The sequence below is a fragment of the Pseudonocardia sp. CA-142604 genome, assembly GCF_050948475.1.
Classification (GTDB): Bacteria; Actinomycetota; Actinomycetes; order Mycobacteriales; family Pseudonocardiaceae; genus Pseudonocardia; species Pseudonocardia alaniniphila.
The window spans coordinates 3454993-3512663 of record NZ_CP192045.1 but is presented as its reverse complement, the minus strand read 5'-3'; the positions used below and the strand labels follow the sequence as shown (position 1 = coordinate 3512663).

General features: G+C 67.4%; 48 protein-coding genes and 2 pseudogenes (2 of these 50 only partly in view). 23 read left to right on the top strand and 27 right to left on the bottom strand.

All coding sequences use genetic code 11. The features are described from left to right. On the bottom strand, positions 1–1178 hold the 5' portion of the coding sequence (locus tag ACQPZQ_RS16090; RefSeq protein WP_433296437.1) for an eCIS core domain-containing protein. Its footprint begins 172 nt before the window's first position; 1178 of the gene's 1350 nt are visible here — the first part of the coding sequence; its start codon is at positions 1176–1178; its stop codon lies off the left edge, out of view. 469 nt (positions 1179–1647) lie between these two features. Here ACQPZQ_RS16090 and ACQPZQ_RS16085 point away from each other — a divergent pair, with 469 nt between their 5' ends. The 5 genes from ACQPZQ_RS16085 to ACQPZQ_RS16065 all read left to right on the top strand — a co-directional run bounded on the left by ACQPZQ_RS16085 (position 1648) and on the right by ACQPZQ_RS16065 (position 6454). Further along, positions 1648–1911 carry an NAD(P)-binding protein gene (locus tag ACQPZQ_RS16085; RefSeq protein ID WP_433296435.1) on the top strand — a complete coding sequence of 88 codons (264 nt, stop codon included), beginning with the start codon at positions 1648–1650 and terminating at the stop codon, positions 1909–1911. Positions 1912–2198: 287 nt separating this feature from the next. Then, entirely contained in the window at positions 2199–2357 is a 159-nt protein-coding gene (locus tag ACQPZQ_RS16080) for a hypothetical protein (protein WP_433296433.1), read from the top strand. Beyond that, complete coding sequence (locus ACQPZQ_RS16075; protein ID WP_433296431.1) at positions 2323–4083, top strand: GAF domain-containing sensor histidine kinase; 1761 nt, start codon at positions 2323–2325, stop codon at positions 4081–4083. Before ACQPZQ_RS16080 ends, ACQPZQ_RS16075 begins: the two co-directional genes overlap by 35 nt. A 1439-nt stretch (positions 4084–5522) precedes the next feature. Further along, positions 5523–5672: a DUF4863 family protein gene (locus ACQPZQ_RS16070; RefSeq protein ID WP_433299243.1), complete on the top strand. Its 150-nt coding sequence runs from the start codon at positions 5523–5525 to the stop codon at positions 5670–5672. A 92-nt stretch (positions 5673–5764) separates the two neighbouring features. Continuing rightward, positions 5765–6454 carry a nitroreductase gene (locus ACQPZQ_RS16065; RefSeq protein ID WP_433296429.1) on the top strand — a complete coding sequence of 230 codons (690 nt, stop codon included), beginning with the start codon at positions 5765–5767 and terminating at the stop codon, positions 6452–6454. 110 nt (positions 6455–6564) lie between these two features. Here the strand turns inward: ACQPZQ_RS16065 and ACQPZQ_RS16060 are convergent, their stop codons facing one another. After that, positions 6565–7260: a DNA alkylation repair protein gene (locus tag ACQPZQ_RS16060; protein ID WP_433299241.1), complete on the bottom strand. Its 696-nt coding sequence runs from the start codon at positions 7258–7260 to the stop codon at positions 6565–6567. 660 nt (positions 7261–7920) lie between these two features. On the opposite strand from ACQPZQ_RS16060, the gene ACQPZQ_RS16055 reads away from it, so the two are divergent. Then, the gene (locus ACQPZQ_RS16055; RefSeq protein WP_433296427.1) at positions 7921–8085 is read left to right on the top strand and encodes a hypothetical protein; all 165 of its coding nucleotides are present in this window, start codon (positions 7921–7923) and stop codon (positions 8083–8085) included. A gap of 214 nt (positions 8086–8299) precedes the next feature. Here the strand turns inward: ACQPZQ_RS16055 and ACQPZQ_RS16050 are convergent, their stop codons facing one another. Then, a complete protein-coding gene (locus ACQPZQ_RS16050; protein WP_433296425.1) occupies positions 8300–9187 on the bottom strand; it encodes a fructose bisphosphate aldolase in 888 nt (295 codons plus the stop codon). Positions 9188–9387: 200 nt separating this feature from the next. Then, positions 9388–9660: a hypothetical protein gene (locus ACQPZQ_RS16045; RefSeq protein ID WP_433296423.1), complete on the bottom strand. Its 273-nt coding sequence runs from the start codon at positions 9658–9660 to the stop codon at positions 9388–9390. 456 nt (positions 9661–10116) lie between these two features. Here ACQPZQ_RS16045 and ACQPZQ_RS16040 point away from each other — a divergent pair, with 456 nt between their 5' ends. Beyond that, positions 10117–10329, top strand: coding sequence for a hypothetical protein (locus ACQPZQ_RS16040; protein ID WP_433296421.1), 213 nt, complete (start codon positions 10117–10119; stop codon positions 10327–10329). 399 nt (positions 10330–10728) lie between these two features. Further along, positions 10729–11403: a DUF305 domain-containing protein gene (locus ACQPZQ_RS16035; RefSeq protein ID WP_433296419.1), complete on the top strand. Its 675-nt coding sequence runs from the start codon at positions 10729–10731 to the stop codon at positions 11401–11403. A gap of 546 nt (positions 11404–11949) precedes the next feature. On the opposite strand, the gene ACQPZQ_RS16030 is transcribed toward ACQPZQ_RS16035, so the two are convergent. From ACQPZQ_RS16030 to ACQPZQ_RS16020, 3 genes and pseudogenes are all read right to left on the bottom strand, one after another. Then, positions 11950–13377: an MFS transporter gene (locus tag ACQPZQ_RS16030; RefSeq protein WP_433296416.1), complete on the bottom strand. Its 1428-nt coding sequence runs from the start codon at positions 13375–13377 to the stop codon at positions 11950–11952. A gap of 86 nt (positions 13378–13463) precedes the next feature. Beyond that, positions 13464–13958 (bottom strand): hypothetical protein, encoded by a 495-nt coding sequence (locus tag ACQPZQ_RS16025; protein ID WP_433299730.1) that lies wholly within the window; start codon positions 13956–13958, stop codon positions 13464–13466. Positions 13959–14025: 67 nt separating this feature from the next. Then, positions 14026–14289: pseudogene (locus ACQPZQ_RS16020) on the bottom strand (SDR family NAD(P)-dependent oxidoreductase); the annotation flags it as partial. Between the two features lie 308 nt (positions 14290–14597). Here ACQPZQ_RS16020 and ACQPZQ_RS16015 point away from each other — a divergent pair. The 9 genes from ACQPZQ_RS16015 (at position 14598) to ACQPZQ_RS15975 (ending at position 23890) form a co-directional block, all read left to right on the top strand. After that, positions 14598–15017, top strand: a complete 420-nt coding sequence (locus tag ACQPZQ_RS16015) for a hypothetical protein (protein WP_433296414.1) — start codon at positions 14598–14600, stop codon at positions 15015–15017. Between the two features lie 4 nt (positions 15018–15021). Beyond that, complete coding sequence (locus ACQPZQ_RS16010) at positions 15022–15174, top strand: hypothetical protein (protein ID WP_433296412.1); 153 nt, start codon at positions 15022–15024, stop codon at positions 15172–15174. Between the two features lie 24 nt (positions 15175–15198). Then, on the top strand, positions 15199–16146 hold the full coding sequence (locus ACQPZQ_RS16005) for an alpha/beta hydrolase (protein WP_433296410.1): 948 nt from the start codon (positions 15199–15201) through the stop codon (positions 16144–16146). A gap of 1154 nt (positions 16147–17300) precedes the next feature. After that, the gene (locus tag ACQPZQ_RS16000) at positions 17301–18362 is read left to right on the top strand and encodes an MBL fold metallo-hydrolase (protein ID WP_433296408.1); all 1062 of its coding nucleotides are present in this window, start codon (positions 17301–17303) and stop codon (positions 18360–18362) included. Between the two features lie 12 nt (positions 18363–18374). After that, on the top strand, positions 18375–18734 hold the full coding sequence (locus ACQPZQ_RS15995; protein WP_433299239.1) for an alpha/beta hydrolase fold domain-containing protein: 360 nt from the start codon (positions 18375–18377) through the stop codon (positions 18732–18734). 770 nt (positions 18735–19504) lie between these two features. Beyond that, on the top strand, positions 19505–21871 hold the full coding sequence (locus tag ACQPZQ_RS15990; protein ID WP_433296405.1) for a xanthine dehydrogenase family protein molybdopterin-binding subunit: 2367 nt from the start codon (positions 19505–19507) through the stop codon (positions 21869–21871). Beyond that, entirely contained in the window at positions 21871–22701 is an 831-nt protein-coding gene (locus ACQPZQ_RS15985) for an FAD binding domain-containing protein (protein ID WP_433296403.1), read from the top strand. Before ACQPZQ_RS15990 ends, ACQPZQ_RS15985 begins: the two co-directional genes overlap by 1 nt. Continuing rightward, positions 22694–23188 (top strand): (2Fe-2S)-binding protein, encoded by a 495-nt coding sequence (locus ACQPZQ_RS15980; RefSeq protein WP_433296400.1) that lies wholly within the window; start codon positions 22694–22696, stop codon positions 23186–23188. Before ACQPZQ_RS15985 ends, ACQPZQ_RS15980 begins: the two co-directional genes overlap by 8 nt. 24 nt (positions 23189–23212) lie before the next feature. Beyond that, the gene (locus tag ACQPZQ_RS15975; RefSeq protein WP_433296398.1) at positions 23213–23890 is read left to right on the top strand and encodes an SRPBCC family protein; all 678 of its coding nucleotides are present in this window, start codon (positions 23213–23215) and stop codon (positions 23888–23890) included. On the opposite strand, the gene ACQPZQ_RS15970 is transcribed toward ACQPZQ_RS15975, so the two are convergent. From ACQPZQ_RS15970 to ACQPZQ_RS15950, 5 genes and pseudogenes are all read right to left on the bottom strand, one after another. Continuing rightward, positions 23826–24521 carry a GntR family transcriptional regulator gene (locus ACQPZQ_RS15970; protein ID WP_433296396.1) on the bottom strand — a complete coding sequence of 232 codons (696 nt, stop codon included), beginning with the start codon at positions 24519–24521 and terminating at the stop codon, positions 23826–23828. The two genes, ACQPZQ_RS15975 and ACQPZQ_RS15970, sit on opposite strands and share 65 nt — an antisense overlap. 595 nt (positions 24522–25116) lie before the next feature. Then, the gene (locus ACQPZQ_RS15965; RefSeq protein ID WP_433296394.1) at positions 25117–25824 is read right to left on the bottom strand and encodes a GntR family transcriptional regulator; all 708 of its coding nucleotides are present in this window, start codon (positions 25822–25824) and stop codon (positions 25117–25119) included. 171 nt (positions 25825–25995) lie between these two features. Beyond that, the gene (locus ACQPZQ_RS15960) at positions 25996–27279 is read right to left on the bottom strand and encodes an IS256 family transposase (protein ID WP_433292910.1); all 1284 of its coding nucleotides are present in this window, start codon (positions 27277–27279) and stop codon (positions 25996–25998) included. A 762-nt stretch (positions 27280–28041) separates the two neighbouring features. Further along, positions 28042–29319 (bottom strand): annotated as a pseudogene (locus ACQPZQ_RS15955) (CynX/NimT family MFS transporter). Beyond that, entirely contained in the window at positions 29316–29576 is a 261-nt protein-coding gene (locus ACQPZQ_RS15950) for a hypothetical protein (RefSeq protein ID WP_433296391.1), read from the bottom strand. The pseudogene ACQPZQ_RS15955 and the gene ACQPZQ_RS15950 overlap by 4 nt, the downstream one beginning before the upstream one ends. Before the next feature lie 1488 nt (positions 29577–31064). Here ACQPZQ_RS15950 and ACQPZQ_RS15945 point away from each other — a divergent pair. The 4 genes from ACQPZQ_RS15945 to ACQPZQ_RS15930 all read left to right on the top strand — a co-directional run bounded on the left by ACQPZQ_RS15945 (position 31065) and on the right by ACQPZQ_RS15930 (position 35663). After that, positions 31065–32543 carry a catalase gene (locus tag ACQPZQ_RS15945; RefSeq protein WP_433296389.1) on the top strand — a complete coding sequence of 493 codons (1479 nt, stop codon included), beginning with the start codon at positions 31065–31067 and terminating at the stop codon, positions 32541–32543. Between the two features lie 85 nt (positions 32544–32628). Further along, positions 32629–33615, top strand: coding sequence for a tyrosine-type recombinase/integrase (locus tag ACQPZQ_RS15940; protein ID WP_433296387.1), 987 nt, complete (start codon positions 32629–32631; stop codon positions 33613–33615). A 324-nt stretch (positions 33616–33939) separates the two neighbouring features. Then, positions 33940–35529, top strand: a complete 1590-nt coding sequence (locus tag ACQPZQ_RS15935; protein WP_433296385.1) for a GMC family oxidoreductase — start codon at positions 33940–33942, stop codon at positions 35527–35529. Then, positions 35529–35663 (top strand): LysR family transcriptional regulator, encoded by a 135-nt coding sequence (locus ACQPZQ_RS15930; protein WP_433296382.1) that lies wholly within the window; start codon positions 35529–35531, stop codon positions 35661–35663. Before ACQPZQ_RS15935 ends, ACQPZQ_RS15930 begins: the two co-directional genes overlap by 1 nt. Before the next feature lie 105 nt (positions 35664–35768). Here ACQPZQ_RS15930 and ACQPZQ_RS15925 read toward each other — a convergent pair whose 3' ends face one another. The 6 genes from ACQPZQ_RS15925 to ACQPZQ_RS15900 all read right to left on the bottom strand — a co-directional run bounded on the left by ACQPZQ_RS15925 (position 35769) and on the right by ACQPZQ_RS15900 (position 39762). Further along, positions 35769–36206: a hypothetical protein gene (locus ACQPZQ_RS15925; protein WP_433296380.1), complete on the bottom strand. Its 438-nt coding sequence runs from the start codon at positions 36204–36206 to the stop codon at positions 35769–35771. Further along, positions 36194–36490 carry a hypothetical protein gene (locus tag ACQPZQ_RS15920; RefSeq protein ID WP_433296378.1) on the bottom strand — a complete coding sequence of 99 codons (297 nt, stop codon included), beginning with the start codon at positions 36488–36490 and terminating at the stop codon, positions 36194–36196. Before ACQPZQ_RS15920 ends, ACQPZQ_RS15925 begins: the two co-directional genes overlap by 13 nt. 64 nt (positions 36491–36554) lie before the next feature. After that, the gene (locus ACQPZQ_RS15915) at positions 36555–37868 is read right to left on the bottom strand and encodes an MFS transporter (protein WP_433296375.1); all 1314 of its coding nucleotides are present in this window, start codon (positions 37866–37868) and stop codon (positions 36555–36557) included. A 221-nt stretch (positions 37869–38089) separates the two neighbouring features. Then, positions 38090–38437 (bottom strand): LLM class flavin-dependent oxidoreductase, encoded by a 348-nt coding sequence (locus ACQPZQ_RS15910; protein WP_433296373.1) that lies wholly within the window; start codon positions 38435–38437, stop codon positions 38090–38092. After that, positions 38392–38661, bottom strand: a complete 270-nt coding sequence (locus tag ACQPZQ_RS15905; protein ID WP_433296371.1) for a hypothetical protein — start codon at positions 38659–38661, stop codon at positions 38392–38394. Before ACQPZQ_RS15905 ends, ACQPZQ_RS15910 begins: the two co-directional genes overlap by 46 nt. A 192-nt stretch (positions 38662–38853) precedes the next feature. Continuing rightward, positions 38854–39762, bottom strand: coding sequence for a LysR family transcriptional regulator (locus ACQPZQ_RS15900; protein ID WP_433296368.1), 909 nt, complete (start codon positions 39760–39762; stop codon positions 38854–38856). 579 nt (positions 39763–40341) lie between these two features. Between ACQPZQ_RS15900 and ACQPZQ_RS15895 the strand changes: the two genes are divergently transcribed. Then, complete coding sequence (locus ACQPZQ_RS15895) at positions 40342–45306, top strand: AAA family ATPase (RefSeq protein WP_433296366.1); 4965 nt, start codon at positions 40342–40344, stop codon at positions 45304–45306. Between the two features lie 94 nt (positions 45307–45400). On the opposite strand, the gene ACQPZQ_RS15890 is transcribed toward ACQPZQ_RS15895, so the two are convergent. From ACQPZQ_RS15890 to ACQPZQ_RS15865, 6 genes are all read right to left on the bottom strand, one after another. Next, on the bottom strand, positions 45401–46060 hold the full coding sequence (locus tag ACQPZQ_RS15890) for an MEDS domain-containing protein (RefSeq protein WP_433296363.1): 660 nt from the start codon (positions 46058–46060) through the stop codon (positions 45401–45403). A 324-nt stretch (positions 46061–46384) separates the two neighbouring features. Next, complete coding sequence (locus tag ACQPZQ_RS15885) at positions 46385–46513, bottom strand: hypothetical protein (RefSeq protein WP_433296361.1); 129 nt, start codon at positions 46511–46513, stop codon at positions 46385–46387. 109 nt (positions 46514–46622) lie between these two features. Then, positions 46623–48836, bottom strand: coding sequence for a xanthine dehydrogenase family protein molybdopterin-binding subunit (locus ACQPZQ_RS15880; protein WP_433296359.1), 2214 nt, complete (start codon positions 48834–48836; stop codon positions 46623–46625). After that, on the bottom strand, positions 48833–49828 hold the full coding sequence (locus ACQPZQ_RS15875) for an FAD binding domain-containing protein (protein WP_433296356.1): 996 nt from the start codon (positions 49826–49828) through the stop codon (positions 48833–48835). Before ACQPZQ_RS15875 ends, ACQPZQ_RS15880 begins: the two co-directional genes overlap by 4 nt. Positions 49829–49831: 3 nt before the next feature. Next, a complete protein-coding gene (locus ACQPZQ_RS15870) occupies positions 49832–50458 on the bottom strand; it encodes a (2Fe-2S)-binding protein (protein ID WP_433296354.1) in 627 nt (208 codons plus the stop codon). Between the two features lie 446 nt (positions 50459–50904). Further along, positions 50905–53676, bottom strand: a complete 2772-nt coding sequence (locus tag ACQPZQ_RS15865; RefSeq protein WP_433296352.1) for an AAA family ATPase — start codon at positions 53674–53676, stop codon at positions 50905–50907. Positions 53677–53943: 267 nt separating this feature from the next. On the opposite strand from ACQPZQ_RS15865, the gene ACQPZQ_RS15860 reads away from it, so the two are divergent. Further along, positions 53944–55833 carry a PucR family transcriptional regulator gene (locus tag ACQPZQ_RS15860; protein WP_433296350.1) on the top strand — a complete coding sequence of 630 codons (1890 nt, stop codon included), beginning with the start codon at positions 53944–53946 and terminating at the stop codon, positions 55831–55833. Positions 55834–55993: 160 nt separating this feature from the next. Here the strand turns inward: ACQPZQ_RS15860 and ACQPZQ_RS15855 are convergent, their stop codons facing one another. The 3 genes in view from ACQPZQ_RS15855 to ACQPZQ_RS15845 are tightly spaced (at most 10 nt apart) and all read right to left on the bottom strand, a layout consistent with a single transcriptional unit that may run on beyond the window. Next, positions 55994–56722 (bottom strand): hypothetical protein, encoded by a 729-nt coding sequence (locus tag ACQPZQ_RS15855; protein ID WP_433296348.1) that lies wholly within the window; start codon positions 56720–56722, stop codon positions 55994–55996. Between the two features lie 10 nt (positions 56723–56732). Beyond that, on the bottom strand, positions 56733–57611 hold the full coding sequence (locus ACQPZQ_RS15850; protein ID WP_433296346.1) for an FAD binding domain-containing protein: 879 nt from the start codon (positions 57609–57611) through the stop codon (positions 56733–56735). After that, a protein-coding gene (locus ACQPZQ_RS15845) for a xanthine dehydrogenase family protein molybdopterin-binding subunit (protein ID WP_433296344.1) crosses the window boundary here: on the bottom strand, positions 57608–57671 show its 3' portion. Its footprint extends 2321 nt past the window's final position; only the last 64 of its 2385 coding nucleotides appear in the window; its start codon lies beyond the right edge, outside the window — the gene reads right to left on this strand; its stop codon occupies positions 57608–57610. Before ACQPZQ_RS15845 ends, ACQPZQ_RS15850 begins: the two co-directional genes overlap by 4 nt.

Sequence of the window (57671 nt, the reverse complement as noted above, 5' to 3'; positions counted from 1 at the left end):
TGCTCGCCCTCCGCCGGGCCGCTCCAGAGCAACTCCCCCGAGAACCTGGCCGGCTGGGTCTTCGTTCGGCCGAGCGACTCGAATCCTGCCGCAATGGTCGGATGGCCCGAGGCGTTCAGTCGCATCCGCAGGTCCTGCATGGTGAGCGCGGGGTCCTTCTCATGCATTCCGTTGAAGAGCCGAGTCCATTCTGCGTCCTCGACCACCGTGTCGATCATCTCGGTGCCCATCAGGATCTCTCCGCGGGCACCGACCGAGAAGCACCAGACGGCCTGTCGTCCGCGGTCCAGAAGGAGCGCTGGAGGAAAATCCTCGAGCCGGTACCACACTGGGTTGAGCCGGACATTTTCGTCATCTGCAAGTTCGGATTCCGGCTTGACCCGGTGAGGTCCCACCAAGGGTCCGTAGTCGCGCTCCAGACGTTTCCTCCGACCCGCATCCGCCAGCGCGGCCACGTCAGCGGTCTCCGACGATCCGAAGAACGGCGCCCGCTGTACGGACAGACCGGATCCGGTCTCGTGTGTCACGGCCGTGGCGAGCGGTCGGTCCAGCGGCGCCAGGGACCGGCGTCCGCCGACCGCGCGGTCCGCCATCATCTCGGCCTCGCGTTCGAAACGATCGTGCGGATCGCTGATCGACAGACCGTTACCCGCATCGGTGCCCGACACCGGGCCACGGCTCTGCTGCCGCACGTGCCACAACTCGTGAGCCAGGGTGTGCAGGTCACTCGCTCCGGCACCGAGCACCACGTGCTGACCAGAGGTGTAGGCACGGGCGCCGATCTCGAGTGCGGACCGCTGCGCGACCGTGTCAGTGTGCATCCGGACCCGAGAGAAATCCGCCCCGAGGCTTTCCTCCATTCGGGCACGAACGCTCGACTCCAGCGACCGGCCACTACTGCGGAGCACCTCTGGCACATGCGTCGGTTCCGGCGCGGACTCTGATTCAGCCCGTTGCAACTCGATCAACCGGGTGACCGCGCGATTACCCGCAGAACGCTGCAGGATCATCACGGCTAGCTGCTCCGGACTGTAGCCACCCCTCGTCGATCGCGCATCGTTGTGCCGTCGGTGACCATGTACCGAAGAGTCCTGCACATGTTCGCCGTGACGGCCATGCCGACTGCGGTTGTACAACTGACTTACCCCCCTATCCGCATTCGGTGTCGAGCTCCGCACTATTACCCCACGGGGAGTATTCCGTGCGCTGAGTGACAGACCCCTAGCGTGGAGTAATAGTGGAACCGAGGAGCCAATCAAATCTGAACTGACGATAAATGATCAGTAGATGGAACATGTATAGGACGCCTCGATTGAATGGGACCTTGGGCCCCTTGGTCGAAATATGACTTATGTTCTTTAGATCGCTCGTGTGCGATTTTGCAACTCTCGAACGAGGCTGGGGATGTCGCGTATCGCGGCGGCCGTGGGATACCTGGATCTCAGGACGTTCGAACGGGCGTTTCGGCAACAGTTCGCGATGGCTCCGGCCGACTGGCGCGGTGAGCACGGTCAACACCGGCTTTACGTGATCGATCTTCCGCCATTTACGGAACCCCGCCGGCAGTTGAATTGCAACGTTGCGAAAATAGGCTGTTGATCAGATGGCTGTGGCACTGCGAGTTTCGTGGTGCGCAATGGAGGGTGCATGGCACACGACTATGTCATCGTCGGGGGTGGTACGGCGGGTTGTGTGGTCGCCGCGGGGTTGTCCCGGGACCCGCAGGCTCGGGTACTGCTCCTCGAGGCGGGTGCGGCCGTGGCGTTGCCTGCTGGGTGGGCTCAGCTGCGGGGAACGCAGGTCGACTGGGCGGACGCGACCGTTCCGCAGGCGGGAGCGGATGGCCGTACCGCTCCTGGGCCACCTTCGCCGCTCTGGCCTGCGTCTGTCCGCTCCCGCCTCCTCCGGTAGCACCGGTTCACACGCGGCGGCGACTTCCGCCTCAACCAGGCGCTTTACACCATCGTCTGACCGGATCGGGCACGGCCGGCGAACCCGTACCGACCTGAATAATCGCGCGCGGACGGCCACCACCCATGCCAGAGCCGCGCATCGAGCATGATCACGCCGGAACCTCCATACCAAGATCATGACTTGGCGCTGCCCTGAGTATCGGGAGGTAGAGCGCGATGGGACTGTTCGCGAGTCAAGACGCGTATCCGCGACTCGGGCTCGCAAAGACCACCTGAGAGAAACGGATGGGAGTTCCCGCTGCGGGGGCCATCCAGGCGCCCGAGAACCGAAGCGGCGAGCACGGCCCGCGCTGGGATCCCGCGCGGACGGTGAAGTCGCCGTTGCTCGCGGGTGAGGTCCTGCTGCTCGATGATGCGGCACCGCCCGCAGCGGCCGGGTTCTAGGATGCTGTGGTCGGCGACACATTCCCGCCGCGCTGCGGACTTCGCCCTTGCTGAGCACGCAGGCTCGTCCAGGGCGCTGGCTGTCCCAGCCGGCCCAGTTGCCGACGGGACCGGGCACTGGCGCTTCTGTCACCAGCTTGACGGGAAGGGCGACCTTGACGTGCATAAATCGTCTTCCACGGAGCCCGCCGCGGCACGACGCCGGCTGGCTGCAGGGCGCGCGGGGCCTTCCATGCGGCGGCGGCTCGCCGGGACTGTGATCGGGCTGGTCCTTCTTCCCCTACTTACCCTGGGTCTGACCCGGCTTCGCGGCGTCCTTAACCTGCCCAGCCAGATGCTGCTCTTCCTGCTCGTTGTCGTGGTGGTGGCGCTGGTCGGTGGGCTGGTTCCGGCGTTGGCCGCTGCGGTCGCGGCCGCGGCGCTGCTGGCCTACTACTTCATCCGGCCGCTCTACGACGTCGCCATCGCCGACCTCAACGACGTGGTGGCTCTGGTTGCGTTCCTCCTCATCGCCGGCGCGGTCAGCGAGATTGTCGCCCTGGCCGAGGGCCGCACCCGTGAGGCCGAAACCCTGGCGAAGGCGAACGCCGCGAGCCGCGAGGAGCTGCGCGTGCTCGCCGACGAGCAAGCGGCGTTGCGCCGGGTCGCCACGCTCGTCGCCCGCGGCACACCGGCGGCCGAGGTGTTCTCGGCCGTTGCGCAGGAGGTCGGCCACGTCCTCGGCGCAGACGGCACGATCATCGTCCGCCTCGATCCCGACGGCGCAACGACCGTCGCCGCCGGCGCCGGCGTACACCCCGCCGAGCTCCCGGTGGGAAGCCGCTGGAAGCCTGAGCCGCCACTGGCCATGGCGGCTGCCTTGCGTACGGGCTGTCCGGCTCGCTGCGACGACTACAGCCAAGCCTCCGGCGCGGCCGGTGACACCGTCCGCCGGTTGGGACTCCGGACGTCGGTCGCGGCGCCGATCGTCGTCGAGGGGCGGCTGTGGGGCGCGATCGGCGCCGGGGCACGGCACGACCACTTCCCGGCCGATACCGAGCAGCGCATGGCCGGGTTCACCGAACTCGTCGGCACCGCGCTTGCGAACGCCGACAGCCGCGCCGAGCTCACCGCCTCCCGGGCCCGAATCGTCGCCGCCGCCGACGACGCCCGACGCCGCATCGAACGCGACCTGCACGACGGCACCCAGCAGCGCCTGGTCTCGCTCGGCCTCACGCTGCGCCTGGCCCAGGCCGCCTTGCCCGCGGACCTCCCCCAGCTACACACGCGGATCGGTCGGGTCGTGCACGAGCTCGACGGGGCGATCGAGGAGCTGCGCACGATCTCCCATGGCATCCACCCGGCGATCCTCTCCGAGGGCGGGCTCGGCCCGGCCCTGCGCACACTCACCCGCCGCACCGCGATCCCGGTGGAGCTGGAGTTTCGGGCGCAAACCCGCTTCGCGCCCCCGATCGAGGTGGCGGCCTACTACGTCGTGTCGGAGGCGCTCGCCAACACCACCAAACACGCCCCCGCCGCGTGCGCGCACGTCACCGTCGAACAACGCGACACCCTGCTGCGCCTGTCGATCCGCGACGACGGCATCGGCGGTGCCCATCCCGCCGGAGGGTCCGGCCTGATCGGCCTACGCGACCGGGTGCAGGCCCTGGGCGGGTCGATCGAGGTCGACAGCCGCCCCGGGGAAGGGACGGCGATCCTCGTCGAGCTACCGCTGCAACCAGACTGACCGGTCGACCCGCCCTGGGATGCGAGGGGCTCCATCGTGTAGTGGGCCACCGCGTCGCCACAAAATCAGCTGACGACCTCGACGCGAGCGCCACCACCAGGCTATCCGCCACGCCGGCCGACGTTGCGTCGTCCCGCGCGGCTCCGACCCCTACAGACATCGGGCAAGGTTTGTGGTCGCCGGCGGCGGTCAGGTGCACCTGCCCTCGCAGAGCGACAGGTCTCCGGGATGGCGCGCGTCATCCCACCGACCTCCCTGAGGCCACCACACGTCGACCCACGACGAGGGTGCGGGTTTAGGGCGAACGCAGACCCGATGGCGTCAGCCGGACGCGGCGGTGTGACCGCGATGGTCGATCCGTGTCGGCTCACGACGCACGGCGACCGGGCCCATCCACGGCAGCCCGCGCCGGACGCAGCGACTGCAGATTACGGAACCAGACCGTGCAGTCCGCCGCTGCGCCCCCGGCAACGCCACCACTCGTAGGCCTGCAGGTAGGCCGCGGGATCCTTACCGGCCGGCGCCATCTCGGTGCTACGTCGAGTGGAGTCGGCGCATTACTCACCACGGGCAGTCGGCCCGGCATCCCGGGAACCGACCGACTGGCATCCACGGGTATGTACCCAGTAGTTCGACGGGTGCGAAGAAGCCGATCGCCATCGGATAGTGCATGTGCGGCCAAGGATCCTACGTCGGACCGATCTCGAAGGCCCCGGACGCCGACAAGGGGCGTGTCGATCGAGTGAGCTGTCACGGCCTCGTTGCCTCCGGCTAGCGGTGATCTTCGTGCTTGCTCCAGCCGGGGGGGTATCCGCCGGGGTCGCCGTCAATCCCTGCCGCGCGGTGGCCCCGGCGGGTCGACTGGGACGAGCTCCAGGAGCGAACGAGCATGACCAAGACCATCCTCGTCAGCGGCGCTTTCACAGGAATCAGGCGCCCCTGCTGCCCGTGCGCTGGTCGACGCCGCGGACTTCGCCGGCATGCACGACGTGGCCGGCGACAACGCGGAGCGAAAAAGAGCGTGCAGCTGCGAGCGATCGAGTTCGACGTGTCCTGTGACGAGTCCGTGCGGGACGCGGTCACGACACCATGCGCAGTGGTGCTGACCCGGAGTAAAAGGAGTTGACGATGGCAACCGACCAGGACCTGACCGGCCGGAGCATGCCGTTTCACGCAGAGGTGAAGAACCGGACCAGGCGGTGAGCTGGAGACCCGGCTGAACCAGACTCACCGACCTGGCAGCGCTGTGTACGACGACCCGTCCCGCATGATCACTGAAGGTGTCCGTGGCGGCCGGGCGGCGAATCTGGAGGTGGACGGCCGCAAGCCGCATCGCCGAACCGCACGACGTCCTGCGCTGCTTCAGCATCCGTACGGCGAGCTCAACCTGGTCGTGCCGCTGGGCCACGACCAGCTGATGGGACCGCGGCCGGAGCGGGCTGGGCTCGACGGCACCGGGACCGGGCAGCCACCACTACCCGGAAGCCGAGGCCGGCGCCCTGATCGCGCTGTACTGCCTGCCCGCGGGGCGGATCTCGTACGACATCACCCGCCGGCCGTGTGGCACCTGCGAGGGATGGTGGCTGTAGAGGGAGTGTGACTGTATGGGCTACGACACGACGTCGTTGACGCGAACAGGCGGCGTGCGAGTTTTCCGCACGAAAGGGGCGTCATGAATTCAATGACGACGGTCGAGGACGCATTGCGCACGCGGCACAGCTGCAGGGCGTTTCTGCCGACGCCAGTGGCGCGAGTGGACATCGAGCGACTACTCATGCTGGCAGACCAGTCGGCCAGCAACTCCAATACGCAACCCTGGCAAGTGCACGTGCTGACCGGTGCTGCGAAGCAGGCCCTGAGCGAGGACCTGCTGCGCGCCTTCGACGCGGAACAGATCGAGAGCGAGGAGTACGACTATCAGCCACGCTCGAACCAATGGCCCGAGCCGTTCCGCTCGCGCCGCCGCAAGTTCGGGGAGGGTCTGTACGGCGACGCGCTCGGGATCGCGAACGGCGATTCTGCCGGCCGGCGTCGGCAGCATCGGCGCAACTACGAATTCTTCGGCGCACCGGTGGAGATCATCCTCACCGTCAGCACCGCTCCCTTGCAGGGCGCGCTGGTGGATGCCGGGTTGTTCTTGCAGGCGCTGATGCTCGCCGCTCGTGGGCTCGGGTTGCACACATGCCCGCAGGCGTCGCTGATCGACTTTCATTCAGTCGTGCGGAGGCACGTGACGATACCCGACGATCACTTGATCGTCTGCGGCGTCGCGCTCGGACATGCGGATCAGGACGACCGCGTCAACACCCAGCACACCGTCCGCGAGCCGCTGGGGTCGTTCGCCAGGTTTTACAGCTCCGCCGTGACGTAGCGGGAAGATTCAGCGTGGCCTGCGGAGGGCGCGAGGTGACCGTCGAGCGGGACCCGACCTGCGCCCCGCTCCCCCGCGGCAGGTGCTTCGTCGGATCACGCAACCGATCGTCACAAGGCGGTGGACACCCGATGACCACGGCGGGTATCAGCAGGAACCTGTCGGCGCACCATCTCGGTGATCCAGATGGGCGCGAACGGAGACGTGCAGCCCGGGGAAGTCGGGTAGCCCTTGAGCACCTCCAGGCGCTCACCGATGTCGATTGCACGGGCGCGGTACTCGGCGTGCTCGATTCCGATCTGAGCCAGGCAGTGGTTCATCGCCCACTGCAGGCGATCCGGGGCGTCCTTCATCTCCGCCTCGATGACGTCGAGCAGCCCTGCGAGGTCGAGGCCACCAGGCTTCTTCGTCACGCGGTCGGTGGTCAGCGCCCAGCCGGCACTCGCGACAACTGGATCCGGATCGGCTGACCAGGCCAGGCGCAATGCTTCGCAGTGCGGGTTCTTCTTCACCACGTAGCTCACGAGCCAGTCGTGCACCTTGGGTGTGCGCGCCTCCCGCAACATCACGTCCAGCTCGTCACGCTCGAACACCTTCGGGCGGCTGATCAGGATCGCCAGCAGTCTCGCCGCGGTGTCATCCGCCTCCCAGAGCTGGCACGCGAGTTCGTGCTGCGTCTTCAGCCGCTTCGCGAGCGCGCGCAGCTTGCTGAGGTTCACACCGTGATCGTCACCATGTTTCTCGTTCACCTCACGTGTCTTCGGGTCCTCGAGCTCGGCCAGCTCGGCCATCACCTCGCCCACCATCGTCTCGGTCCGCGTCGTCTCGGCCACCTCAGCCTCCTATCCATCACGGGAGCGTCGACACCCGAGCTGGCCCTCTGCTGCGTTGCGGGATGTCGGGGATGGCACGGTATCGGCCATTGACAGCGGCCCGCGCGAAACCTGGTGTTTGGTCGTGGCTGCCCACCACACCGGTGTCCGCGCCCTGAGGCCGAAGGTCGCCGGTACCACGCCGCAGGGGCGTGCATGTCCACGCCCTCATCCGCCTCGACACCGACAATCGGGATGCCATACCCGCCCAGCCACGGACATCACCGCCCATGACCTGGCCGAGCTGGTCGCCGGGGCCATCACCACCACCGCATTCACTATGGCGGCCAACTCGACGTCCGCCCTGTCAACGACGTAGGCAGTTCGATGGGCTCGGCCCAAACGCGCTTGACCCTGACCGCCAGGCATCTGACACCGCCTTCAGACCTGCGGGTACGGCTCGATGGGCCTGGTCAGCGTCCACCGGAGTCCACACCCGTCCGGGTTGCGTCGCACTTGATGTCACTCAGTTTGTCGCTCAGCGACAACCCCTCCCGGGGTCCTGCGCCGGAGCGCCAGGGGCTGGCGCGGCCCCTGGGAACTCAGCTGGCCCTACGCGAGTTGACTGATTGATTACCAAGAAATGGGGAGATGATGGCCAGCCCGCTCAGCAAGATCAGCAAATTCCTGAAGAGCCCGCAAGGGCGGAAGCTCACCGAGCAGGCCAAGCGCTACGCGCAGGACCCGCGCAACCGCGCGAAGGCCCAGCAGATGATCGACAAGCTACGGGGTGGCAAGGGCAGCTCCGGGAAGTACTGACCGCGGGCCGTGCGCCGGTCTCCTCAAAGCTGCGCCGCCGGTACGCCGCGGCAGCGGCATGGTCTCGACTCGGCGATCGCGCCCCTGCGCAATACGGCCACGACTCCCGGCGCCGCTGTCGGCGGGGACGTGATCAAGAACCGGCGGCGCCAACAGTAATACGCCTTCGCCCGACGATCGGCGGGAGTATTCACCGCGAGCCCAGAAGGGCGACTCACGTGGTCGAGGCCTGCTCGATGCTCGTGGCCGCCGCCTTGAGCTCGGCGTCGAACTCCTCGTCGGCCTGGTCAATCCGCAGGCCCTCCGTGAGCGCGCGGGAGAAGCTGGCGATCACCCCATGGTTCCGCGCCAGGCGCTCGTTGGCCTCCGCGCGGTTGTAGCCGCCCGACAGCGCAACGACCCGCACTACCCGCGGGTGCTCGACGAACTCCTGGTAGTAGTTGTCCGCCTCGGGCAACGTCAGTTTCAGCAGGACGTGCTGGTCGGGCGCCAGCCGGTCGAGATGGGCTGCGACGGCCCTCCTGAGCATCGCCTCCGCCTTGTGCTTCTCCTGACTGTTGATGTCGATCTCCGGCTCGATGATCGGTATCAGCCCGCCGTGGAGAATCCGATGGGCCAACTCGAACTGCTGGTCGACCACGGCTCCGATCCCCGTGTCGTCGGCTCGATGGATGAACGATCGCATCTTGGTCCCGAAGATCCCCTTCTCGACCGCGCCGGCGACGAGCCCTTCGACGTCGGGGATCGGCTTCATCTCCTGCACGCCGTTCCCCTCCGACTGCAAACCCTTGTCGATCTTCAGAAAGGGGACGATGCCTTTGACGTCCCACAAGTACTCAGCGGTGTCGCGGCCATCAACCCGGCGGTTCATCGTGTCCTCGAAAAGGATCGCGCCGATGATCTGGTCGCCGGTGAAGCTCGGACTGGTGATGATGCGCGTGCGCATTTCGTGGACCCGGTCGAACATCTCGTGCTCGGTGCCATAGCTGCTCTCGTGCACCCCATACAGCTCGAGCGCCTTCGGCGTGCTGCCGCCGCTCTGGTCCAGGGCGGCGATGAACCCCTTCCCGGTCCTCATGCGATCGTACTGCTCGCCGTTCATCCTGAGCGCTCCGTCCTGTGGGTGAAGGCACTATCCGCTCGTGAGCGGTGCACATCTCGATTCTGTCCGTCAGCGTCCTCCCCGCCATGTGTACTCAACATACCCACGAACTGGTCAATCGGGCATACGATCATCGCCCTTGAGGACCGGAGGCGGAGCTCGCGGGCGAGGCGCACGATTTGCGTCTCTTGCGCGGCCAGTTACGCCGCTTGTCTTGGTGGCGCGGTTGCCGAGCCGTTGACTGTGGCGTGCAACTCGCGTGCCGCCCGGTTCTGCGGAGCCTCCAATCCCATTGCTGCGAACATCTCGTGCGCGGTGCGTCGCTGTGTCCGGCCATCCGCACGGCAGCGCTCGCGGCGCAGCCATTCCCCGTAGAGCAGGTGGGTGCGGGCAAGCTCACCCTGCACGCCGGTGCGGCCCAGCCGCTCGATCACCTCACCAGAGAGACGCTCCGCGGCCTCGTCCCCGCTCACAAGTGCCCGCGAGCGAGCCCTCGCATCCCACACTCAGCACCATCCTCCTCGAGCTGCCCAACCACACACCGATGATCGAGTGGCTCTACGCACGTGGGTCGGTCCGCGCTCATGGTTCGAGGTGCACCACCGCCACCATCGAGGCCGGGTTGCCATCCAGCAGGCGTGCGAGGAGAGCCGACTGGTCGAGCTGCTGCTCTCCAAGCATGTGAGGCACGTCGAAGCCCACCTGGACGGAACGCTCGTCGCATGCTCCACGGCAACGAATACGAGAACGCCGCATTCATCGGCGCCGACGGCCTGCGCTCCTCGACCCGGGACCTGGCGACGGCAAACCAGTGAATTCCGGCCTCGTCGCCTACCGCAGCACGGTGCCGACCGAGGCATTGTCCGCGCACGGCGGGGTGCGCGAGCGCGAGGGCATGGTGGTCTGGGCAGGCCAGGGGCCTGCACCTCGTGCAGTACCCGGTGCTCCAGGGCGTGCTGGTCAACCAGGTGGCCACGCTCGACACCCGTCTCTATCCCACCGCTGACGGCGAGGACGGCGCACGCCACCTGGACCGCATGTTCTCCGCCCTGTGCCCCCAGGTAGCCCATGGTGTCTCCTTCATGGACCGCACCCGACGCCGGCGGCTGTTCGACTACGCGCCGGCGAGCGGGTGGAGCTAAGAGGCCTGTCGCGCTGGTCGGTGACGTCGCCCATCCGATGGGGCAGTCACTTTGTCACTCGCCCTTGGACTTCGCCAACGCCTGCCACGTTAAGCCTCGCCCCACTCTCTAGGCGTCGAGCCTCCCGAACGGCCAGATGCTGAGGCGAGACCGATCGTCAGCTACAGCTCGGCAACGGCCGCCGCGGCACCGCCCGATGACCCGCGATCGTGGGGCCCTCCGCGCTGTCGCCTTCCGGTTGACCGGTATCTCGGTTTCCCGCTGACCTCGATGTCGCGTGGCGCTGGCGCGGCCAAGCTTCTGGGACCAGTACCCCTGGGGGGTAGGGGTAGTCACGGTCTTACGTGAACGGAGGACACCTTCATGAGTTCATTCGCACTCCGAGCCGCCACGGCGAGCGTGGCGGCCGTCGCCATCGCGGGCGTCGCCATCGCGGGCGCCACAGGCGCCACGGCCGAGGCAGCCGCCGATCCGCCAACCACGGTCGCCGCGCAGCAGATGCCGGGCGACTCGACGCCCATTCTGAACACGGCCCGACAGTACGCAAACGACCTTCGCGGACTTTCCCGTGCTCAGGCGGAGCAGGCTTTCCTGGCCGGCATGATCCGGCACCACGCCGCGGCGATCAGCATGGCCAAGCTGGAGCTCGCCCGGGGGGCGAATCCCGAAGCCAAGGCGTTGGCCCAGCAGATCATCAGTGGCCAGAGCCAGGAGATCACCGAAATGACGAACTGGCTGCGTGACTGGTACCGGCTGACCCCGGCACAGGCCCAGGCACGGGAACCGGCCACCATGCGGAAGCTCGCGACGGAAATGGCCGCGGGGATGACGAACATGACCACCCAACTGGCCGCGGTCCCGGCCGGCCCCGCATCCGACAAGGCGTTCCTCGCGGCGATGATCCCGCACCACGAGATGGCCATCGTCGTCTCCCGTCCGATGACGACCCAGGCCGAGCACCCAGCGCTGCACACGCTCGCCGGGCAGATCATCACCACCCAGTCGGCCCAGGTCAGGAAGATGAGCACCTGGCTGCGCAATTCATACGGCGTCACGACCGCTGTTCGGCCGTAATCGCCCAGAACCCCAGACAAACGAGTGGGACAAGCAGCAATCGGGTAGAGGCCAGGGTCACCTGGCCTCTACCCGATCGCTGAATGCGCGGGCGCGCATCCGGCGGCTCGGCAAGCCGTCGTTCTCCGGCGGCTCCGGACCTACACCCGCCGACGTCGTGATCGGGCGGCTCGCGGGATACGGGCACGCGGCCGCTGGCAAGGCCGAGGTCCGGTACATCCACCAATTCGTGCGCGAAGAGATGCAGTCGGTCCTTCACGCTGCTTGGCGTCAGCAGCGTGCGTGACCTCGGCTCCGACTTCCCGCAGAAGGTGTAGCCATGATCTCCCGACCGCCGGGAAAGGTTCCCACGCTGAGCAGGCTGCAGAGGTCTTCGACCCGCTCGCCACTTCTGAGTCAAGCACGCGGCGAACCTTCCTCGGCCTTGGCGTGGACGCCTACCTCGTCGGCCGTGCTCGACCTCCGCTGAGCCGCGGACGACCGGAGGGCCGCCGCGGTCGATCCGGCCCGGTCGGCGCGTCGGCCGGCGCGGGCCGGCGTCGCGACTCAGGCCTCCTGCGCCGACCCCGTCCGGGGAGACATCTGTGGTGCGACGACGCCGCAGTGAGGGACTTCCGCGACGCGCACGCGGTGCCGGCCGGCCCCGGGTTGCTCGGGCTCGGCCGCCCGCAGCGGCCTGCGGACCAGCGCGAACGCCAGCAACGACGCCGCAACCAACAGACCCGCCGAGATCATCATCGCCGTCCGGAACCCCGAGTCGAAGGCAACGGGGTCGGTGTAATCATCGCCCGCGATGCCGGCCACCCCGGGAATCACGGCCACAGCCAGGAGCCCGGCCGCACGGGCGACGGCGTAGTCGACCCCGGACGCCGAGCCGGCGTAGCGGTCGGCGGCGCTGTCGAGAACGGTGGCGGACAGGGGGGCAACGGTCAGCGCGAGCCCCGCGCCGTAGAGGACGACTGCCGGCAGTACGTCGAGGACCCACGTCGAGCCGGCGCCGATCCGGAGCATGAGCAGTGTCCCGACCGCACCGATCAGCGGACCGACCGTCAGGGGCAACCGCGGCCCGATCCGCCCAGCGAGCGCCCCGACACGCGCGGAGAAGGCCAGCATGATCAACGTGATGGGCAAAAGGGAGGTGCCGGCCGTGAGCGGGCTGAACCCGGAGACCGTCTGCAGCTGCAGCACCAGCAGCAGGAACACCGTGCCCTGCGCGCCGAAGATCAGGAACGTCACCGAGTTGGCTGCGCTGAACGTCGCGTTCGCGAACAGCGCGGGCGGCACGAGCGGGTGCTTCGAACGCCGCTCCACCACCACGAACGCTGCCAGCGCCGCCAGCCCCACCAGCAGGCCGATCACGAGGTCCGGATCCGCGCCGCGCTCGCTGAGCCCGGTGAGCGAGTAGGTCAGGCCCCCGAGCCCGAGCACAGCGAGCGCCGTGCCGGCCACGTCGAGACCCGGGGCGGACTCCGTGTCGCGGCTCTCGGGCACGTGCCGCAGGGCCACGAGGACGATCACGGCGGCCAGTGGCAGGTTGATGAGGAACACCGCCCGCCACGTCCACTCCACCAGCCAGCCCCCGAGGAACGGGCCCACGGCGCCGGCGATCCCCGCTAGGCCCGACCACGCCCCGACGGCGGCGGCCCGGTCCCGGCCACGGAACGACGCCGAGATCAGCGCGAGGCTGCCGGGCGTCAGCAGCGCCCCTCCGACGCCCTGCAAGGACCGCGCCACGATGAGCGTCTCGATGTTGGGGGCCAGCCCGGACAGCAACGACGCCACCGCGAACCACACGACACCGATCACGAAGACACGCCGGCGCCCGAAGTGATCACCCAGCGACCCACCGAGCAGGATCAGCGACGCGAGGGTGAGCGTGTAGCCGATGACCGTCCACTGCAGCGCCACGAAGCCGGCGTCGAAATCGTGGCCGATGTGCGCGAGCGCCACGTTCACCACGGAACCGTCGATCATTACGACACCCGACCCGAGGACCGTGGTCAGGAGCACCCAGCGCCCCTGTGCCGACCTCAGCCGGATTCCGGACGTATCCACCATCACTATGCCTGCGCGACCGGTGTGCGGGCGAAGGTCACCACATCCTGTCCGGACGTGCGCCGGCGCAGCGCTCGCCCGGTTCCTCGGCACGATCCCCGCGGACGAGCGAGCCGCTTTTCCGTCACCGCACGCGATGCGCAGGAGGCGCTGGCCAGCCGTGATCTGGCCACCACGACCGTCCTGTCGGTGCTCGGGCGTGATCTGGTCGACTGAACCAATCGGGAAGCGAGCCCAGGCAGTCGAAGGTCGGCGACGAACGTGCCGCGTCCGGCCAGGTGGCGCTCGTCTTCGCGCCGGCGCTCGCGAGCACCGACCCCGTGACGACGTCGCCTCGTGATTGGTTCCATCAGATCTTCTCCCTCATCCGGCGAGCCAGCCCCGTCGATCGGGATGGAGGTCCCGGTGATGTGCCGGCTGCTCGGGCCACACAGGTAGATCACCAGAGCGGCGATCTCTTCGACGGCGGTGAGCTCCTTGATCGCGGCGCCACCGAGCACGACGTCGCGGACGATCTCCTCCGATGTGGTGTTGTGGATCACGGCTGCCGCCGTTCGGGAACTCGTGTACGAGAGCGAGGTGCTGCAGGCCGGCGTTGCTCACGACGATGTCGACTTCTCCACCGGCCGAGACCTTGCCTACGGCGGCGAGATCGGCCAGGTCCACAACCAGGCGAGTGCCGCCCACCTCGGTGGCGATCTGGCGCGCAGCGTCCGGCCTGACGTCAAGTGCCAGAACCCCGGCCCCTGCGGCGGCCAGTGCGCGTGCACAGGCCGCTCGGATACCGCTCCCCGCCCCAGTGGCGAGTGTGAGTCTTCCGGCCGGTGTCATGCGCCCTCCTAGGCCACGGCGAACCTCAAGTGTATGCCATCGCCTCGGAGCATACGACCAGCATCTTGCATCGGGGGATCTCCTTCAGCCCGGGCGGCCCGGCTCGTGGAATGACTACCATAGGTAATCACAGCATCATAAATGGCTAGAAATCGTCCCTTGACATGCGCCGCGACGGCACGCACACTCCGATAATAGAATTCTATCTACTCTTGAGCAAGCCCGGACTCGCCAACAGTGATCGGCACCCTGCACCAAGTGGCATACCATCTGGGAGGATGGGCCGCTCAACGACGCGAGGAGGACCGATGCCGATGCGTGCTGCCGATCTCTATCGGGCGCGCCGGATCGGAGGCAGGCAGAGTCCGATCCAGCGGCCGGCGCCGGCCGTGGTCGACCTGACCTACGGATTCACCGACACGAATAGTTCGCTGGGGTGCGAGGCGGACGCGGCGCTGGCCGACACGGCGCGGCTGCCGGCCACCGCTCGGACGTCCGGAACACCGCCGCTCTTCACCCGCATCACATACGACGGCGCCACTGCGGCGATTGCCACGCCGTCCTTGGAGAAGATGCCCGCTCTCAGCGAGTGCGGCGGCGGGAGCCGCTGGGCATCCATCGACGCGCGGATCGAGCCGCAGGCACGGGAACCGGTGCTCACCAAAACCGTTCGCCTCAGGGTTCTTCGGCACGAACCTCTCGGCCTTCCTCACCGCACACGGCTGTGACGGGGTGGTGGTCACCGGCGCGACCGACGGCCTGCTCGAGATCGAAGCGACCGGCGTCGGCGGGACCGACACCGCTGCGTACCACGGAGTGCCCGCCCGGGTCCGTCTCGCCAGCAGCCGTGTCGAGGAGTGGTGCGACCAGCGGGGCGCACGCTGACATCAACGAAAGGACAGATTTGACATGAGCAAGCCCGTTCTCGAGCCGGCCGCCCAGGAGCTCGCCGACGCCACCTCGAAGCCGCCGTTCCTGTACCAGCTCGGCCCCGACGGCGCCCGGAAGGTGCTCGACGACATCCAGGCTGCGCCGATCGACAAGCCCGACGTCGACGAGAAGTGGATCACTGTGCCGGCCGAGGTCGGTGACGTGCGCGTCCGCATCGTCAAACCCGTGGGGTCGACGGGTTCGCTGCCGACCGTGCTTTTCGTGCACGGCGGCGGCTGGATCCTGGGCAACGCCGCAACGCACGACCGGCTGGTCCGCGAGCTGGCCGTCGGTGCCGAGGCGGCGGTGGTGTTCGTCGAGTACGACCGGTCCCCGGAGGTCCGGTACCCGGTGGCCATCGAGCAGGCCTACGCCACCGCCCAGTGGATCACTCGCGAGGGCGCTACCGAGGGTCTGGATGCGTCGCGGCTGGTGGTGGCCGGTGACTCGGTCGGTGGCAACATGACGGCGGTGTTGGCGATCCTCGCCAAGCAGCGTGGCGACGTGACCTTCCTGCACCAGTCGATGTACTACCCCGTAACCGACGCCGGGCAGGACACCGGGAGCTACGGCGAGTTCGCCGACGGTCCGTACCTGACCGCCAAGACGATGGCGTGGTTCTGGGATGCCTACCTGCCGGAGAAGGACAGGCGCGGTGAGATCACGGCGTCACCGCTGCGCGCGAGCCTGGAGGATCTCGCGGGCCTGCCGCCTGCGTTCGTGATCGTGGACGAGAACGACGTGCTGCGTGACGAGGGGGAGGCTTACGCCCGCCGGCTCACGGAGGCCGGTGTGCCGACCACGAGCGTGCGCTACAACGGGACCGTTCACGACTTCATGATGCTCAACCCGGTCAGCGACACCAGGGCGGTGAGGGGGGCCGTCGCGCAGGCGATATCGGTGCTCCGGACCGCCCTCGGCCACTGACTGAATACGACGCATGGGTTCGCAGCGATGCCGGGCCGAACGCATGATGCTGGTCGCTGGGAGTGGTCTGTGGCGAATTCTGAGAACATGACGCGGAGGAATCACAGCCCGAGCGCGGTAAACCATCTGGCCAGTTGAGTGCTGACTAAAGCCTGATCCTTCCCACCCGTGGTCAACCACACCCGATGAGCGGCCTTGCCGGGATCAATCGCACAACGTCGTGACCAGCAACGCCTCTTGCAACAACCCACCCACCAGCGCTCCAGTCACCTACCAGGGCGTCCGGTTTCGGCGCGGGAGCGATCGCGACAAGTCGCTCGCCGTCGGGCACGACCACGCTCTGCGCCGGTAGCCCTGCAGTCAGGGCGTCGCGGCTATCAGGAGGTAGTTTGCCTGGCCAGGCGGCGGCGATGACGCAGTAAGCGGTAGCGGGGTCGAGACCGGCGTTGCGCATCCTCTGCCGCAACGCCCTCGGCTCGGACGCGGGCCGGGTCCGCAGGTCGATCACCATCACGTCCCGGGTCAGGCGGGTCGCTTCGGACACCGCGCGCTCCCCGACCATCGCGAGTGCCACCGCCGGAGCTGCCCGGTGCTCTGAGGATCACCAATCGTACAGATTGTTTGGGGAACGGCATGGGTTGTCTGTGGGGTTCGCCCTACGCCTGTCCTCGGGTGTGCATCGCGTCAATTCTGGTGGCCACCCAATGGGGGCGAAAGGCTGCTGTCGGCACACTCGCTTGTACGGACGACATCCGGACGGGAGTCAGATGGCGGGACGACAGGGATATGTTGCCGGAGGGTGGCCGAATGGCCCGGCGGTAACGACTCGGCGTCTGGAGCCTCTCCTCGGCGACGAGAGAGTGCCGGACCCCCGACGCTGACGCGGATCGATGACCTGAGCCAACGTCGTACGCAGGCCCGGGACGAGCGCGACCGGATCGGGTAGCTCCACTCCACCCACCCGGTCAGCAACAGCAGCGATCGACAAGGATGCGGACGCGGGCACGACTCTCTTCTGATGATCAAGACTGGCGTCAGAACCATCAGGGTCGTGCTCACACCCTCATCTCCGGCCGCGTGTCGCCGCAGCTCCACACTCACTCAACCGCGACTTTGCCGATCCCGGATGGGCGGCAGGAAGAGGAGCTTTTATCATGAAACGGGAGATGAGCACCCTAGGAAAGGCGACGATTGCTGCGGCCTTTCTGGCGGCGTGCGGCGCGCCGCCAGCGATTGCATGGGGTAGTACTCCGCCACCCAACGCGCAGGAAATCCCTTACGGGGTGATCAACGCCGCGGGCGCGCCCCCCATGCTTGCACCGGGTAGTACTCCGCCACCCAACGCTCAGAAAAACCCTTACGTTGTGCTCAACGCAGCCGCCGCCCGGGGCCCCATCACCGTAACGCCGCTTCGGGGTGGCGTTTACATGCTCCAGGGGTCAGGCGGAAACATCGGCGTGCTGCCGAGCAAGGACGGCGCCTTCATGGTGGACGTCGGAATCGCCGCAGCTTCCGGCTCGCGCTTACCTCGCCAGAGGCTGGAAAGCGCCCTGCAGAAGCTCGGGGCTTCCCACATCAGGTACCTGGTGAACACCCATTATCATTGGGACCACACGGACGGAAACAGCTGGGTCCACGAGCATGGGGCAACGATTATCGCCACCCCCGGTACCCTGCGCAACCTGAGCAAGTCCATCCGGGTGGTGGAATGGGCACACACCTTCACCCCAGTCCCTGCCGCCGCCCGACCGACCGTGCTCGTCGCCTCCGAGAAGACGTTCACCGTCGATGGAAAGCCGGTGCGGCTGCGTCCCTACGGCCCCGCCCACACCGACGGCGACCTCTCCGCCTATTTCACCAGGGCGGACGTGCTGTTCACCGGCGACACCTGGTGGAACGGTCTCTACCCGTTCATCGACCACGAGAGCGGCGGCGGCATCGACGGGATGATCCACGCCGCAAACCAGAACATCGCGATGGTGGGCGACGGCACGATCGTCGTTCCCGGGCATGGGCCGGTCGGAAGGCGCGCCGACCTGGTGGAGTACCGCGATATGCTCGTCGCCATTCGCAACCGCGTCGCCGACCTCAAGCGCAGGGGCCTTACGGTTGAACAGACCATTGCGGCCAAGCCCACCCAGCCCTTCGACGCCAAGTGGGGGCAGGGAGTCATCGGCCCGGACCTCTTCACCACGCTCGTCTATCGCGGCGTGTGAGGCACGTCAGTCATTCGCGCGATTTCTCGAGCGGATCCCAGCGTGCGTCTCCTGCGTGATCATCGTAGTTGCGCGGAGGGCCTGCCGCCGGCATTCGTGATCGTGGACGAGAACGACGTGCTCCGTGACGAGGGCGACGCCTACGCCCGCCGGCTCACCGAGGCCGGTGTGCCGACCACGAGCGTGCGCTACAACGGGACCATCCACGACTTCATGATGCTCGACGCGACGCGGATGCTTCTCCGGGCGGTTCCCGGTTTTCGGTGCAGGGAGCAGCCGCTCAAGCAACTCCTGCTGCCGGTCGGTCAGATCCGACGGATACCTGGCGCGTGTCCGCCTCGACTGCTGCGTCCTCGCACCGCTCCACAGTGAACGACCCTGCCACCATGATCACGTTAGACATGCCGGACCATCTCAACACGCTCTTAGAACGCGAGCCAGGCGGGCAGGACAAGGTGCCACACCTGCGCGGCGGGCGTGCCCATCGCCCCCGCCGGTGCGGGGCAGCGCTCACTTCTGACACGGCTGTCGGCACGATGCGGTCGAAGGAGATACAACCACCGTTTGCGCCGAGGAATCTGCGGCCACGCCCGCCTCTCACCGACCACCACGGGGCGCCCTCCCCTACTGGTTGTCGGGGTTCTCGGAGGCGCCAGTGAGCCGATCATCCGAAACGGACGGATCGGAAGCTTTCGGTCAACCATCCATCGCCAAGCCACTGAGGCGGACTTCGACTGCTCCGAACCGGCGCGCCCGGGAGAAATCGGGTGCGCATCGGCATCGAGTCCTCCTTAGGTCTAGATCGGCTGATGGCATACCAGACATCAGCACGCACCGAGCCCGCATCAGGCTAGAGGCACCTCCCACAAGTGGATAGAATTCTGTATCCTCGACCTTGCACGGTCGACCGCACATGTCGATCTACTTCTACATCCACATCAACTGCGATGATTACAGACAGTGCTATCCACAGCGGCCGCCTGCAGATTCTCGGAGCGATCTTGTGGGCGACGATCTCGGACACACCCTCAACAAGAATGGTATACCATTGAGACCGTCGCCGTGTGTAAGAGAGCACATGATCACCTGAAGCGACATCCCGATTAACGGGGGATGGCTCGCTGGATGAGGGAGGAGAGTTGATGGAAGCCATCACGAGGCGCCGCCACGGAGTCGGCGCCCGCGAGCCGCGGCGCGAGGATGCGCGGCACCTGGCCGGACGAGGCTCATTCGTCGCCGATCTGCGGCTGCCCGGGATGCGTGAGGTCGCCTTCGTCCGCAGCCAGACAGCACATGGACGCCTGGTAGCGGTCACCCCGCCGGACGGCGCCGGCACCGCGGTCTGGACTGCCGCCGACCTCTCGGCGATCGCCGAGCCGCTGACCGCCACGTCCACGCTGCCGGGATTCCGCACCGCGCCGCTGCCGAACCTCGCGGCGGACAAGGTGCGCTACGTGGGCGAACCGATCGCCCTGGCGATCGCTGCCACGCGGGCCGAAGCCGAGGACCTGGCGGCGGCGGTGCTCGTCGATATTGAGCCGCTGCCTGCCGTCGCCGACTTCCGCACCGCGTTGGCCAGGCGGTCTCTCGTGCACGAGGACTGGCCGGACAACGTTTTCGCGTCGACGTCAGGCGACTTCGGTGACGTGGACGGCGCGGCCGAGGAAGCCCACGTGTCGATCACTCGTGAGTACACGATGAACCGGCAGGCCGTGGTGCCGCTGGAGACCCGTGGCGTGGCGGCCCACTACGACCGCGCGGCCGACCAGCTCACCGTGTGGTCCTCGACCCAGACGCCCCACATGATCCGGGACATGATCGCCCTCCAACTGGGCGTCGAGAGCCGGCGCGTGCGGGTGATCGCGCCCGACATGGGCGGTGGCTTCGGCGCGAAGTGCTCGGTCTACCCCGAGGAGATCACGCTCGCCGCGATCGCTCTGCAGCTGGACCACCCGATCCGCTGGGTCGAGGACCGCTGGGAGGCGATGGTGGCCTCCACACAGGCTCGCGACCACTTCTACCGGGTCACGGCACATGCAGCCGAGGACGGCACGCTGCTCGGTGTCGACGCCGAGATCGTGGTGGACAGTGGCGCCTACTCGGTGCACCCGTGGACCGCGACGATGGACGCGACGATGGCTTCCGCCATGATCCCCGGCCCCTACCGCCTGCGGAACTACCGGTTCCGCACCCGGAGCGTGGCCAGCAACAAGACCCCGTCCGGCCCGTATCGCGGAGTAGCGCGGCCGGGCGCGTGCTTCGCCATCGAGCGCACCCTCGACGACCTCGCCTACGAGCTGGGCATCGAGCCCCACGTCATCCGCGAGCGCAACATGGTCACCCCGGCGGAGATGCCGTACACGTCGGTGACGAACAAGGTCTACGACAGCGGCAACTACGCCGAGGCGCTCCACCGGGCCGCCGTACTGATCGGGCACGACGCCTGGCGGGAGCGCCAGCGTGACGTTCCACGCGACGCCGGCCATCGCATCGGCATCGGCTACGGGTCGTTCACCGAGCAGACCGCCCACGGCTGTATCGAGTGGGCGTCCCGAGGCCTGGCGATCACGATCGGCACCGAGAGCGCGCGACTGGAGATGGACGCCACCGGGACGTTCACCCTGTCCGTCGGCATCAAGAGCCACGGTCAGAGCCTCGAGACGACGTTGGCGCAGGTCGTCAGCGAGGTGTTCGACGTCGATCCGGCCCGGATCACCGTGCTGCACGGCGACACCGCCCTCACCCCACGCGGCGACGGCACGTTCGCCTCCCGGTCGATGGTCATGGCCGGCGGTGCCACCTTCGGCGCCGCCTCCGCGCTCGCAACCAAGGTGAAGCGCATCGCCGCCGTGCTGTTGGACGAACAAGTCGACGTTCTCGAGCTTCGCGACGGTGCCGTGCGCGCCCCGAGCGGCTCGATCCGCTACGCCGAGCTCGCCAAGGAGTTCCTGTTCACGCCCGACCACGTGCCCGGGGTGGACGCGGGCCTGGAGGTCACCTACTTCTACCGGCCCGAGGTGCAGACAGGTGCGTTCACCTACGCCACACACGCCGTGGTGGTCGACGTCGACCTGGACACCGGCGACGTGACCCTGCTCGACTACGCGATCGTCGAGGACTGCGGCACCGTCGTGAACCCGCAGGTGGTCGACGGCCAGCTCATCGGCGGGATCGCCCAGGGCATCGGCACCGCGCTGCTGGAGGAACTCGTCTACGACGCCGACGGGCAACCGAAGTCCACCAGCTTCCTGGACTACCTGCTTCCCGGTGCCACCGAGGTACCGGAGATCAAGATCGAGCACCTCGAGACGCCGTCGCCGTACACCGTCTTCGGAATGAAGGGCGCAGGCGAAGGCGGCGCGATCGCCCCGCCGGCCGCGATCGCCAACGCGGTCACCGATGCGCTGCGCGAGTTCGGTGCGCTCGTCAACGAGACACCGATGACGCCCGCCCGGGTGTGGGCGGCGCTGGAGAGTGCGCGCAAGCCGGACGTGGAGGAGGCAGCCTGATGAAACCAGCGCCCTTCACCTACCACCGGCCGGCCGCCGTGGTCGAGGCGGCGGAGCTGCTGCACGACCTCGAGGACGCGAAGGTCCTGGCAGGTGGCCAGAGCCTGCTACCGATCATGAACATGCGACTGGCCGAACCTTCGCATCTGGTCGACATCACCAGGATCGCCGAGCTGCGGGCAACCTCGGTGGACGACGCGGGAGCGCGCTACGGGGCCGCCACCACGCACATGATGATCGAGGACCAGCTGGTGCCCGATGTGACGGACGGTCTGCTGCCGCATGCCGCCGCCGGGATCGGCTACCGGGCGATCCGGACCCGGGGGACCGTCGGCGGCAGCCTGGCGCACTCCGACTCCAGCGCCGAGTGGCCCACGGTCATGTCCGCTCTTGACGCCGCCGTGCACGCCGTGTCGACGCGGGGGCGGCGGCGGATCCCGGTGCGCGAACTGTTGATCGGGTTCTTCTCCACCACCCTCGACGCGGACGAGCTGATCGTCGCCGTCGAGGTTCCGCGACTCTCCCCGGGCACCACGTGGGGGATGTACAAGATGGCCAGGAAGCCGGGGGAGTTCGCCGAGTCGCTGGCCGTGGCACTTCGCCGGCCGGACGGCGACGAGTTGTGGCTGGGAGCCGCGCGTGACACCCCGGTGCGGCTGCGGCACACCGAGACCGTGATCGCGGACCGTCCCGCGCCCGAGATCACCGTCGCCGACCTCGCCGACGCCGTCGGTGCCGACACCGGCAGCGAAGGACATTCCCGGCAGCTGCACGCGGTGGCCACTCTCCGCGCGCTACGGGCCGCTGAACGAGAGGCCTCTCATGTCTGACAACGATCACGTCACCGTGCAGCTCACCGTCAACGGCCGCAAGCTGGAGGTCACGGTGCCCTCGCGCACCACGCTGGCCGACCTGCTGCGCGACCACCTGCACCTGACCGGCACCCACCTCGGCTGCGAGCAGGGCGTCTGCGGTGCCTGCACGGTGCGGGTGGACGACCTGCCCATGCGCTCCTGCCTCACCCTGGCGGCCTCCTGCCAGGACGCCGAGGTGGTGACGATCGAAGGACTCGCCGACGCCGACGCCGACCGCGTACGTGCCGCGTTCTCAGAGGAAGGCGCGCTGCAATGCGGCTTCTGCACACCGGGAATGGTGATCGCCGCGCACGATCTGGTGCGCCGCAGGCAGTGCCTATCCCGTGACGAGATATGCACCGGGATGGCGGGGAACGTCTGCCGCTGCACCGGTTACAACGGCATCGTCCGCGCGGTGCACAGGGCGACCGAGAGCGGCATCGAAAACGAGAACGCCGGTTGAGACCGGCAGCTGAGAGGAGTCGACATGGAGCTCGTCAACGAGTTCACCGTTCCCGCCACCCCGGCGGATGCGTGGAAGCTGCTCACCGACGTCGAACGCATCGCGCCATGTCTGCCCGGCGCGACCGTCGAGTCACAGGGCGGAGATACCTACACAGGCACGGTGTCGGTCAAGGTCGGCCCGATCAAGGTCGGATACGACGGCACCGTGGCATTCCGTGAACTGGATCCCGCGGCGTTGCGGATGGTCCTCGATGCACGGGGCAAAGAGCGGACCGGCAAGGGCTCGGCCGCCGCGGCGATCACTGTCGATCTGCACGACGACGGAGCGGGCGGCACCAGGGTGCAGGTGCGCACGGACCTGCAGATCACCGGCAAGGTCGCGCAGTTCGGCCGCAGCGCGATGGCCGACATCTCCGCCCGCCTGATCGACCAGTTCGCGGCCAACCTCGCGTCGTTGTTCATCGCGGACCCGACGAAGGACCCCGTCGGAGTGCTCGGCGCGTCACCTGCGGGGCCGGCAGCCGCGTCGACAGTGGGTGCGGCGACGGCCGGCGAGCTGGATGCGCTCGCGCTCGCCGGGCCGTTGCTGCGTCGGACCGTGGCGCCGGCGCTCGGCTTCGGTGTGGGAGTTCTGCTTACGTGGCTGGTGGCTCGGCTTCGAGTTGCTCGTACTGCAGCACTGCCCGCTGTGCAGTCCTGATGTGCACCTTCATGATCATTTCCGCTGTCTCGCCGTCGTGCGCGCGAAGAGCGTCGATGAGCTCTCGGTGATGTCCGACGCTGCGCCAGAGGTCGCGCTCGGTGTAGCGCAGGTACGTACGCCGCACCAGCGGCAGGCCGAAAACCCCGTTGAGCAGGTAGATCAAACTGTCGTTACGGGTGGCATCGAGGATCAACCTGTGGAACTCGTTGTTCAGCGCCGCCGCTCGTTGCCGTGTCGAGTCGTCTTCGGTGATGGCCCGCTCGTACTCGCTGAGGTTCGATTCGAGTTTCGCCAGTATGGAGTCGTCGGCCTTCTGCGCGGCGAGGGAGGCGACGTATCCCTCCGTGATCGCGCGCAACCCGTAGATCTCGATGATCTGCTCGCGGGACCAGGCCACCACCTGCGCGCCCCGGTTCCGCTCCAGGCGCACCAGGCCCTCGGAGCTCAGTTTGTTCAGGGCTTCGCGGACAGGTGTCCGGCTCACTCCCATTGACATCGCGAGAGACCTCTCGCGCAGCCAACTACCGGGAGCGAACTCACCCGTAGCGAGCCGTTCGACGATGTCGACGTACGCCCTACGCGCTGCCGAGGACGCGTCTTCCGTCGCGATGGTCTCGTCATCTGTCATCGTCAAGCCCCTCTGACCAGCGAGTTTACCGAAGTTCCCGGACCGGGACACTGAGGAGTTCCCCTGACCGTCCACCGCATCCGAATGATCGTCCCGAGGTCGAACACCACGGTGGAGAGCGAGGTGCCCGAGCTGCTCCGCCGGTATGGGGCCGCCACGGGTGAGGCATGCACCACCCATTCACGTCGCGCCGTCCTGCACACTGTCGATCCCGAGTCGCCGCATAAGATGGTAACGGAAGGTGATCGGTGCGCCACCGAGCTCGCCGATGCGCGGATTGAGTCGATCGGGTATGCCTGCCCGATCGCATTGATGGCGAAGGGAGCACGTGCGCACGAGCGGATCGAGCCCCAATTGGCCGGGTTGACAGCGGCCTCCGCGGCGCCGGTGCCCTGGTCCCACGATCCTCGAGCTGGGGTTTCAACGGGCTGCGATCGTGACGCCATATCTGCCGGAACTGATGGATCTCGTCGTTCGCCATGGGTCTGCCGGTGCTGACGGCAGCCACCTCAGCCACACGTGAGCTGCGGAGAGCGCTGGATGTGCTGGCGCAGGTGCCGAGCGCCGGCACTGCACTGGAGAGCGGGCCGGCAACTCAGTTGACGTCCACGCCGCGGTTTTCCAGGTAACGGAGGCAGCTGGTCAGGCTGGCGAGTAGGTGCTGGTTGAGCACCTCGGCCGTGCCATCCGGGTCGCGGGCACGGATCTTGCGAACGAGCTGAGTGTGCTCGCGTGCGGCGGCGGCTAGCCGGTTCGAATCCGGCAGGCTGCTCATCACATAGCGCTCGCAGGTGTTCCACAGCATGCAGAGATGGCGTTGTAGCACTCCGTCACCGCCCGCGCGAAAAAGTGCGAAGTGGAATTGGCGATGGGCGTGCAGCATCTCCTCCGACACGTGTGGAACGTGCTTGTCGGACAGATCCCGCATCTGCGCCAGCCAGTACCCCATTTCGTCTACGACCGAGCGATCCTCAGCCAGTGCCGCGCGGCGCGCGGCGATCGGCTCGACGGCTTGCAGGATCTCGAACGAGTCGCGCAGATCGCGCACACTCAGCTCGCGTACCACAGTGCCACGGCGCGGCAGGTTGTCCACCAACGACTCGGCTTCCAGCTCGCGCACAGCCTCACGCAGTGGAACCCGACTCACGCCCAGCTCGTCGGCGAGATCATAAACACGAACCTTCGCGCCGGGAGGAAGCACGCCGAGCACGATTCTGTTGCGGAGCTGCTCGGCGACGTAATCCGTGATCGTGCCAGGGGTCCTCGTCGTACCGAACTGGCCGCCTGTGATCGACACCGACACGCTGTCTCCAGTCCCTCGACGACGCTAGTGGATAGGATACAGTCTTCTAGATCCTGCGTGCTTGGCATGCCCGCGCAACATGCACTTGGGACGACGAGCTTCTATCTGAGCCCGTAACGGCGGTGCCTGTCTGCGCCGGAGCAATCGTCAAGACCTGTGGATGAAGATCTTTTAGGCTGCTTCGGGTTGATGGGTTTCGTCGGGTCGTTCGACGAGCTTGCCGTTGACGAACACCGCGCCGGCGCGGACGAGCGCGACGAGGTGCGGGGCGTTGACCGCTCGCCAGCGGTCCTGGGCGGCCTCGATGAGCTTGAACGCCATCGCGAGCCCGGCCGCGCGTGAGCCGGGACCGCGAGTGATCTTCGTGCGGTGCCGCACGGTCGCGAAGGTCGACTCGATGGGGTTCGTGGTTCGCAGGTGGATCCAGTGCTCGGCCGGGTAGTCGTAGAACGCCAACAGCACCTCGAGGTCATCAGTGATCTTCGCGACCGCCTTGCCGAACTTCGCGCCGTAGACGGCCTTGAACGACGTGACGGCGTCGAGGGCGTGCTGCTTGTCCTCGGCGTTCCAAATCTCGGCGAGGGCCTTCTTCGCCCCGGGATGCGCGCTCTTGGGCAGCGCACCCAGAACGTTGCCGATCTTGTGGAACCAGCAGCGCTGCTCCCGCGTGGTCGGGAACACCTCGCGCAGCGCGCCCCAGAACCCGAGCGCGCCGTCGCCCATCGCGAGGACCGGGGCGTGCATACCGCGCCGTGCGCAGTCGCGCAGCAGATCCGCCCAGGACTCCATAGATTCCCGGTAGCCGTCGGTCAGCGCGACGAGCTCCTTCCGCCCGTCCGCGCGAACGCCGATCATCACGAGCAAGCACAGCTTGTGCTCCTCGAGGCGGATGTTGACGTGGATCCCGTCAACCCACAGATAGACGTAGTCCACACCCGACAGATCCCGGGTGGCGAACGCGCGCTGCTCGGCCTTCCATGTCTCGGTCAACTTCGTGATCACCGGCGCCGACAGGCCGGCCGAGGAGCCGAGGAACTGCCCCAGGGCGGGCACGAAGTCTCCGCTGGACAGGCCGTGCAGGTAGAGCAGCGGCAGCACCTCGGTGACCTTCGGGGTCTTGCGGCACCAAGCCGGCACGATCGCCGAGGAGAACCGGGCCCGCTCGCCCGTCTCGGGATCGACGCGCCGATCGTTGACTCTAGGCGCGATCACCTCCACCGCCCCGGCGCTGGTCAGGACCTCGCGAGCCTGGTGGGAGCCGTTGCGCACCACCAGCCGGCGCCCGCTGGAATCGCGCTCGCCGATGTGGCGGGCGATGTAGTCGTCGACCTCGGCCTGCAGTGCTTCGGCCAGCATCCTGCGGGCGCCTTCGCGGACGAGCTCGTCGATCAACGACGCACCACCGCACCGGCGGTCGTCATCGGCGTCGGCAGCTCCAGGAACTACGGTGAGCACGGGTCGTACCTTCCCGACCGGCGTTGGCGCGCCGGCCTTGCTTGAGAGCCTCAAGATCACCGGGAGGGTACGACCCACCCTCGTGATCCACAGGTTTCAAGCATTGCTCCTGCGCCGGACACCCGAGCCGCAGCACGGTGGGAGACATCCCCCGATTGCGGCAGCACCGCAGACACGTCGGACATCATCACGAATGCCGGCGGCAGGCCCTCCGCGCAACTACGATAACCACGCAGGAGACGCACGCTGGGATCCGCTCGAGGAAATCGCACGAATGACTGACGCGCCTCACACGCCGCGATAGACGAGCGTGGTGAAAAGGTCCGGGCCGATGACCCCCTGCCCCCGCCTGGCGTCGAAGGGCTGGGTGGGCTTGGCCGCAATGGCCTGTTCAACCGTAAGGCCCCTGCGCTGGTAACGACGAGCTCCGGCACGCCAACTGCTGCGGGACTTGCTGTGTTCGATCCTCGTCGACCTCGAACGGCGGCTCGATGTCGCCGCGAACTCCGCCTGCTGTTTCTCCGTGGTGGGTAACTTCGGCTGAGAATTGGGCGCCGGGACGCGGCGCATCATCACCGCGCTGCGACGCGGCGGGGCCACCCATACCTGGGGCGGACTCTCGCGGCGCAGCACGCATAGCCGCGGCTGAACCGGACAACGACCTCGGAGTTGCTGTGGCCCATCTCGGGCCAGCCCACATGCGCGGAGTGACGGTGCCGGCCGCGGATGTGGCAAGCACCGAATGGGTCCTGGACGCAGAGTTCATCCATTGCGTGGAAGCCGAGCTGGGCCTGTGCCCAAACGTCCTCCTGAATCGGTCGGAGTTTGCTCTCTCATCAGCGTAGGAGGTTCGTCGGGGTATCCGGAGACATGACGGTCCCGGCCAGCGAGCACACCGGTGACGGCCTGTGGGACGAGGACCGCGATGAGCAGCAGAAGCGGAATCGTCCATCCGTTGGTTGTCTCGTGGACGACGCCCAGCCCGAGTGGACCGAGCGCTGCCAGCACATAGCCGATGCATTGCGCCATGCTGGACAATTGCGCCGTGTGCCGGCTGTCCGGTGCCCGCTGCACGATGTAGAGCAGAGCCAGGCTTGTCGCGGTGCCCTGGCCGATTCCGAGCAGCAAAATCCACAAATACGTCCCGGCGGTCGGTGCGACCGACAATCCGCCGAGGGCAATCGCGTAGAGCAACGAGCTGCTCACCACGAGCGCTGCAGCCCGGGGCACCCGTCCCGCGAGCGTCGGCGCCAGGAATGCCCCGACAATGCCCACGACATTGCTCAGCGACAGCATTGTTCCCGCAGTTACGCCGCTCATTCCTGCGTCGACCAGCAGGGTCGGCAGCCAGGCCGCAACCGTGTAGTAAGTCATCGACTGCAAACCCATGAAGCAGGTGACCGCCCAGGCAAGCGGGTTGCGCCAGAGCCCCCTCACCGGGTGCGCGGCCGCCTGCATATCGGCGACCGAAACCCGGTTGGGCCGGCGAACCTGCGGCAGCCATACGATAATCGCCACTATTGCAGGCACGGCCCATAACGCAATCACAGGTCGTCAACCGAGCCCAGTAATCCTCGCCAGTGGGACGGTTAATCCCGCGGCGAGGGCGGGGCTCGCGAAGAGCGTCACGGTGTAGAGCCCGGTCATGAGGCCGACCCGGCTGGTGAAGTCGCGTTTGATCAGCCCCGGAAGTAGCACGTTGGCAACCGCAATGGCCGCGCCGATCAACACCGTGCCGGCGAGGAGTGCCGCTAGTGGCTGCAGGAGGCGGATCGCTGCACCGGCCGAGATCAGAACCATGATGAGCAGTAGCGTCGGTTCCATCCCGATCCGACGGCCGAGCCGAGGGGCCAGCGGCGCCAGCACACCGAAGCACAGCAAGGGCACAGTGGTCAGCAGCCCAGCTGCCGACGCCGACAGCCCTGTGTCGGCACGGATCGCACCCAGCAGCGGAGACACTGCGACCACCAGCAGCCGCAGGTTCACTCCTAGCAGGATGACGCCGACGGCCAGGAGCAGCGTGGAACGAGCCCGCGTCATCGTCGTGCCACGTCGATCGTCGCGAGCTGATCGCCACCCATGCCATCGACTCCATCGGTGGCTTGCGGCCACTCGACCGAGTCGACGGTCTCGCTTAGGTGGCCGCCTGCACGAGCACTCGCGACGTCAAGAATGTCGGCCTTGCTGTCGCCGTCGATCTCTCCACGCGTACGGCGCCGGCCAGCCCACTCGATCAGAGCCAGCAGAGCGCTGTCGCCCAGATTGCTGTGCTTCATCGACCTGAGCTGCACGTCCACCTCATTACAACCATCCCAACATCCTATGTTTAGTCCCAAAGAAGTCCTGACCGGCATCATCGATCAAATCAGGCCGGCCTAGCGTGCGAATCGAGCGTCGGCCCACCACCCGCTGCCGCGTCTAGTCATCCTCAGTACTCACGGAATTGACATCGAGTTTCTTACAACGCGAGTCGTCTACAACGCGTTCTGCGCAGATTCACCGCGTACCCCGCGATCGCGGTGACATGCACGATCCAACCCCAGCCACGCACGGACATCCCGACCGGACAACTCGGGCGATGCAGAACGGGTGTCCGCAACATCACGTCAAGGATCTGACCGAAAGCCGCAGACGGGAACCCGTGCACGAGCGGCCTCGATACCGCTCCCCCGCCCCGTGACGAACGCGAGCCTTCCAGCCGGTGTCACGCGCCCCCCAGGCGCGGTGCACCCTACTTGCATACCATCTCCTGGCGCCGTTCGGCCAGTGATCTACATCGGACGATCTCCCCTCAAGTCCGGCAGCCCCGGAGAGGTGACGACGACAGGTACCACTCCATGTCGAGCCGAGGCGCGGGCGCTTGACATGCACCGCGGTGGCACCCACACTCCGAGAATAGAATTCTATCTACTCTCTGGCAAGCTGGCTTTACGATCTATCGGCCAGAGCGCCTTACAAGTGGCATACCATCAACTCGGAGATGCGAGAGGAGGGGTCGATCTCGATGCGTGTTGCCGATCTCTTTCGAACGCGCCGGATCGCAGGCAGGCGAAGCTGGATCTAGCGACCGGCGCTCGTCGTGGCGGACCAGCGCCAGTACCCGGATCCGGCGCCGTTGCTGCAGCGGCGTGAGCGGACCTCCCGACGGGGCCGTGCCAGGCAATGCTGCTCACGGCTGGGCTCTGGCTCGCCGTGCAGTCCATCATCTCGCAGGTCCCGGGCCTGCCCATCGATGGGCTGGACTACCACGCGTATGCCGTCACCACGGCATTCGCCCCCTGTTCTCGGTGTACGGACGCGCTCTCGAAGGCGTCCGAAAGCCCGCCCAAGGGTGCGTCCAGATGCAGTAAATCTCCGAGAGGCGATGCTGTCAGTGGTTCCGCGAGTGAGTCACCCCGACTACAGGCTACGTATCCCAGAAACCGACACAAGCAGTGAGAAGAGCGCCCGTGGTCTTCAACAGAGTTTCGATCCCCAATGTCGACCTCGATGGTCACGCGCGATCACCCTGGAGATCACCTCAGCACCGCCGGCCGAACGGTCCGCCGGTAACGGTCCGCCGGTTCACGCTGCCGACCGGGTTGTCGGACGCGCCGATCCTGGCCGATAACCGAACATCTGCGCGTCGTGGTCTCCCACGGCGAGGTATGTGTCGACGCTCCGGAGAAGGAGGTTGACGATCGGTGCACCGATCGATCTCGAGCCTCCTCGACCCGCGCCGTACAACGCCGCCACCGGTGATTCCGATCTGACCCACCCAGCCACGAGAACACACGGAGAGGCCCATGCCCGACGACGATGTGACCACCGGCAACGGCCGGCCGGTCGAACGCAAGCTGACCACCGCCGCAGGCGCACCCGTGCCCGACAACCAGAACGTCGAGACAGCCGGCCCCCGCGGCCCGATGCTCCTGCAAGACATCTGGTTCCTGGAGAAACTCGCCCATTTCGACCGCGAGGTCATCCCCGAGCGACGCATGCACGCCAAAGGCTCCGGAGCATTCGGCACCTTCACCGTCACCAACGACATCACCCGCTACAGCAAAGCGAAACTCTTCGCACAGGTCGGCAAGACCACCGAGATGTTCGTCCGGTTCTCGATCGTCGCCGGCGAACGCGGAGCCGCCGACGCCGACCGCGACATCCGCGGATTCGCCGCGAAGTTCTACACCGAGGAGGGCAACTGGGACCTCGTCGGCAACGACGTCCCGGTGTTCTTCTTCCGCGACCCCCTCAAGTTCCCCGACCTCAACCACGCGATCAAACGCGACCCACGCACCAACATGCGCAGCCCGAAGAACCAATGGGACTTCTGGAGCTCCCTGCCCGAGTCACTACACGTCGTGACCATGATCATGAGCGACCGGGGCATCCCCGCCTCCTACCGCCACATGCACGGCTTCGGATCACACACCTTCAGCTTCATCAACGCCGACAACGAACGATTCTGGGTCAAGTTCCACCACCGCGTACAACAAGGAATCAAAAACCTCACCGACGCCGAAGCCGCCGCCGTCATCGCCGGAGACCGCGAAAGCTCACAACGCGATCTCTACGAGGCCATCGAACGCGGTGAGTTCCCACGCTGGAAACTGTGCGTCCAGATCATGCCCGAAGCCGACGCCGCGACCGTGCCCTACCACCCCTTCGACCTCACCAAAATCTGGCCGAAGAGCGACTACCCACTGATCGAGATCGGCGAATGGGAACTCAACCGCAACCCCGACAACTACTTCGCCGACGTCGAACAAGCCGCGTTCAACCCCGCCGCCGTCGTCCCCGGAATCAGCTTCTCACCCGACAAGATGCTGCAAGGACGACTCTTCTCCTACGGCGACACCCAGCGCTACCGCCTCGGCGTCAACCACCACCAGATCCCGGTCAACACCCCACGAGCACCCGTAAACAGCTACCACCGCGACGGCCCCATGCGCGTCGACGGCAACTACGGCAGCACCCTGCACTACGAACCCAACAGCTACGGGGTGTGGCAGGAACAACCCGGCTACCGCAACCCACCAGAGCCCATCGGCGCAGTCGCCGACCACTGGGACTTCCGACAAGACGACCACGACTACTACAGCCAGCCCGGCAACCTCTACCGAAAGATGAACCCAGACCAGCAACAAGCACTGTGCCAGAACACCGCACGCGCCATGATCGGCGTCCCCACCGAGATCAAACAACGCTGGATCGACCACTGCACCAAAGCCGACCCCGACTACGGCACCGGCGTCGCCGAAGCCATCGCGGCCCTCGACTGATCCAGGGCCTCACGCGGCACGATCCGGCGCCGCCGTTGATGTCGCTGTTGACCGGCGCCCGAAGCGAAGAGCTACGCGCCCTGCATTGGCACGAGGTCGACCTCGACGGACGTTCGGACGCCAGCCCGCCGATACCCCCATCGGTCGCGGTCTACCGATCCATCCGCGCCGGCGGCGACACCAAGACCGTCACATCACGCCGGCGACTCGCGATGCCACAACGCTGCGTCGACGCACTCCACCGCCACCGCAACCACACCCACCACCACCAGACGCGCTCGTTATCGCCACAGCCAACGACACCGCGCTCGACGCCCACAACGTCCGCCGGTCATTCCGCCACGTGAACGCCGCCGCCGGCCTCAACCCCGCCGCGTGGACACCCCGCGAACTCCGCCACAGCTTCGTATCCCTGCTCCCGGCATCGGGAGTCCGCAACCAGGACACCTCCCGCCTCGTCGCACACAGCAGCACCGCAGTGACCGAACGGGTCTACCGCCACCAACTGCAGGCCGTACTCGACGAGGGCACCACAGCAATGGACGACCTCTTCCCACGCAACTCGCCAGACAAGCCCAGCCTTTCCCCAGGCAGAAACGCTGATGGGCGGCTCCCCCGACTTAGGGAACCGCCCATCGTGCCGTCGGGACGACAGGATTTGAACCTGCGACCCCTTGACCCCCAGGACGTGCGGGCAAGCATCCGTGCACGTCATAAGCGCTCGTCCAAGCGCGAGATGTCCGCTCCGGTTCCACATGAGCAGCCACACGCACAACGTGTGGTCCCCGGCTGGTCCCCGACCGCTCTAACCTCGACCGCTCGCGCACACGACTGCGCTGACGAACCGTCGATCACAATCACGACCTCCTGTGGCAATGGTGCCGGAACATGCCGTGATCGGGCATGGAGCACAGATCAGACGCGTGGTCCGCCAAGGGCGGACGGTCCACCAGAGATCGGTCGATTTCTGCGTGGATTGCGAACGCGTGCGTCAACGCATTCATCGATGGCCGGTCATCAGCAAGCCCTATGGACACGCGGGAAGTCCACGAGCAGAAATGCGTTGGGATGAACGTAGGTTGTACGGACGACCGACAGAACCGGACCACAATCCCAGGCTGCTTCGCCGGAACCCCGTACACCTCTGCACAGTTGGACGCTCGCCGGGGACTCACCGTCGCACTGCCCGGCAACCATACGGGTCCGATGAACGCACCAGCACCGCCACGATGTTCCAGGTCCAGACCCGACTCGCTCTGCTCGTCACTGAGCAGACGGGTCGCTTGCAGTCAAAGGACGGGAAATTGACCGAGACCAACAGAACGACTGGTTTCGTGGCGTGCCGTGGTCACGGTCTGGCACGTCTCTTTTCGATCCGACTCTTCAAGGAGTTCCTGTGTCTGGTGTGGACGTGTTCGACTACGTGATCGTGGGCGCCGGTAGTGCTGGTTGCGTGCTGGCCGGGAGGTTGAGTGAGGACCCGGGCCGGCGGGTGTTGCTTCTGGAGGCCGGGGGTGAGGACACGGCGCCGGCGGTGCGGATCCCCGCAGCATTCCCGACGCTGATCGGTACCGAGTGTGACTGGGGCTATAGCACCGTCAGACAGACCCACACCGGCACCTCGGTCCGCATGCCGCGCGGCCGGATGCTCGGCGGGTCCTCCTCGCTCAACGCCATGGTCTACATCCGAGGCAACCGCGCCGACTACGACGGCTGGCGTGACCATCACGGCGCGGCCGGTTGGGGGTTCGACGACGTGCTGCCCTACTTCGTCCGCGCGGAGGGCAACAACCGCCTGGCCGGGCCGCTGCACGGCACCGACGGGCCGTTGCGGGTCGAGGACAAGGTGTTCGATCACGAGGTCTGCCTGGCCTGGGTGGAGTCAGCGGTCAAGTGGGGGCTGCGGCGCACGGACGACTTCAACGGCGAGTCCCAGATGGGGGCCGGTCCATTCCAGCTGACCTGCCACGACGGGCAGCGCTGGTCCGCGGCGGATGCCTACCTGCGGCCGGCCTTGGGAAGGCCCAACCTCGAGGTCCGCACCGGCGCGCAGGTGACCAGGGTGGTCGTCGAGAACGGCCGCGCGGTCGGTGTCGTCTACCGCGAGCGTGACGGCGCCGGCAAAGACGACGAGGTCGCCGTCCGTGCCGACGCGGAGATCCTGCTGTGCGGCGGAAGCATCAACTCCCCGCAGCTGCTGTTGCTCTCGGGTATCGGTCCCGCCGACCACCTCCGTGAGTTCGGCATCGACGTCGTCGTGGACCTAGCAGGAGTCGGGTCGAACCTGCACGACCACCCCACGGTGCCGGTGATCCAGGTGATCACGGTCCCAGACCTCGCCGACCTCGCGGCGACCGCGGAGGCACAGACGCTTTGGGCCGAGCGCCGGCGCGGCCCCCTGGCCACCAGCCCCTCCGAGATGTGCGCCTTCTTCTCCACCCGAGGTTCACTGACCGTGCCCGACATCCAGGTGCACGCCGGCGCGGTGCCGTTCGCGGATATCCTCGCCCCCACCGGTCGCCCCAGTTTCACGACCGCCGTCTCCCTACTCGCACCCCGCAGCCGGGGCACCCTCAGACTGCGATCGGCCGACCCGCTGGCCCATCCGGAGATCGACCTCGCGTTTTATGACGACCAGCGCGACCTCGACGACCTCCTCCGCGGATTGCAGAACACGATCGCCATGACAGAGGCCGACCCCGTGGCGCAGTACCTGGTCGAACCGCTGCTTCCGATCCCGACCGACCTCGACGAGGGTGCCCTGGCCGCCTACGCCCGCCGATGGACGCAGACCATGTACCACCCGGTCGGCACCTGCGCGATGGGCACAGGCGACGACGCCGTCGTGGACCCCCACCTGCGGGTGCGCGGGATAGACGGACTGCGCGTGGTGGACGCCTCGGTGATGCCACAGATCGTGCGGGGAAACACGAACGCGGGCACGATTATGATCGCTGAAAAGGCCGCTGCTCTCATCCGCAGCTGATGCAGATCCAGGAGGTCCGTGTCTTCTTGGTCGTGGCGGAGGAGGGCGGGGTGTCGGCAGCGGCACGAAAGCTGCACATCAGCCTGTCAGCCGGTCGCAGACGGTGTTTTCCTTCGAGCGCCAACTTGGGGTGAAGTTGTTGATCCCCAACAATTCCGGGTTCCACGACCGACGCAGGCGCGGTTCTGGTGCGTGAGGTGTCCGAAGCAACATCCAGAGCGAGTGCCGACGCCCCGGGGCTATGCAGCCACAAGGCCGGTAAACCGGCTGGTCGTGTCGATGTTCCGGAGGCGGGTGAGCAGCGCGTCGCGTCCCAGCCGCTGCCGGAGAAGTCCACGGGCGTCGCGGAACTTGGCCTCCAGCTCGTCCCGGGTCAGCGGTGCGCGATGGTCCCCACGCGGAACGTTGGCCCGCTCACTCAGCGTGCCCCGGTTCTCCGTCTGCACCTCCACCGCTGCGTAGGAGAACTTCCAGTCGGCCGGGCCGACCGGCGGGATCGCCGACTCGGTGACCTCGACGCGTTTCACGAGCCTGTGGACTTCAGGACGGGTGACGGACTCGTCGGTGAAGGTGCGTAGTCCGAGTGCCTGATCCAGCAGCGCCGCCGCGGCGACATACTCGCCGCTGAACTTGCCCTGCAACCCTGTGCTCGGACGGTGGTGGATCAGCGGATCCATCCCCCCGGCTCCATCGTCACCCGGATCGAGCGCACCTCCGCCGGATCCAGCCGTTCCCGCTCCGCCAGCCGCAGTGCGGCGTCGGCGGTGCGCTGAGTGAAGTACCAGGCGGGGTGCTTCTTGACGTTGATGTCGTGGCGTCGCAGCGCCCACAGCTGCTCCAGCGCAGCGAGCACATTGCCGAGCCGGGTGCAATCGCCGTAGAGCGCGAAGTAGCCCAGCGGCGACTCCAGCTGCGCAGGGTCGGCAGTGAAGCCGCCCGCGGCGAGGCTCGCCGCGAGCACGGCGTCGCGGGCCGCAGCCCGGCGTGCAGGGGGATCAGATCGGTGAGCAGGTCCAGCGCCGGGGTCACCGCAGCACCTCGCCCTTCGTCTCCGGCAGCGTGAGGATCACAAGGAACGCGATAGCCGCGCCCGCGGCCACGTACCAGAAGAACGCCTCGGCGACACCCCCAGCGGACAGCAACTGGATGACCAGCGGCGCCGTGCCGCCGAAGAGGGCACTCGTCAGGTTGTACCAGGTGCCGATGCCCAGACCCCGCAGCGCTGTGGGGAACAGCTCGCTCATCACGGCCGCCACGATGGAGGTCATCATCGTGTAGAGCCCGAGGCCGACGCAGAACACGACGAGCAGGTTGCCCAGCCCCGGTTTGATCAGCCCGGACAGCGGGACGATCAGCACCGCCGTCGCGGCCGACCACACCAGCATCTGCGGCTTGCGTCCGAACCGGTCCGACACCGCTCCCATTGGGTACTCCAACACCACGAACAACACGGTCGCGATCAAGAGAGCGATGAAGACCTCGTTCGCGCTGGCGCCACGGACGGTCACCGCGAAAGGGGTGAGCGCGGAGAAGAAGGTGTAGTAGCAGAGGGCGAAGAGCGGGATGAAGCCCACGAGCTGGCCCACGACCTTCGGGTGCTCCCTCAAGGTCGTCAGGAGCGGGTGGCGCAGGGCCTGCGCCGCGACCTTGTTCGCCTCGAACTGGTCGGTCTCCGGCATCGCCCAGCGCAGCCACAGCCCGACGAAGCCGAGCGCGCCCCCGATGAGGAACGGGATCCGCCACCCGTACGAGGCCATTTGCGCGGCGTCGAGCGTCTGGGTCAGTAACGCACCGAGCAGCGACGCGAGGAGCACGGCGGAACCGGTCGAGATGGGTAAGAACGACGAGTAGCGGCCTCGGCGCTGCGGCGGGGCGATCTCGGCCAGATACGCCGACGCGTTGGGCACCTCACCGCCCAATGACATGCCCTGCGCCACGCGGGCGATGAGCAGCAGCGCCGGCGCGAGCCATCCCACCATCGCGAACGTGGGCAGCAGCCCGATAACGAGCGACCCGCACGCCATCAGCAGGATCGTCACAAGCATCGCCGTCCGTCGCCCGTGCAGGTCGGCGAACCTGCCCAGCAGCCAGCCCCCCAGCGGCCGGAAGAAGAACGCGACGGCATACGTGGCCAGGGTGCCGATCAGCGCCAGCGCCGCATCCTCCTTGGGGAAGACCTGCGTAGCGAAGAAGATGCTGAACGTGACGTAGATCGTCCAGTCGTAGAATTCGATGGCGTTCCCGATCGACGCGGCGACCAGCGCGCGGGTGGGCAACCGGCGCCGGCCGGAGATGCCGTCGGCTGGACCGGGCGATGCGGGTGTCGTCGGATCGGACATAGCGACCCCGGCTGGTGGCGACGAAGGACCAGCCGAGGGTAGATACTGACGGCGCCATCGTCACCGGCTGAGACGCTGCCGGTCCGCAGTAGCCACCCGGAGCATCGCGCCGTGATTTTCGCCCCGCGCGCGCCCTCGATAGTCGGCGAGATCGAGCACCACCGGACTGATCGTCGGTGGTCTGCCCAAGGCCGAGGGCTAGGCGTCGGGGTTCGCCGTCGTCACCGACGGTCGTCGCGCCAGGCGAGCAGTTCCTTCAGCGGGGCGAGGTCGTATCCGTCGTCGGCGGGGTGGATCTCGGCGGTGTAGAGGGTGACGCCCTCGGCCGCGTAGTCGTCGGCGGCCGCAATTCCGGGCCAGTCGATCGCCCGCTCGATCTCCGCCTCGTCACGGCCGGCAGCGGCCGCGTGCTCCCGCACCAGGTCGTTCTTCCGGCGGAAGGTCTCGATGTCCAGGAAGCTGTGCCAGATGTGCGCATGCTTCCCGACCAGGGGCAACGTCTTCCGCTCCCCGGATCCGCCGATCAGGATCGGAATCCGCCGCAGCGGCCTGGGCCGCAACTGCTCCACGCCCCGAGCGTCGTCCAGGACTCGAAGTTGTTCACATCGGGCTGCTCCGCCAGCAGAACCTGCCCCTCGCTCGTCAGCTCCACGAACGGCTTGTGGAAATGGTCATGACCGAACACGACGTCGACACCCATGTCCTCGGCACCGAGCACCGCGTCACGCCACGTCTGATAGTCGGGCGTTCCGCCGGGCCACATCTGAACACCGATACGCACACGACGAGTCATCGCCCGTCAACTCCATCTCGCTCGGCAATCGGAATTGCGCAGGTACTGACAGCGACGAGCGATCCTTCCGGCGGTCGCCTGCGCACCCTGCGTCAGTCCCAACGCCCGGCTTTCCGCGGCCTTCCCACTCGGTCACGGGTCCTGCTTATGACCTGCCATCGCCGCGCGTGTTGACGGGCCGGTCTCCCCGGCCTACCGCCCGCTGATGTCCAGGATGTCGATCAGCGCCGCGATGTCGCGGTGCCGGGCGGCGGCCTGCCAGATGGCCCAGGTCCGGCGCACGATCGGGTTGTCGGCAAGCGGGTACCACACCAGGCCCTCGGGCAACGCCTGCGCCCAGCTCGGTGAGGCGAAGCCGAACGCCTTCCCGGTGCCGATCCCGCCCAGCTTCACCTCGGCGGTGACGGGCCGGTCGTCGTCAGGCTGGTTGTCCACGGCGATCCCGTGTGCCCGCAGCGTCGCCGTCACCTGGTCATGCCAGGCCGGGCTGTCCGAGCGGGCGAATCCCATCCAGTGCAGGCCTACGAGCTTCTGCAGCGGAACACCGGACGGGTCACCGATCTCCTCCGCCCGGACGGCGGCGAGGATGACGCCCATCGATTCTCGGACGGCCAGCACGGCGTCGAGCAGCGGGTTGTTGGGACGATCACGCACCAAGCCCACGTCCAGCTCACCCGCTCGTACGGCATCCAACTGCGAGGCGCTGGACGAGTGCACGACCGTGACCCGGGTGTCGGGGTAGACGACTGCGAGCTGCCCCAGCGCCGTGGGCAGCCGGTCCGGCGGGAGCTCCAGCGGCGCACCAATGCGGATCAGCCGGGCCGTCGCCTGCGATTCGACGGCCCCCGCGGCGGCCACGGCGGCTGTGGCCCGGTCGTGATGCTCGATCAACCCGCGAGCCTCACGCACCAGGACATCCCCGGCATCCGTGGTGCTCGAGCCCGTGCGGTTGCGCACCAGGAGCTGCACACCGAGCTGGCGCTCCAGCGACTGCACGGTCTGCGACAGCGCGGACTGGCTGACGTGCAGCTTCCGCGCCGCAGCCGACAACCCACGCTCCTCCGCCACCGCCACGAACGCGCGCAGCTCCCGGATCTCCATGACGTCCATTGTCACCGAGCGCGCCGGAAGAACAGCGCAATCGCAGGCCGCTGGGCTGAGCCCGACGTCCGCAAGGAAGATCGGACTCAGCGATAGCGCTCCCCCTGACTTGCAGTCAGCTACGCAACAATCCAGCTGTTGATCAACCCGACGTGCACTCCGGAAGCCCGCGACGCATCAGCGCTGGAGCAACGCGGCCGCGGCAGCGCCGGGCACTCGGAGCCCGAGGCCACCGGCTTCCTGATCTTCTGAGTTCTGCTAGAAGCGTGACGTTCTCGTCAGCGCGCTCGTGCTCGGCCTATGTGAGGCGGCCACGATCGCCCACCTGGCGGGACTCTCATTCGTCCTTCACGCGGAACGCGAGCCTAGCCATGTCGAACGCCATCGCTGCGCCAAATAGCGGGGGCCGTGAGGCTCTCGATGGCGCTCGTGCCAAATGACCTTGCGGATCTCGTCGTCGGGGCCCAGGAAGGCCGCAACGCTGCCTCGCCGCGCGTCCGTTAAAGCTGAGTAGTCGCCTTCTCCCCACGATGGGTGTAGGCACAGTGTTCGGCGTTTCTGCGGGGCGTGGAGGTTCGGATGGAAACTGGCGGGGTGCTGCCGGGCCCGGGTCCGCCGGTTCGTGCCGAGATGCTGCACGAGAGCGCACGCACTCGTGTGACGCGGCTGTTCCCGCCCGGGTGCACGGTTGTCAGCAAGGAGCCACTGGGACCGGGGGCGGATCGCCGACTGCAGCTTGAGCTGGCGATATTGAAGCGGCTCCGCGGTGTGGCCGGGGTTCCGCAGTTGGTGGACGCGCCGCGGTATCCAGGGTCGATCGTGGTGGCGGACATCGGTGGCACGAGTCTGGCCGAGACGCCCAAGCCTCTGGATGTCGACATCCAGATCGAGCTTGCCGTGGGGCTGGCGCGGGCGGTGGCGGGGGTGCACCGCCGGGCGGTGATGCACCGGGACATCAGCCCCGCCAACATCGTGATCTCACGCGACGGCACTCCGTGTCTGATCGACTTCGCATTGGCGGCGCCTCTCGCCGAGACTCGTCCCGGGTTTACACACCACAGCGCGATCGCGGGCACGTTGGCATACCTCGCCCCCGAACAGACTGGGCGTACCGGCAGGCCCGTCGACCACCGGGCAGACCTGTACTCCCTGGGTGCCACGCTGTACGAGCTGGCAACAGGCGCTCCGCCGTTCGGCCTTGATGACCCGTTGCGCCTCATCCACGATCACCTGGCGCGGCTGCCCGTGCCGCCCGTCGAGGTCAACCCGCTCGTACCAGAGCCGTTGTCCGGGATCATCCTGCATCTGTTGGAGAAGGAGCCGGACAACCGGTACCAGACCGCGGAAGGCGTGGTCCACGACCTGGAGCGGTTGCGAGATGGCCAGACGACCGCGGGTCGGCTTCACATTGGTGAGCATGATTTTCCGCTGCGGCTGCACCCGCCATCGCGGCTCGTGGGGCGCAATGTCGAGGTGGCGGCGTTGGAGGCGGCGTTCGAGGAGACGCTGGCGGGCCGATGCCGGGGGGTGTTGGTCGCCGGGGCGCCAGGGGTGGGCAAGACGGCGCTGGTCGATGAGCTGCGGCCGGTCGTGACGGGCCGTAATGGCTGGTTCGTGGCGGGCAAGTTCGACCAGTATCGGCGGGATCTTGAGTTCGACGCGGGCTATCAGGCGTTTCGCGCGTTGGGTCGGCTGTTGTTGGCCGAGCCGGAGGACGAGCTGACGCAGATCCGCAGAAGCATCCTGGCCGCGGTCGGCCCGAACGTAGGCCTGCTGACTGCGGTTATGCCGGAGTTTGCTGCGCTGCTGGCTGTGACGCCTGATCCAGGGGATCCGCTGACCGCGCAGGTGCGGGCCCAGCGGGCGGGTGCGCAGGTGCTGCGGGCGGTCGCGTCGCGGAAACGACCGGTGGTGTTGTTGCTCGATGACCTGCAGTGGGCCGGGCGCACCCCACTGGGCTTCATCGACCTGGTGCTGAGCGAGGAACCGATCGAGGGCCTGTTGCTGGTGGGTGCCTACCGCGAGAGCGACGTGGACGCGGCGCATCCGCTGGCGGCGCAAGTATCCCGCTGGCGTGACCAGGCCACGGTGAAGCATCTCCGGCTGGACAACCTGCCCGTGCCGAGCCTGGTCATACTGGTCGCAGAGATGCTGCACGTGGCCCCGGTCGCAGCGGCAGGCCTGGTCAGGTTGATCAACCCGCACACGTCAGGCAACCCGTACGAGACGGTGGAACTGCTCAACGCGCTACGCCGCGGCGGCGTGCTGACCGCGACGGCCAGCAAATGGCGATGGGACGAGGCGGCCGTGCGCACCCACTTGGGCCAGGCTGAGATTGCCGGGCTGCTGGCGGCGCGGATCGAGGGCATGCCACCGGCATCTCGCGCAATGGCGGAGGCGATGGCATGCCTCGGCGGGCGGGCTGAGATGAGCCTGCTGCAGACCGCCACCGGGGAGCCAGCGAACGTGGTGGACCAGCGCCTGACACCCGCCCTCGACGACGGAGTTCTGGTGGTCGAGCCCGGGGCACATGAGGCGGTGCGGTTCCGCCACGACCGCATCCGCGACGACATACTGGTCGGGCTGGACCAGCCGCGGCGACGCACTCTGCGGCTGGCCATGGCCCGGCGGCTGGCCGCCGTGCCCGAGTTGTACGCGGCCGCTGCCGAACAGTACCTGCCCGTGGTCGATGCGATCGACGATGCCGAAGAGCGAAGACTGGTGGTGGGGCTGCTGCGGCGCGCGGCCGACCAGGCGCGGTTGGTGGGGGACCACGCGCTGGTGGCCTCGCTGCTGACCGCTGCACTGCAGCTGATCGACCCTCGCGAGACCGCCACGCTGATCACGGTGCACACCGGCCGCCACGCCGCTCTGTACAGCATGGGACGCCTGGACGAGGCGGACGAGGCGTACCGCACGATCGAGCGGCTTTGCCCCACCGCCATGCAGCGTGCAGACGCAACGTGCCTGAGGGTGCGCAGCCTGAGCCACCGGAACCGTTTCACTGAGGCGATCGGAGTCGCGCTGGAGTCGCTGCGTGAGCTGGGCATAACGGTCCCGTCGGCGGAGCGGCTCCCCGCCGAACTGGATCATCAGTTCGACCATCTGTACCGATGGCTGGACTACACCGAGGACACGGATGATCTGGTTCGGCCGGACATCACCGATCCGACGCTGCTGGCAGCTGCCCGCCTGATCACCGTGGTCCTGTCGCCGGCCTACTTTGCCGCTGACCACGCCAAGCACGCCTGGTTGAGCCTGGAAACGGTACGGATCTGGCTCCAGCACGGCCCAAGTCGTGCTCTTCTCGGCGCGGTCGGCCACATAGGCTTGCCAGCTGTAGCGCTGCGCAGTGACCACACCGCCGGGTACCGGGCGGGGCAGCGGGTTCTTGCGTTGGGTGAGGCCCGCGGCTACGAGCCCGAAACCTCACAGGCGCGCCACATGTTCGCTGTCCACAGCTGGTGCTTCGAGCCGATCGAGAACGCCGTCGAGGCGGCCGAGTCCGCCCGGGAAGGGCTGCTCGCGGGCGGTGACCTGGCCTGGGCCGGCTATACCTACTACGCGACGGTTCACTACTTGCTGGACAGCGCGCCATCGCTGGATCTGTACATCGCCGAGCTGGAGACGGGCCTGGGCTTTCTGCGGCGCACCGGCAACGAACAAACAGCCCAGGCACTCGACGGCCACCGGTGGCTGGCCGGCGTGCTGCGCGGCGAAGCCTCCGCCCCCGCCGACGAGGCGGCGCCCATCGACCGATACGCCGACAACCCGCTGGCCCTGTTCGTCGGGCACGTCACCCGCGGGATTGCCGCCGCCGTCTTCGGCGATCCGGCCGCGCTGGCGCGGCACACCGCGGCGGCGATGCCGCTGCTGGCGGCTACCGCGATCCAATACTCGAGCGGAGTGGCCCGCCTGCTGCGCGGGCTGTCCCTTGCCGAGCAGGCCCGTGGCACCGACGCTGCCGAGCGCGACGGCCTGCTCGCCGAGCTGGACGGGGTGACCCGGTGGCTGGGCGCCCGCGCTGCGGACGCCCCGGACAACTTCCTACACCTGCTGCGCCTACTCGAGGCCGAACGGGCTTGGGCGGTCGGCGACTTCCGCGGCGCCGCCCTCGCCTTCGACACCGCGCTTCGCGAGCCCGCCGCCTGCCGGCGCCCCTGGCATCGAGCCCTGATCGCCGAACGCGCGGCCCGCTTCCACCTCGCCCACGGCCTCGAACACACCGGCTACGACCTGCTCGCCCAGGCGCGCCAGGACTACGTCACGTGGGGCGCGACCGCCAAAGTCGACCAACTGGATTGGTACTACCCCGCCCTGCATCCACACGCCGACAAGAGCGCCGGGCACCCCGGCGACCAGCCCGCTGATGTTCTCCATCAGCGCTCCACGGTCACGACCGGCACGCTGGACCTCCTCGGCATCCTGTCCGCCTCACAGGTACTTAGCTCAGAGACCAGCATCGAACGCCTGCATACCCGCGTCGCCGAGGTGCTCAGCGCATTGACCGGCGCCACCGCCGTACACCTGGTGCTGTGGAGCACAGATCACCACGACTGGCTGCTACCCGCACCCGGCGGCGGCGCGACCCGAATCGAGGACACCGACCGCGAACACGCGGTCCCGATGTCGGCGCTGCGCTACGCCCAGCGCACGGGCGAACCGCTCGTTGTGGGCGACGCCACCCACGACGACCGCTTCGCCCGCGACTTCTACTTCGCCGACCTCGACTGCTGCTCGCTGCTGGCCCTACCCATCCTCAGCCGCGGCACCCTGCGGGCAGTGGTGCTGCTGGAAAACCGCCTCATTCGCGCCGCGTTCACCGCCGAACGACTCGACGCCGTCAAACTCATCGCCGGCCAACTCGCCGTCTCCCTCGACAACGCGCAGCTCTACGCCGAACTCACCACCTCACGCGCACGAATCGTCACCACCGCCGACCAGACCCGCCGACGCATCGAACGAGACCTCCACGACGGGGCCCAGCAACAGCTCGTCTCCCTCGCTCTACAGGCCCGCGCAGCCCAGACGATGGTGCCCGCCGAAGCCGACGATCTGGCTGCGAAGCTCGACGACCTGGCCACCCAGGCGACCAGCGCGCTGGATGAGCTGCGCGAGCTCGCCCGCGGCATCCACCCGGCGGTCCTCGCCGACGGCGGCCTACGCGCCGCGCTCAAAACCCTGGCCCGTCGCTCCCCTGTCCCGGTCGACCTGAACGTGACGGCCGACCGGCGGCTTCCCGAGCAGATCGAGATCGCCGCCTACTACCTGGTCGCCGAGGCACTGACCAACACGGCCAAACACGCGCACGCCTCCATCGTCCACGTCGAAATAGGGGCCGCCGACACCGGCGACGTGCTGCACGTCCGCGTCCGCGATGACGGCCGAGGCGGCGCCGAGCTCGCCGGCGGAACCGGCCTGCTCGGGCTCAAGGACCGCGCGGAAGCCCTCGGCGGCCGACTCTCGATACACACCGTCGCCGGCGCGGGCACTACCCTGCAAGCCGAACTCCCGCTCTCCCCCACCCACACGGGTTCCGGCTGACAGACCGGGACGACCGCCATCGGCTCGCCAACCTCCGCGTCCACGAAGGAGGGTCCACTCTCATCAACTCGTATTTCAGAATAATTTCGGACGCCTATTTGCCGATTGTCTTCAGCCATTCCTCAGGCCCCATGGAGTACGGATTCTCGACGAGCATGTCGTTGACGTAGACCTTCGGATGTGCGCTGATGAGATCAACGACGAACGCGCCGGCGACCCTGTCCAAGTCGTACATGCACATGTGCACCTGCGGAAACAGCGGCAGCAGCTGACCGTTGAGTGCCGATTCGAATCGAATCACATCCCCAGCCACGGAAGCGTCGAGCAAGGCTGAAGACATGTCACCGACGAAGCGAATACGCTGGTGTCTCCTGGCTACCTTGACCCTGTCGATCGCGGCCTTCCAAAAGTCGATCTTGTCCGATACAGAGAACTCGCCCGACCGCCCGGTGATGTCGGAGGCATTGATCAGCTCCAGTTGTCCCGATGCAGAGCTCGCCGCCACGTCGATGTCGCCGTCGCCGACACTCATGACCGTGCGCACCATTGGTGACCCATCGGTCACACAAATGCACTTGTCGTCCGCCAGTAGCGCGCTTCGGACAAACGATCGCAAGATGGCGTCCCGCTTCGCGGGGGCCTCGTACAGTGCCCAGATGTGGGCGCCAGCCGAGACGCGGTAGTCGCCGATCCCGATGTCGAGCATTTCTCCGGCCATCGCGTCGGGCCCTCGTCCACCGCTGAGAACTGTCATCGAGCAACCGCCAAGGACGTAGGTTTGATCGCGCCCTATCACCGGTCAATGTGAGGGGATCGATCCTCCCACAGAGGAGAAATGAGGAGCGCACGATTCAGAAGCGCGGAGAGAAATGCACAACTCACTGGCGTGGCCCAGGACACCCCTCGAACTCGTTTCGTTCTCGAAGGCTCCGCATCACCTCCCCAGCCCGTTTTATACACACGGTTTCGTCGCTGTCAACGCGCCCGGTCAGAGTCCGGGCGGCGTCCGTTAGGGCGAGCCCTACGTCGCGCCGATGCCGCACGCCACGACGAGTCACGAGCCGGACGGTCCGAGGCCTCAGCGGAACTTGAGGAGGTGAACTTCGTAGGCGGCGCGTATGGCACGCCAGAGCCAGTCGATGGAGTTTTGGCCGCTGACGGCGATGGTGGCGGTTTCGTTGGTGCCGGTGATCGTCTGCGGCGCCATGTCGACCCGGCGGGCATCGGCGACCGAGACGACCGGGCACAGGTGCGCAACATGTCGCCGGCCAGGGCGGGGAGAGGAATCGATTTGCGGCCCCGCCCTGGTCGTCGGTCTAGAGGATCTTTTCTACCGTGATCGGCAGGTCACGTACGCGCCGGCCGGTGGCGTGGTAAACCGCGTTCGCGATCGCCGGTGCCACGGATACCGCGGTGAGCTCCCCGAGCCCTTTGGCGCCGAGTGGGCTTGCTTCCTCGTCGAACTCGCCGGTGAAGATGACGTCGAGCTCGGGGATGTCTGCGTTCGTAGGCACGAGATAGCCGGAGTAGTTGCGGTTGACGAACCGGGCCATGGCCGGATCCATTTCCGACTGCTCGAGCAGGGCTTGACCGACGCCCCAGATGATGCCGCCGATCGCCTGGCTGCGGGCGGTCTTCGGATTGATGATCTGACCGGCGTCGTAGGCGCCCACGAAGCGGTTCAGGCGCACCAGACCGAGGTCCGGATCGACCCGTACCTCGGCGAAGACCGCGGAGAAGCTGTACACGGCCTTCGGCCCGAGTGCCTCCTCGACGGGGTCGTAGTCGCCCTCTGCCATCAGGGTGGAGATGTTGTTGCGGGCCAGCAGCTCGGCGTAGGTGATGTCCAGGTCCTTCGCCGGCAACACGAGCCTGCCGTCGGCGGCGATGACGTCCTCGGCCTCCGCGCCGGCAAAGGGCGCGTCCATGCCGTTGAGGGCCAACTCGATCGCCTTGTCGCGCGTGGCTTCCGCCGCCAACAGCACGGACGCGCCGGCGTTGGCCATCGTTGCGGAGCCGATGGAGGCGTGCGACTCAGGCAGCCTGGTGTCTCCCAGACGGACGCTCACCTTCTCGGGCGGCAGCCCGAGCGCGTCGGCGGCCACCTGCTGCATCACGGTGTAGGTGCCGGTACCGAGCTCGTGTGTGCCCGTCTCGACAAGGGCCGAACCGTCACTGTTCAATCTGACCCGCGCCTTCGCGGGCCAGCGCCAGTGTGTGTAGATCGCGCTCGCCACGCCCTGACCGATGAGGTGACGACCGTCTCGCATCGAACCCGGCCCCGGGGTCCGCATGTCCCAGCCGAAGCGCTCCGCCCCCTTTGTCAGGCACTCCCACAGCGCGCGGGTGGAGAATGGGCGGCCGCTGTAGGGATCGACCTCGGTGTCGTTGCGCAGACGCAGCGCAACCGGGTCGACCCCGGCGGCGTACGCGAGCTCGTCCATCGCGCTCTCGAGTGCGAAATGCCCCAGTGCCTCGTGCGGCGAACGCATCGCGGTCGGGGTGTTGCGGTTCACGTGGACGACCCTGTGGTTCGTCGAGATCCCCCTGCGCGCCGCCCACAACGAGCGCGAGGCCGCCGCCGCGTACTCGATGTAGCTGTCGAACACCGAGGTAGGCGAGATGCTGTCGTGTCGGATCGCGGTCAGATGTCCGTCCCTGTCCGCGCCCAGCGCGATCGTCTGGATAGTGGCCGGTTGGTGGCCCACCATCGAGTACATCTGCGCGCGGGTGAGCTGCAGCTTGACCGGACGATTCAGAACCTTCGCGGCGAGCGCAGCCATCAGGGTGTGCGGCCAGACGTAGGCCTTGCCGCCGAAGCCGCCGCCGAGGTAATAGGAGACCACGTTGACCTTCTCGGGCGGTATGCCGAGGACGATCGACACCAGTTCCTTGGTGCCGAAGATGTGCTGGGTGGTCTCGTAGAGCGTCAGCGTGCCCTCGACATCCCAGACCGCGGTGGTGGCGTGGGGCTCCATCTGGTTGTGATGGCGGTCGGCGGTTGTATAGGTCTGCTCGATGACGACGTCGGCGGCTGCGATTCCCGTGTCTGCATCTCCGACCGATGAGGCCACGGGCCAGAGGAACTGCGGAGGATCCACGGCTTCCGTCACTGTCTCGGGGCCGAAGACGACGGGCCGTTCGACCTCGTACTCGATGGAGACCAACGTGCCGGCGTGGATCGCCTGATCGAGCGTGTCGGCCACCACAAGTACGACGGGCTGACCGGCGTAGTGGATCTTCTCGTCCCGCAGCGGCAAGTAGGACTGCCCGTGCGGATGAAGGTGGCTCCAGGGTTTCGGCGTGGGGTTCGTCGCCGGCATGTTGTGGTGGGTGAACACGGCCAGCACCCCAGGGGCGTTCTCGGCGGCAGCCGTGTCAATCGACAGCGTGCGGCCGTTGGCCACCGTGCTATGGACGATCGAGGCGTGCGCCGTGCCCGCGATTCGAATATCGCCGGTGTAGGGGGCATCCCCGGTGACCTTGAGTCGCCCGTCCGTTCGTGGGATCGGTTGTCCGACGGTGTTCATGCCCGTGCTCCCGCGGTCAGCAACGCGCGCAGCGCGGCGCGTTGGGAAAGCTCAACCTTGAATCCGTTGTGGGTGAGGGGGCGTGCCTCGGAGAAGGACTGGGCGATCGCGGAGCGGAGCCCGTTTGTGTTGCCCAGCAGGATTCCCCGTAACGCCCGTTCGGCCGCCAATAGGCGCCATGGCTTGTGTGCCACTCCGCCCATGGCGAGCCGGACCGAGCGGAGGCGCTCACCGTCGGTCTCGACCGCAGCCGCCACCGAGACCAGCGCGAACTCGTAGGACTGACGATCGCGAACCTTGAGGTAGTGCGAAGCACGTCCTTCCGGCCGTGCAGGCACCTCGATCGCAACGATCAGGTCACCCCGGCCGAGCACGTTGTCACGCTCCGGCGTGCTGCTCGGCGGCCGATAGAATTCCGCGAAGGGAATCGGCCGTTCTCCAACGCGTCCGCGAACGATGACGTTGGCGTCGAGTGCCGCGAATGCGACTGCGACATCGGACGGGTGCGTGGCCACGCAGGACGCCGACCAACCGAAGATAGCGTGGTTGCGATTGAGGCCGTGCAAGGCCGAGCAGCCGGATCCAGGCTCCCGCTTGTTACACGGCAGGGCGTCCCCGTCACGGAAGTACGCGCACCGCGTGCGCTGCATGATGTTTCCGCCCATGGTGGCCATGTTCCGCAGCTGTCCGGAGGCGGAGAACAGCAAGGCTTCGGCGATCACAGGGAACCGCGCACGCACCCGCCCGTCCGCGGCAACGTCACTCATTCGGGCCAGGGCCCCGATGCGCAGCCCGCCATCCGGTAGCTCTTCGATCCGTTCCGTTCCGGGCAGGCCGTTGATGTCCAGCAGCCGCTCGGGAAGCTCCATACCGTCCTTCATCAGGGCGACGAGATCGGTGCCGCCTGCGATGAAGGCAAGCTGTACGTCCTGGGAATGGGCGGCGATTGCGGAGGCGGAGTCGTCTGCTCTCGTCAGCACGAAGGGATGCATGGCTCAGTGCCTCCTGGCAGCCGACGCGACGGCGTTGACGATGTTCGGGTAGCACGCGCAACGGCACAGATTGCCGCTCATCCGCTCACGAATCTCGGTGTCGGAGAGCTCTGCCTCGGTGAACGGCGTGCCGACGTCGGCCGTGGCTGCGCTCGGCCAGCCGGCCCTCGCCTCCTCGATCACGGCAGCACCGGACATGACCTGCCCGGACGTGCAGAAACCACACTGGAATCCATCCTCTTCGATGAACGCCTCCTGCACAGGGTGGAGTTCGCCGTCCCGGTCGAGCCCTTCGATCGTGACGATCTGCTTGCCCTGCTGCATCACTGCGAGGGCCATGCAGGACAGGACCCGGCGCCCGTCGACGTGCACCGTGCAGGCTCCGCACTCGCCCCGGTCGCACCCCTTCTTGGTGCCGGTCAACGCCAACTCTTCGCGCAACGCGTTGAGAAGGGTCATGCGTGGTTCGACCATCACCGTGCGGATCTCGCCGTTCACATCGAGACTCACGGGCCTGCGGTCGGCGCCGGGAACAGCCGCGTGCGTGGCTCCGCCATCGACATCCGGCGCGACGGCGGTAGAACCGGCAGTGGTGGCGCCCCGACCGGGCAGTCTGTTGGTCTCTGTCATAGTCCCGTCTCCTTCATTGCGGTGACGTGTCCGCTCTGAGTCGCGCCCGCCGCGGGCCGACGTTCGGAGCATCGTTGCGGTGTACGTGGTTCATCGGACCCGTGAAGCTCCCGGGCAGCGCGACCCGTGGCCGGGCCAACACAACATGGCGCATCATCGTGTGTGTCGTGCAAGCCTGGACGGGGGTCTGTGAACGCCGAAATGTCGAGAACGCGTCATTGCTTGTCAGCTCCACGTCGGGGTGGTTGCGCTTGGCAGACGTGTACGCGGTCGAGGGCGACCGTGGGATTTCGTCCGGTCCGTCGGCCGCGTGCACAACCCGCGTCCACTCTTAACGCGCCTCGATGCCTGGCCTTCCCGTGTGGTCATAGGCCTTTCCGATGACCAGCCATCGGTAATGGCGAAGACGAACACGTACGTCACGCCGTGACGACGGCAGGAATCGCCTACTGCGCCAGGTTGCGAAGCTGCTTGCGGGATCTTATATTGAGTTTGTCAAAAATTCTGCTGACGTGCCATTCGACGGTACGTGGGCTGAGGTACAGGCGCCCGGCGATTTCCGGATTGGTCAGTCCCTGACGGACGAAACATGCGATCTGTACCTCGTGGGCGGTGAGCTCACCGCTGGTCTCGGCAGTTTGTTTACGGGCCGTCTCACCGGTCGCTGCCAATTCACGTCTGGTCCGTTGGGCGAAGCCCTCGGCTCCGATCGTGGTGAACATGGCGTGCGCAGTGCGTAGGTGCTCGCGTGCGTCCAGCCGACGGCGTTCGCGGCGGAGCCATTCACCGAAGAGCAGGTGGGCGCGGGCGAGCTCGCCGGGGATGCGGGTGCGCCCGAGTCGGTCGATCGCCTCGCGGTAGAAGTGCTCGGCGACCGGTCCAGTGGCCAGGAGGGCGCGGCAGCGCGCTTCGATGCCCAACGCCCAGTTGGTGCCGCTGGCGCGGGTGGTGGCGGTCAGGCGCTCGAGGGCGTCGGCCGCGAGCTCCGGGGCTCCGCTGCGGGCAGCCGCCACGACGCGCTCAGCGAGCAGCCCGGAGGACGACAGACCCATCGCGGGCGTGTGCTCGCCCGCCTGCTCGATCGCCTCCAGCGCGTCGTCGTAACGACCGAGACTGTTGAACAACACGGCCTTCGCCCATGCCGCAACCGCGAGGCCGCTGCGCTTGTCTCGGAGTTGGCACTGCATGGCGGTGTCCTCGATCAGCTCGAGACTCTCGGAGCCCCGGCCTTGCCAGCCCGCGAGCAGCATGCCGCCAAGAGCCGTGAGCTGGTTGCCGGTCGCTCTGCTGATGGCGTTGAGCTCAGCGAGCTTCGTGTGGGCCGAGGTGAGCTCGCCGGCGAGGACGTGCTGGGTGATACGTGCGTCCAGGGCGAGTGGGAGCGCGGCGAGCGCGCCGCTATCGCGGGCGAGCCGGACGTGGCGGGCGACGAGCGCGTGCCAGGCCCCGTCGTCCCACAGGTGGGCAGCTGTCGCGCCGGCAAGCCCGAGCTGGCGCAGCGCCTCCGGGTCGGCGAGGTTCGGGTCGCGGAAGGCATCGAGCGCCCGGTTCAGCGTGGGGATCGCTGCGGCGTATCCCTCGGTGAACCTGATCGCCAGGCCGTCGAGGAGGAGATCGGTGGCACGCGCGGGATGCGCCGAGTCCGGAACTCCCCGCGCCGCCTTCGCCACCGTGCGCACACTGGTGCCGGCCGTCGGAGTACTGAGCAGCGCGGCCGACGACAAGGCCTCCAGGTATGCCTCGCGGGCCAACCGCACATCGATCGGTTCGAGCTGGCGGGCTGCGTCGAGAAGCAGCAGGGGTGCGTCGTCGCGGCGGGTGGTGACATCGATCTGTGCGTGCACCAGGTCGACCCGCGCACGCTGGAGCTTGTCCAGCTGGCCGGCCTCTGCCAGGGACAGCAACTTCACGGCCCGGCCCGGGGCGCCCGCCTCGTAGGTGGCCTGGGCGGCGCAGAGGGCCCGCTCGGCCCGGCGGGCGGGCTCACGGGTCAGTTCAGCCGCGCGTTCCAGAAACGCCGCAGCAGCGGCCAGTCCGCCCCGGTCCTGGGCGCCGGAGGCGGCCTGCTCGAGGTCGGTGGCGACGTCATCGTCACGACCCGTCACAGAATGCCCTTCGTGCCAGGCGCGACCGCCAGGGTCGGTCTCCGCATCGGTAGCTGCTGCCAATGCGCGGTGCGCGCCGCGCCGCTCTCCCCTGGATGCCACACGAGAGACCGCCGAGCGCACGAGCGGGTGCCGGAACCGCACTCGGGCCCCGAACTCGACTAGCTCGGCCGCGGCTCCTGCTCCGTCCGCGTCGATCCCGAGCAACTCCGCCGCCCGCCGCACCAGGATGGGATCGCCCACCGGTTCCGCAGCCGCGAGCAGCACCAGCCGTCGCTCGTCGTGCGCGAGCTGTGCCAGTTGCCGACGGACGCCGTGCTCGATCTCCGCTGGCACTGCAATGGCGTCCGGTAGGCCGAAGCCGCCCGCCAGGTCCGTGGGACTCACGCGTTGCGGCAGCTGCAGAAGCGCCCGCGGGTTGCCACGGGTCTCGGCCACGATGCGGTCGAGCACGCGCTCGTCAATCGGACCCACCAGCGCGGAGACCAGCAGGGCGCGAGCGTCCTCGGCAGGCAAACCTGTGAGCGTCAGTTCCGGCAGATCGGCCAACCCACCCACCTCGCCGGGTGTCCGCGCAGCGAAGACCATGCCAACAGGCGCAGCACTCAAGCGGCGGGCCACAAACGCCAGCACCTGAACCGACGCCCGATCGAGCCACTGCACGTCGTCGACCACACACACCAGCGGCCGCTCCTGCGAGGCCTCGACCAGCAAACTCATCACCGCCAGAGCAACCAGGAAACGATCCGGCGCCGGGGCGCCGTTGCGCCCGAACGCCGCCTCCAACGACTCACGCTGCCGAGCGGGAAGCCGGTCCATGCGGTCCGTCATCGGCCCGCACAGCTGATGCAGCCCAGCGAAGTCCAACCCCGTCTCTGCCTGGACGCCAACGGCCTGCACGACCGCGCACCCCGATGCCTGCTCGACGACGCGATCCAGGAGGGCTGTTTTCCCCACGCCCGGCTCGCCTCGCACCATCAAGACTCGGCTCTCGCCGGCCTGCACCGCTTGCAGCAGTCGAGCGAGCGTCCGGCACTCACCGCGCCGGCCGCGCAACACCTCGTCACGGCCATCACGCGGGTATTCGCGACAGAGATCTGGGTTTTCCAACATCGTTCATGGCCTATCCGCGTTAGTCGACAGTGGTTCAGCACGAGAAGGGCGCCCGTCAGAGCGACCTTCGCCCGCCGTTCTGCGTCGTGCGACGAGAAGCATGCCCGCTGGCCGTCCGACGTTCTTCGTCCCCGCTGGACAAACAGAGGCGTCGACCATGTCCCAGCGGGCTAGACTGGAAGGAACGCCATCGGAGAGATCATCTGATGATCCGATGCCAGGGAGGTTCCGATGCCGCCGCGGCCCGCGAAGGACGCAAGCGGAGACATGCCTGCTCACCGTTCCGGCGAGAAAGACGGCGACCTGCGCGAATATCTCTCCAAGTTGCAGGGCGTGTTCGTGCTCGTGCAGCTGATGACCGAAAGCACGAACGAGGATCATATTCTTCGTCTTGCCGGATCGGCCGTCCCATCACTCGGACCGTTTCGGCTGCTCGGGATCCATTTCCGCGAGAGTGGGTGGACCAACCCGGCCGATGCTCGTCCCGCTGAACAGGCCCAGGCGGAGGTGGAAAGCCAGCTTCCCGGACTCACCGCAAGCCAGGGCCCGGTGGCCGTACCCGGACAGGGCGAGGCGTGGGCGTACGCCATGCGGAGCCTCCGAGGGCTTGTCGGCCATCTGGTCGTGTTGGCCGATTCCGAGCCCACGCCGTGGGCGCATTTCCTGCTGGGCACATTGGCCCAGCAGACCGGCATCGCTCTGACGAACGCTCGCCTTTACTCCTGGGAGCAAGCGCAGGCCATCGAGCTGCGGACGTCGAACTCGGCGCTGGCCGCAACTGTCGCCGCCTTGGAGCGCAGCACGGCGATCCACGATCAGCTCACCCGGGCGGCCGTCGCCAGCGCAGGTGAGAAGGCAGCACAGGCCATCGAGCTGCGGGCGTCGAACTCGGCGCTGGCCGCAACTGTTGCCGCCTTGGAGCGCAGCACGGCGATCCACGATCAGCTCACCCGGGTGGCCGTCGCCGGCGCAGGTGAGAAGGGGATCGCGGAAGCCCTTCACGAGCTGACCGGGTGGCCTGTGGCGATCGAGGACCGGCACGGGAACCTTCGCGCCTGGGCCGGGCCGGGCGAGCCCTGTCCGTATCCCAAGGAGTCGCAGGCTGCCCGCGACGAGCTGATTCGCCGGGCTCGCACCGCCGGCAAGCCCATCTACGAGACCGACCACCTTCTGACGATCGCCAGTCCGCGCCCCGACGTGGTGGGCGTGATCGTGCTGATGGGAGTTCCCCCGGAGGAGGCCGAGCGCGCGCACGCAGCTCTTGAGCACGGTTCCACGGTGCTGGCCATGGAGCTGGCGCGCCTGCAGGCCATCGCGGAGACCGAGCTACGTCTGGGGCACGATCTTGTGGAGGAGCTGCTCGCCCACACCAACGAACAGGCTGCACTGAACCGAGCCCAGGCCATGGGCTATGACCTGCGGCGCCCGCACCGCGTTGCCGTCGTCGTCGCTGAGGAGCAATCCGGCCGCCACGACCCCGACATCAGGTTCCAGGCCGTCCGGCGGGCCGCGCGCGACGCAGCCGTCGGCACGCTTCTGGTTCCACGAGGTGAAGCGGTGGTCGTCCTTGCCCACAGCGACCGCGCATGGCACGAGTTCCACCTGCACCTGCGGAGCGAGCTGGGCCAGGACGCGGTCGTGGGAGTTGGAAGTCCGTGTGAGGAGCTCAGCGACTTCCCGCGCTCCTACCGCGAAGCGATGCTGGCCCTTCGCATGCGTAGCACCGGCAGCAGAGGGCGGCGCACCATCTTCTACGAACAGCTCGGAACGTACCGCCTGCTGGCAGAGGTGGGCGAGCTCGGTGTCGTGGATCGTTTCGTCGAAGAATGGATCGGTCCGCTGATCGCCTACGACTCCGACCACGGAGCCGAGCTGGTGGCCACCCTCAGCACGTATCTGGAGTGCCGGGGCAACTACGACGCAACGGCGGCCGCACTGTTCGTGCACCGCAATACGCTGAAGTACCGCTTACGGCGGATCAAGGAGATCTCGAACCTCGACCTCAAGGACGCCGACACCCTGTTCAACCTGCAGCTGGCCACACGCGCCCTCGCCACCCGGCATGCCCTCGAGCACCCGGATGGTGAGAGCGTTCTCGAAGGAGCCAGATCTCAGCCGCTCGACCCGATCCGGCCGAGCCGGTTGAGCTCAGCCTGATCCAGATGATCCGAGAGTGGCATCGACGTCGACCCCGACTCCGGCCGAGATCCGGTGACGACCTTCACACTGTCCAGCGGCTCACGTGCTTTCGCAGGTCCCAGCCGAACTCAGTCGGACCACGTCGACCGACCAACAGCCTCCGTCACGTCGGGTCAGGTCAGGTCAGGTCGATGTCCAGCACGTCGATGGAAACTCCCGGTGTTCCATGGCGTGATGTGTTGTCCGGGTTGATCCGCAGGGCACGTCTGCGGGTGGGAAACATCATCCCGGAGAACGAGCGGTGTTCGTCCGTGTAGTGGGCAGTGGGCGTCGCGGTTTCGCCGTGAACGACCTCTGCCACGTAGTCGTGCCTGCGCAGGAGACCGTCGGCGCTGTAGTAGAAGACCTGCTCCGGGTTGTGTGTCGCGATGTCGGGAGGGAACGTGACTTTGAGCCTGCGCCAGCTCTCGCCGTTCTCTTCCCACGGCTCGATCTCCTCGGCCACGACTCCTGGCCAGGTGAGCAAGAACGGGGCGGTGAGGTAGTTCCACATCGCGTATCCGATGAAGTAGGCCAGATGCAGGTCGTCCCACCTGGTGCTCAGCTGGAAGCCCGCGAATGCGGCGCGGGGGGCGGTGCGCTCGGCGACGACCCGACCGTCGAGAGTCTCGACCGCGACGCGTTCAGGTTCGAAGCGGCTTCGCCGATCAGGTTCGGTGAAAGGGGCGTAGCTGATCCGTTGTCGGTGCGGATCGAGCGTGACGTGCTCGTCGACGAGCACGCCGCCGTAGCCCTTGGCGTGCCACAGCGTTCCGTCGACGCGCACATGTGCGCTGATCTCTCTCAGCTGCTGCCAGCGCTCGAGTCCGCCGTGGGCGTCGAGGACGAGGTCCAGCAGGTCGGTCACATCGACTCCTTCATGTCGAGGTGCAGCACCGCGATCCGAGGTCGGTCAGGGCTCGACGCAGCAACACGGCGAGCCGTCGGCGTCGGTAGTCGGGCGATGCGTAGTAGTCCCCCCGGTACTCCAGAGGGGCCAAGGCTGCATCGATGGCGTGGGCGAGCTCGTCGTGCTGAGCGAGGTCTGTTCCCAGGAGTACGGATTCGAGCTCCGGAAGGCGCTGCGGATGGGTAACCGCGCCGGACACGGCGATACGTGCTCCACTGAGTGCTCCCCCGTCGTCGACCGAGAGGGCGACCGCGGCGCTCGCGACGCTCCACCCGACCGAGACGTGCTTCACCTTTAGGTAGGCCATGACGCTGTCCGGGCTGGGCGCCGGGATCCGCAGAGCACGGGCGATCTCGCCCGGGCGCAACGATGTCCGTTCAGCGCCGACGACGAACTCGGTCAGGGGGACCTCCCGCGGCCCTTCCACGCTCTGCAGGAGCACCGACGCGTCGAGCGCGAGTGCGCCCGCGACCCAGTCGCCGCCAGGAGCGGCTTGGCAGCACGCTCCGACCACGGTGCCCCTCCGGCGAACCATCGGATCGGCAGCCGCGTTCGCCACGTCCAGCAGGAGAGGAAGACGCTCGACCAGATCGGTTGTCTGCGTCACGGTGGCCTGCCGCGCCATCGCGCCGATGGTGACGACGTCGGGCTCGACGGTAATGGTGTCCAGACCGCCGATGCGGGACAGGTCGACCACGAGCCGCGGCGTCTTGCGACGCTGCTTGAGATCCACGATCAGGCTCTGGCCACCGGCGAGGACCGAGGCCGACGGGCCGTGGTTGGCGAGCAAGTCACACGCCTCGGCGAGGGAGCTCGGACGGTGCAGAGCGAAGGGTGCCGGGATCATCGACGTCCTCCGGCTGGAGTGGCGTGCTCGATGGCGTGCAGCACGCGCTCCGGTGTCAGC

Coding starts and splice junctions, on each gene's coding strand:
- ACQPZQ_RS16085 (WP_433296435.1), top strand. CDS start 1,648: ATGGCACACGACTATGTCATCGTCGGGGGTGGTACGGCGGGTTGTGTG.
- ACQPZQ_RS16080 (WP_433296433.1), top strand. CDS start 2,199: ATGGGAGTTCCCGCTGCGGGGGCCATCCAGGCGCCCGAGAACCGAAGC.
- ACQPZQ_RS16075 (WP_433296431.1), top strand. CDS start 2,323: ATGATGCGGCACCGCCCGCAGCGGCCGGGTTCTAGGATGCTGTGGTCG.
- ACQPZQ_RS16065 (WP_433296429.1), top strand. CDS start 5,765: ATGACGACGGTCGAGGACGCATTGCGCACGCGGCACAGCTGCAGGGCG.
- ACQPZQ_RS16060 (WP_433299241.1), bottom strand. CDS start 7,260: ATGGTGGGCGAGGTGATGGCCGAGCTGGCCGAGCTCGAGGACCCGAAG.
- ACQPZQ_RS16055 (WP_433296427.1), top strand. CDS start 7,921: ATGGCCAGCCCGCTCAGCAAGATCAGCAAATTCCTGAAGAGCCCGCAA.
- ACQPZQ_RS16050 (WP_433296425.1), bottom strand. CDS start 9,187: ATGAACGGCGAGCAGTACGATCGCATGAGGACCGGGAAGGGGTTCATC.
- ACQPZQ_RS16030 (WP_433296416.1), bottom strand. CDS start 13,377: ATGATCGACGGTTCCGTGGTGAACGTGGCGCTCGCGCACATCGGCCAC.
- ACQPZQ_RS16015 (WP_433296414.1), top strand. CDS start 14,598: ATGCCGATGCGTGCTGCCGATCTCTATCGGGCGCGCCGGATCGGAGGC.
- ACQPZQ_RS16005 (WP_433296410.1), top strand. CDS start 15,199: ATGAGCAAGCCCGTTCTCGAGCCGGCCGCCCAGGAGCTCGCCGACGCC.
- ACQPZQ_RS16000 (WP_433296408.1), top strand. CDS start 17,301: ATGAAACGGGAGATGAGCACCCTAGGAAAGGCGACGATTGCTGCGGCC.
- ACQPZQ_RS15990 (WP_433296405.1), top strand. CDS start 19,505: ATGGAAGCCATCACGAGGCGCCGCCACGGAGTCGGCGCCCGCGAGCCG.
- ACQPZQ_RS15985 (WP_433296403.1), top strand. CDS start 21,871: ATGAAACCAGCGCCCTTCACCTACCACCGGCCGGCCGCCGTGGTCGAG.
- ACQPZQ_RS15980 (WP_433296400.1), top strand. CDS start 22,694: ATGTCTGACAACGATCACGTCACCGTGCAGCTCACCGTCAACGGCCGC.
- ACQPZQ_RS15975 (WP_433296398.1), top strand. CDS start 23,213: ATGGAGCTCGTCAACGAGTTCACCGTTCCCGCCACCCCGGCGGATGCG.
- ACQPZQ_RS15970 (WP_433296396.1), bottom strand. CDS start 24,521: ATGACAGATGACGAGACCATCGCGACGGAAGACGCGTCCTCGGCAGCG.
- ACQPZQ_RS15945 (WP_433296389.1), top strand. CDS start 31,065: ATGCCCGACGACGATGTGACCACCGGCAACGGCCGGCCGGTCGAACGC.
- ACQPZQ_RS15930 (WP_433296382.1), top strand. CDS start 35,529: ATGCAGATCCAGGAGGTCCGTGTCTTCTTGGTCGTGGCGGAGGAGGGC.
- ACQPZQ_RS15925 (WP_433296380.1), bottom strand. CDS start 36,206: ATGGATCCGCTGATCCACCACCGTCCGAGCACAGGGTTGCAGGGCAAG.
- ACQPZQ_RS15915 (WP_433296375.1), bottom strand. CDS start 37,868: ATGTCCGATCCGACGACACCCGCATCGCCCGGTCCAGCCGACGGCATC.
- ACQPZQ_RS15905 (WP_433296371.1), bottom strand. CDS start 38,661: ATGACTCGTCGTGTGCGTATCGGTGTTCAGATGTGGCCCGGCGGAACG.
- ACQPZQ_RS15900 (WP_433296368.1), bottom strand. CDS start 39,762: ATGGAGATCCGGGAGCTGCGCGCGTTCGTGGCGGTGGCGGAGGAGCGT.
- ACQPZQ_RS15895 (WP_433296366.1), top strand. CDS start 40,342: ATGGAAACTGGCGGGGTGCTGCCGGGCCCGGGTCCGCCGGTTCGTGCC.
- ACQPZQ_RS15890 (WP_433296363.1), bottom strand. CDS start 46,060: ATGACAGTTCTCAGCGGTGGACGAGGGCCCGACGCGATGGCCGGAGAA.
- ACQPZQ_RS15885 (WP_433296361.1), bottom strand. CDS start 46,513: ATGGCGCCGCAGACGATCACCGGCACCAACGAAACCGCCACCATCGCC.
- ACQPZQ_RS15880 (WP_433296359.1), bottom strand. CDS start 48,836: ATGAACACCGTCGGACAACCGATCCCACGAACGGACGGGCGACTCAAG.
- ACQPZQ_RS15875 (WP_433296356.1), bottom strand. CDS start 49,828: ATGCATCCCTTCGTGCTGACGAGAGCAGACGACTCCGCCTCCGCAATC.
- ACQPZQ_RS15870 (WP_433296354.1), bottom strand. CDS start 50,458: ATGACAGAGACCAACAGACTGCCCGGTCGGGGCGCCACCACTGCCGGT.
- ACQPZQ_RS15865 (WP_433296352.1), bottom strand. CDS start 53,676: ATGTTGGAAAACCCAGATCTCTGTCGCGAATACCCGCGTGATGGCCGT.
- ACQPZQ_RS15860 (WP_433296350.1), top strand. CDS start 53,944: ATGCCTGCTCACCGTTCCGGCGAGAAAGACGGCGACCTGCGCGAATAT.
- ACQPZQ_RS15850 (WP_433296346.1), bottom strand. CDS start 57,611: ATGATCCCGGCACCCTTCGCTCTGCACCGTCCGAGCTCCCTCGCCGAG.